Below are 57,671 nucleotides of genomic sequence, written 5' to 3'. Positions count from 1 at the left end.
AACAAATGGCTTTAGCTTAGGTGGCATGATTCTACAAAATGAATTGGCGTTTCGTGACGAAGAAGAGATCAATCAAAGGGCTGAACAGATCTGGAAAGTGATGTCCCTTTGCATGCAACGTGGGTTTGATACAGAAGGTATTCTGGAAGGCGGACTCAATGTTACTCGTCGAGCTCCGAACCTTCTGAAGAAACTGGAAGCAAATGCGGCAGTTGAAAATGATCCAATGGAGATCATGGACTGGATTAACTTATTTGCTTTCGCCGTGAGTGAAGAGAATGCAGCGGGTGGGCAAGTTGTGACCTCTCCAACTAACGGTGCAGCCGGCGTTATTCCTGCAGTGCTAATGTATTATCACCGCTTTATTAAAGAGATCGATATCAAACAGCTTAAAGACTTCCTCGCCGTCGCAGGCGCAATTGGCATCTTGTACAAGACCAATGCTTCTATTTCCGGAGCTGAAGTAGGCTGTCAGGGTGAAGTTGGTGTCTCTTCGTCTATGGCTGCCGCAGGCTTAACCGCTTTACGTGGTGGTAGTAATGAGCAAATTTGTATTGCAGCGGAGATAGCAATGGAACACTCTCTCGGCATGACGTGCGACCCTATTGGTGGGCTGGTTCAGGTACCTTGTATTGAACGAAATGCAATGGGTGCAATGAAAGCGATTAATGCTTCTCGCATGGCATTAAAGAGAACAAGCAAATGTCTCATCTCATTAGATAAAGTGATCGAAACCATGTACCAAACAGGCAAGGACATGAACAAGAAATATCGCGAAACCTCTTTGGGTGGTTTAGCAGTGATCCATATGGCCCCGCCATGTGAATAACCATAGGGTGATCATTTTATCCACTTAAGTAAATGTAGGATCAAAAAAGCCAGCGTTTACGCTGGCTTTAAAGATACGTTGGCTAAAACAGCAAATTATTCTGCTTGTTCAGTCGTTTCGTATTTGAATTCTGGAACAACGACTTCTACACGACGGTTCATTTCACGGCCAGGACGTGTATCGTTGCTAGCAACTGGGTTTGCTTCACCCATGCCTTTCACAGTCATACGTTCTGCAGTAATGCCCTGAGCTTGGAACTCGTTAGCAACCGCTTGAGCACGTTTTTCTGTAAGCTGTTGGTTGTACTCAGCAGTACCTGTTGTATCACTGTAACCCGTAATCTCTACTTGAGCTTGTGGGTAAGTGTTCATTACATTAATTGTCTCAGATAATACTGAAGTATCTTTCACTTCTGCACTTTCAAGACCAAATTGTACTGTTGTCGTTTGTGCTGGGTATACGTGCTCAACAATGTTTGTTGCCGGACGAGTTTCTACCACTTCTTCCTGAACCACTGGCTCAGAACCGAATTTGTAGTTAAAACCAATACCGTAGTAGTCTGCATCCATGTCATCAATGATGTCGTCAGACATATCTTGGTAACGTTGGTATTCAGCACGTAGGCTCCAGTTGTAGTTGATTTGGTATTCAGCACCTAGAGAGCCTGTAGGAACGAAGTCTTTTTCGTCACCAGCCATCATGTATGCAGCACCTACTTTCGCAAACAGGTTCCAAGAATCCGTCAGCGGAAGGTTGAATTTAGGCGCTAGAGTCAATGCCCAAAGCTCGCCATCAACGGTGTTTTTGCCTGCTTTGTTGAAGTTTGCTTTGAAATCACCTAAGTAATCAACACCGTACTCTGCATCAATGTAGTCATTGAAGCTGTAGCCAAGATGCATTGACGCTGCAAAGCTATCATCATCACATGAGGTATCCAGGTAACACGCGTCGTTAAGAGCGTTGTAACCTAGCTTACCGCCGATGTAAGTGTCTGCAAGCGCAACGTTAGAGATAACACCACCAGCAAGTACAGTAGCCACTGCAAAAGCAATTTTTTTCATTCTTTTTTCCTATTTGTTGTATACCGAGCCACACATCAAACGCGAAGGAGTGCGTTATCAATATGAGGCAGCAACTTTCTCTTTATTATTTGAGACAACCTAGCTAAATAACACCGGAATAAAGTAAATGTGGTGTTCATCACCAATGCCAAAAAACATGTCATCATTCATATTCACGCATGTGTTCTAACCACTTGCATGAGAAAAAATAATGCATCTGCATTGATATAGCCATAATCAACTCAGTGCGCAGAATATCATATCTTTTCTTTAAATGTGTGACAAAATTCACATTAATTTGTAAATTTCTTATTATTAAGATTCTATTTATAAGGCATTGATCGAATGGAAATATTTACCAATTGACAAGTAGTTCCAAACAAAAAAGCAGCTCATCTAGGATGAACTGCTTATGTGTTCGATTGATTTTAGGGAACTAAACCAATTAAATATTGTCCACAACCGCTAACGTTGCTGCCAACACATCTTGGCCAAATAGCACACTACGTTCAGGTGACCAACCATACAGCGGATCAGGGTGGTTATTGTTGTCTTTAAATGGCATCTCTATGGTGTAAGACAAACATTTAAATTGCTCTGCAACCCAATTTGATCCAACAGTTAAGTTTGCTTTACCAGGTTCGTCTTTATCGTAACCCACTTCATCTTGAAACTCTGGCGTGATGGTGAGCAGCGCTTGCTTAAACGAATGCTCCAGAGCCGCCAAACTTTCATCATAAGATGGAATGCCTTCAGAACCCGCGACAAAGTTGTATGGCAGTGCTTCGTCTCCATGAATATCCAGGAACATATCGACACCAGTTTCCAGCATTCGCTGGCGGACTAAAAAGACTTCTGGGCTTTTTTCCATTGATGGAGTTTGCCACTCACGGTTTAGGTTTACACCAACCGCATTCGTACGCAGATGGCCACGAATACCGCCATCAGGGTTCATGTTTGGTACAACGTAAAGTACCGCTTTCTGAAGAAGAGCTCGCGCGACTGTATCGTTGTCATCCAGCAAACGCTGAATCATGCCTTCCATGAACCACTCTGCCATCGTTTCGCCTGGATGCTGACGTGCGATCATCCAAATTTTCTTTTTGCCCTCGTCTGGCTCGCCAAAAGTCAGCAGGCTCATATCATTGCCATCCACAGTGTGACCTAGTGTCTCCAGCTGACAATGATGCGCGCTTTGTGCCATGTGTAATAAATCAAGATGACGGTCGTAAGTGTAAGGCGCGAAATAAGCAAAGTAGATTGAGCCACGTTCTGGAATAACCGTAAATGTGAGCGTATCGCCATCAAAGTCCGCTGGTACACGGAACCACTCTTCACGATCATAAGATGCCACGACATCGTAGCCTTGCCATCCTTCTGGGTAAGCAGATTTCGCCAAATCCAGCAGCTTAATAGTGTGTGACTGTTCAGCCTCAGTCTCTAAACGGAAGTGGAACCATTGGTAGAATTCCGACATGTTATCGTTGGGGATTTTAAGTTGGATGTCGTTTTTATCATCCGCTTTCACTACGTGAATGCTACCGCTATCGAAGTTGCTGAATATTTTCATTCTATTACTCACCTTTTGAATCTGAGCTTGAAAGACAGAGGCTAACACAAGGCTAAAGTGTCCCCTATTATTTTCACTTCAAAGTTAACTATTTGTGGCTAAAGTCATTAGTTTAGTCGAGCTAATCGGCTTTGCCTGCTAGTCCTGTGAGTTTTGCCAGCCATTTATCCTATATAAGCGCGTACAGGCTTCGGTAATAAGTAAAGAGAGCACTAGTGATTGAGTTCAACCACCGACTCAATACTGATGGCATCATGGCGCCAGTACTCAATATCGCAGCTAATCAGCTCGCCATGTTGATTGTAGTTTGTACGCTCAACCACCATGGCCGGTGTGCCTGATGTCGCTCGTAATGCTTGCGCGATTTCACCAAGAAGAGAGCTAGTTGCGATTCGGTAGCGCGTCTTTTGATACATCACACCAAAGTGATCACGACAAATGTCGGTAAGCGAGTCGGTAAGGTCAAAGCTCAACAAGTTGGGGAGTATCTCCGGGCGAATATAATTGATCACATACACCACAGGTCTGTCTTCCAAATAGCGAACACGCTCTACTCGATAGACATCCGAGAACGGTTGCAGCTGTAATAAACGCGCAGACTGCTTGTTCGCCAGTGTCCCTTTTGCTGAAATCAACTCTGTTTTCGGTATGCGATTTTGCGCTTTCGCCATGTTTGGAAAATTAAGCGTTTGGGTTGGATCGTAGCGCAGCGGCTCCGGTGAAATAAACCAACCTCTGCGGTCTTCACGGTAAATTCGCCCTTCCGCTTCTAGTAACGACAATGCTTCGCGTAACGTAACTCGTGTTGTGTCGAACGACTCCGCCAACTTACGTTCTGCTGGCAGTTTTTGACGAGGCGAAAGCATGCCCGCTTCAATCTGCTCAACTATCGAATCTTTAATTTTTACGTACTGCACGAGGTGTCCTTATTATTTACGCCAGCCTGTGTGCGACTTTCTAACCGCTTGCCCGCGTCATCTATATTCAGAATCGATACAGGCGCAAAAATAGTATCAGTTGAAGATATAAATACTACCGCAGAAGCGGTGGTCAATGCATTAATAAACAAGTAGGTCGCTATATCCCCCACTTCTACCTATTCTCGAACGAACTTAAAGTAAAACACCCCACACTTTATCGCGCAGCGTGTTTTGTTTTTTCATTATTAATCATTTGATAACGTTAACATAATTAGATTTCAGAAGGTGCGATATCCATACCACCTAACGATTGATACAGCGTTACCTGAGTAATGAATTGATTGTATCGATTCTCAAGCAAAGACGCTTCTGCGTTTCTGGTATTTTCCTGAGCATCTAAATAGTCCATGATCGAAGTAGAGCCGTACTGGTATCGCGCAGCATAAATCTTCTCAGCGGCACTGGCCGCATCATATTGCTCTTGCAAACGATCAGATTGATACATCAACTTTTCGCGTGCTGACAGTGCGTTCTCCACATCCTGGAATGCGGTGTACAACACTTGGCGGTAATTGACGATAGCCGTTTTGTACTCGACATCCGCAATCGCTTTGTTGTTCTCCATTTCGTTCCATTGCAGAAATGGCAATGTGATGTCTGCGCCTAACGTGCCAACAGGGTTGGAAAGCAAATCTTTTAATGCCTCTGAAGAACCACCTAGCGCTCCCGTTAACGTCAGCTCAGGTAAGTAATCAAGATCAGCGGCATCTTTGTTTGCCAGTGCAGATTTCACGTCATAAATCGCGGCTTTGACATCAGGCCGACGAATCAACAGATCTGCAGGAACACCTACATTGAGCGACGGAACGCTTCCATCCGGTAACATGCGAATGGTGTCACTCATACTCTGAGGAGGCTGATTGAACAAGATGGCAAAGGCGTTATTTGCCTCTAACAAGCTCTGTTCGAACTCACTCTGCTGCGCTTGCAAACTTGCCAGTGAACTTTTCGCCTCGAGCACATCAAGCTGATCAACCGCACCCAGCTCATACTGCCTTTGAATCAGAGTCAGGGTTTGCTGTGCATCATCAATGTTATTTTGGCCAAGTTGCAATCGCTGCTTAAGATAACCAATTTGCCAGTAAAGTGAAGCGGTGGTCGCCACCAAACTTTGAGCCGTGGCTTCGCGATCTTCTTTGCTCGCCATTGCCGCCCATTTTGCTGCATCGATATCCGCAGAGACCTTACCCCACAAATCCAACTCATAACCGACGGATAAGTTTGTGCTGTAACTGTCACCCGATTCGCCACTGTCTAGCCACTTTTCGACCTGAGCAGAAGTTGATGAGCTGAATGTCGGAAACAGGTCATCTTTCGCTAACCCTAACTGCAAACGTGCTTTTTTCAGTGTTAGCGTCGCGACTTCCAGATCGTTATTTTCCTCAAGTACTTTATTGATGTACTGGTTCAGGCTTGGGTCATTAAACGCCAGCCACCACGGGTCGATACTGACATCACCAGCGACATGCACTTGCTGCCAGTTTGTCGGCACCTGAACTTCAGGTGCCTGATAATCAGAACGCATCATCGAGCCACACCCAGCAAGCAAGGCTGCGCCTAATGCGACGACAAGAAAGCGAGTTTTAAATTTTGTTGTATTTTTCATGCTAGTCTCTCGCTAATGCTTCAATTGGATCGAGTTTTGCGGCGTTACGCGCAGGTAAGAAACCAAATGCGATACCAATCAGAGTCGAACAGATAAATGCTGAAATGATAGAATTCATCGAATAGATCATTTGGAAACTGCTGCCTGATGAGCTAAACGCGAAGCCAATCAAAAACGCTAAACCAATCCCCGTTATACCGCCGCATAAACAGACCAGTACGGCTTCAATCAAGAATTGCCTGAGAATATCTGCCTGCCTCGCCCCGACCGCCATTCGCACACCAATCTCTTTCGTCCGCTCGGTGACCGAGACCAGCATGATATTCATCACTCCGATACCGCCAACGACAAGAGAGATGACCGCAATAGCAGAGATGAGCAACGTCATCGTGGCCGTCGTCTTCTCGATATTTTGGCGAATTGTGTCTGTGTTGATGGTAAAGAAATCTTCCGTGCCATGGCGCATTTTCAGTAAGCTGATGATGCTTTGCTCGGCAGCGCTACTGGAGGCATTTTCATCGATCCTGACCGTAATACCATTGAGATAACGTTGCCCCATCATTCGACCAGACATGGTGGTGTAAGGAACCCAGATTTTCAGCGCTTCACTGTTACCAAATGCGTCGTCTTTCTTTTGCGTGACGCCAACAATTCGTACCGGTAATGACCCTAAGAAAATTACTTCACCAATCGGGCTGCGATCAGCGAACATCTCTTTTCTGGTGTTGTTATCAATCACGGCTTCTTGCGCCAGAGAGCGAACACTGTCTTCATCCCAGAACTGACCCTGAGCAATCTCATAGCCACGAACACGGAAATAGTCTTCGCCTACTCCTTCAATGGTTGCCGACGCGTCTTGGTTAGCGTAACGAACGGTCAAACTGTTCGATATTGAAGGCGTTACACTATCCACAAATGGCAGGCTCTTTAGTGATTCAGCATCAGCCGCCGTCAGCGTTCTCACTCTTCCTGAGCGTCTGTCACCAAAGCCGCTTCCGGGCCTGATATCAATGGTGTTGGTTCCCATAGAAGCAATGTTAGACAAAATCTGTTGCTGAGAACCATTACCCAGAGCAACCACCGATACGACAGATGCAATGCCGATGATGATCCCCAGCATAGTCAAAAACGTGCGCATTCGATGGCTCGACATAGCAAGCAGCGCCATTTTTAATGCATCGACGAAACTGTCCCACTTCCACCATTTACTGGCATCCTGCTGCGGCTGTTTATTGACCTGTGCCTGTGCATTTTTGCTTTCACTGACGTTTTGCTTATCAGAGATGATTTCACCATCTTTGATTTCAATAACTCGGTCGGCAAAATTTGCCACATTCATGTCATGAGTGACGAGAATGATAGTGTGTCCAAGCTGGTGCAGCTCTTTGAGCAGAGCCATCATCTCTTCACCACTGTGGCTGTCCAACGCTCCCGTCGGTTCATCTGCCAGAATGACCTCTCCACCATTCATTAGTGCACGCGCAACACTCACGCGCTGCTGTTGACCACCACTTAATTGGCTCGGTTTGTGCGTCAGGCGCTCTCCAAGACCCAGTCTTGTCAGCAATGATTTGGCACGTTCTTCACGTTGACGATGAGGAACACCCGCATACACCGCAGGAACTTCAACGTTACCCACGGCCGTTAAATCGCTAAGCAAATGATATCTTTGAAAGATAAATCCAAAATATTCCCGCCTTAGCGCAGCCAGCTCATCAGACTCAAGCGTTGAGACATCTTGGCCATTAATGAAATAGCGACCACTCGTCGGTTGATCCAAACAGCCCAATACATTCATCAGCGTGGACTTTCCCGAGCCAGAGGCACCAACGATAGCCACCATCTCACCGCGCTTAATCTCTAAATTAATATGATTAAGTACGGTGAGTGATTCATCCCCGGATACAAAGCTTCGGGTTAAGTCCTCTACTTTCAATAGAACTTGACTCATATTAGAACCTCATTGGAGGTCGAGAGCGTCTGCCACTTAACGAACCATCTGCCATTGCTGTACCTAATACCACTTGTTCGCCTTCCTGTAGGCCAGAAAGAATTTCAACATTCACTTTATTATTGATACCGACTTTAACCGGCTTTTGCACCACTTGACCGTTTTCCAGAACCGGAACCGTATAAGCGTTTTTGCCACCCGATTTTTGCAGTACTTGTGCCGGGATAACGAGTGTATCTTGAGATTCTTCCAGAACAATTGAGACTTGAGCCGTCATACCAATGCGCAGAACACCTTGCGGGTTATTAACATCAAAAACGGCGTTGTAGTAAATGGCATCACTATCAGAGATCGTCAAATCACTGTCATCACCATCCATAATCGTTGGGCCGGGCTCGATGGCACGTAATGTACCTTCATATTGCTGATTAGGTTGACCAAGGATCGTGAACACCGCCGTTTGACCTGGACGAACGAAGATAACATCTGCTTCTGAGATTTCGGCCTTTACCGTCATGGTATCAAGTTTAGCCAGCTCAATAATGGTCGGTGTTGTCTGGTTAGCGTTGACCGTTTGTCCCTCTTCGACAGAGGTGTAGACCACGGTACCATCCATCGGTGCATTAATGGTCGTATAGCCTAAATCGACTTTGGCACTATCAACGCTGATCTTGGCTTTTTCGATTTCGGCATCGAGTTGTGCGAGTTCTGCTTTGTAGATTGCCAATGAGGCTTCAGCATTTTCAAAATCAGCTCGTGAGCTCGCTTTCGCCGCGAGCATGCCTTTTTGACGCTCATATTCGTAGGTTGCCTGTTTGATTTCGGCCTGTTTTGCTTTGTATTGCGCATTTAGACTGTTCAGAGATGCTTGAGCCTCTTTGAGGCTATTTTGTTGTGTCAGGCTGTCAATTTGGGCAATAAGATCGCCTTGTTTTATCTCGTCACCAAGACTTACCGCCAGACTTTGTATCTGGCCAGAGACCTGAGCACCGACATTAACTAGCTTCGATGCCTGCAGCATTCCGTTCGCTAAAACGGCTTTTTCAATATTCCCTTTACGTACCGTTTCTGTGGCATAAGAAGAGAGCTCTTCCGGAGGTTGTAAAAAGTACACTCCAGCCGCACCAGCGAGAACAACGCTACACAATGCGAGCCATTTTTTCTTGAGTTTCATAAAAGATGTGAAGTAAGTAATCGTTATTATTTTATACTGCGATTTACCGGACACGTATAGGCAGGTAGTCGTAAAGATAAGTAAAGTATCGTCAAGATTCTTCACCCCGAAATTTAGATTACCTAGCTAAATTAAATCGTTAGGTGTCCATTCCTGAACTACACTAAGCGATGGATTTACAATAAGAAAATCGGCTTAATCTGCCTAAGTTAAAATCGGGCCAGTCTTGTTTTTAAGACAACACCAGTTTTTGACAGGAAAAAAGCACAGTGCCCAGCGAATTGAATTAAAAAACGTCTAAGTTTATTGCGAGGAAAAGACATGAAATTACTGAAAACCATCTCACTCTGCCTTTTAGCGGCCTGTGCGTCATTTCAATCGGTCGCGAGTGATAGTGATTGGGACAAAATTGCGGAAAAAACCGTAAGCTTTAAATCAGAGACAGACACTGTAAACCCTCTATCTCCGTTTGCTAATGCTCGTTTTAGTCACATAAAGATCAAATGTACGCAAGGTACCGTGAATCTAAAGAGCATTAAAGTAATCATGAAGGACGGCAAAGAAAAAACATTCGACAGTTTGGGTGTTCTCACCAGTGGCATGTCTTCACGTAATCTGAGCCTTCCAACAAAAGATGACGCTAAGCTAGATAAGATCGAATTGAATTACGAGTCTGTTGGTAATACTGCACTGCAAGTCACTGGCGTGACTAAAAAAGCGCATGTGGAAATATTAGGTAAGAAAGTCGACGAATAAACGATATATCACGTCTTATACAGCGGCAACACGCCGCTGTATAAATTCAAAAGCAAACAATAGTCGTGTGGAATTAAATGAATTTCTTGAGTTTCGCTAAACCATAAGCGGCAATCGTCACACTGTCTTTGATTGCTCCCTCTATCATCATCTGCTCGAACTCTTCGACAGAGAATGCTCGGGAAATAAGATCTTCTTCTTCGCTATCCAGCTGGTTTCCTACTTGAGTAAGGTTACTTGCAAAGTAAATATGACAGGTCTGATTTAAGAAACCGTAAGCAGTAAACTGCGCACCAACATACTCCATAGACCCAGCCAACATCCCGGTTTCCTCTCGCAATTCACCTTTGGCGAGCTCCAAAGGATCAACATCAGGATTCGACTCCCATGATCCCTGAGGAATTTCCCAACAACGCTGTCCCACGGTGTAACGGTACTGTTGAACTAGGTGAATCATCCCACTATCTACGGCCAAAATGGCTGCAAAGTCTGGCTTCTCGACCACACCATAGATGCCTTCCGCACCACTTGGACGTAAAATTTTATCTTCACGAACCGTCATCCATTTATTTTGGTAGACAACTTTAGTGTCTAACTGTTTGATATCTGACATGGTTATTCCTTGTTTTTTAAGCCTATTTAATGCCTAGCTACGCGACTAAAATGTTCTTTAGTTCGCTCAATGACTCTACGGTGTAGCTGGGTGCGATTCGCTCATCCACACTGGCGCCAGTGGTGTTCAACCAACAGGTCTCAATACCAAAGTTATTACCGCCCAAAATATCTGAGTGCAGATTATCTCCCACCATCAATACACGCGTTTTACATGGGTGCCCCATTTGCTGCATCGCGTACTCGAAAATGCCTAAGTCCGGTTTCGCAACACCAACTTGTTCGGAGATCACGATTTGATCAAAGTAGTTGGTCATCCCGGTACGTTCAAGGCGGATAGCTTGTAGTTCAGTGAAGCCGTTGGTGATGATGCCCATTTTCGCTTTACCTTGCAGTGCTTCCATCAGTTCTTTAGCGCCTGGCAGCAGGCTACAAATATCAGCCATCGCTTCTAAAAATGCGCTGTTTAACTCTGCGGTAGTCGTATCGAGCTTTTCTGCCCATTCGGTAAATCGTTTGTGTTTAAGCTCATCTGCTGACACTTTTCCATCTTGATAGTCAACCCATAGTGGCTTGTTTACCGTTTGGTAGTGAGCAAAATCTTGCTCCGTAAAATCTACGCCTTTACGAGAAAACATCAGTTGCAAACCTTTGAAAGCGTCAAAGTGAAACAAGGTCTCGTCAGCGTCAAATAGAATCCAATCGTACTTCATTTTTTCATCCCAAAATTCAAGGTCGTCGATAATCTTATGGGTACATAGTCTAGATTGTTTTCTTCTGGAAGATAATCACTATAATTGGAAATTAATTGTATCCTTTGAATCAACAATGTAAGGAGATTGATGTGAATGCGATAGCCTCCCTGCCGGTATTTGTGGCGGTGGTAGAGTGCGGCAGCTTTTCGCTTGCAGCCAAACAACTTAACCTGACGAAATCTGCCGTCAGTAAGCGCATCAATCAACTGGAAGACGATCTCGGTATTCGTTTACTTAACCGCACCACAAGAAAATTAAGCCTTACCGAAGCAGGTAGACGCTACTTTGAATATGCGTCTCAAGCAGTCAACCTTGCTCAACAAGGTGTCGATGCGGTTTCTGAGCTGCAAGGCTCTCCTCAAGGGCGGCTTAAAATCACTGTGCCGATGTCATTTGGCGTGCTGCATATCGCGCCTCTAATCAGTGAGTTTCTCTCTCGTTACCCTAAAATCGAAGTGGACTTGAACCTCGAAGATAAGATGGTCGACTTGATCAAAGATGGTTTTGATTTGGGTATCCGCATTGGAGAATTAGCCTCCTCTAACTTAGTTGCCAAGCGTCTCGCTCCTTGTAAAAGTGTGCTTTGCGCATCACCCGATTACCTTGCTGAGTTCGGTACACCGCAAAAGCCAAGTGATCTGGTTGCCCATAACTGTCTGCTGTATTCGTATTTTCGAGGTGGCGTAGAGTGGATGTTCATTAACAACGGCAGTGAGTACCGCGTTTTGCCAAAAGGTAACTTTGTTGTGAATAACAGCGAAGCCATTCGGCAACTTCTGCTGAGAGGTTCTGGCGTTGCGCAGCTACCCACTTTTATCGCATCAAGAGACATCACTGCTGGTAACCTCAAAGTAGTCATGGAAGATTACGCGCTACCAGAGCACGCCATTTACGCCGTTTTTCCAGAACGTAAACACATGCCGTTAAAAGTGAGGGTATTTATCGACTATATCAGCGAAAAGCTGGGGACTGATTTACCCTACTGGGATCGATACAGTAGTCCAGATAAATAACCCTACAAGAACGCACTTATTGCAAGGAGCTTCTCTCTTATCGTGTGACATGACTAATTTCGGAGAGGGGCTAATCCATACCCATTGTGTGTGGCTAGCACCAATAGACAAATTGGTAGTGCTAGCCAAACTCTCCAACGTGAACACAAGGCTCTAAGCGTTAAAGTACCTTAAAAAAAGAGCTATTAAGCGAAGGCTTCACCTGCCTCTTTCGGATCTGAGCCGTACTCATTCCTGCCCCTGTTACCTTCAGTCGCAGCAAAAATAATCAGTACGATCAAACCAAGCAAAGGAATCAAGCCAATCAATACCCACCAGCCTGTTCGTCCTATGTCGTGTAATCGACGTACGGTAACAGCAATACTAGGAATCAACACAGCGAGCCCGTAAACAGCGCCAATCAAAGCCGTACCTAATAGGCCATCAATAATTTCTAAAACAATCGTAATCAGAAGGTTGAATAAAAAGAACATCCAATACTCTTTTCTTCTTGCTCTTCCGTTAAACACTGCATATTTCTTTAATACTGCTAAGTACCAATCCATCTCTTTTCTCCCGACTTGGTAAGTTTGCTAACACTAACTATATAGTGCATAACTCATACTTACCTCACCAAATGCAACTTTTTGCACTTAGTCGCGATTTTCAACCATCTACTTGTCGGGTTACGAAGTATCGATTTGAACTTAGGTATCTTGGTTCAAACGACGAATCAATTTCGCTGGTGTACCACCATAAAGGCAATCAGGCGGAACATCACTGTTTACAACCGAATTTGCGGCAATGACGGAGCGAGCACCAATCGTCACCCCCTGATTAATGACAGAATTACCGCCAATCCATACATCGTCTTCGACAACGATCGGTTTACAGAAGGTTTCCCAGCGTCGGCGACTGTGGTAATCCAATGAATGTGAAGCAGTGTAAAACTGGGCACTTGGGCCAATTAGGACGTTATTTCCAATGGTAATTTTAGCACCATCAAGCATAACAACGTTCATGTTGATAAAGGTCTCTTCACCAATTTCAATGGTTTTACCGAATTCGCAGTGAAACGGAGCTTGAACAATACATAACCCCGCTTTGCCAAACAGTTGCTTTTGTAGCGCATCACGCTGACTTTCATCGGTATTGTTGTTAAACGCGCGCAATGCATGAGTGGCGTGCGTCCTAATGGCATCGATTGATTCATCCATACCATTAAACACTTGGCCAGACATCATTTTTTCTAATTCTGTCATTGGAAAACCCTACTACTTAAAACACCACTCAACGTACGTGATTTCAGAAATAAAAAAAGAGAAAAGACGACACTTTTCTCCTTCCTGTTTTCTGATTTTTGGCGTTATGCGGGGTTAAACAATTTCCCAGCTATGGGTCATCTCAACGCCTTCCCCAAGCATCAAACAAACTGAGCAATATTTTTCGAGGGAATCTGCCGCAACTTGCGCAACAATTTCTGGATTCAGATCTTTACCAGACACTTCAAAATGGATATTCACTTTGGTGAAAATACGTGGTGCCGTTTCGCGACGCTCTGTGGTTAACTTCGCGTTGACCGACTCAACCTTTTGCTCTGCAGATTTTAAACCATCTACAACGTCGACAGAGCTACAACCGCCCGCCGCCATTAGTACCATTTCCATTGGGCTTGGAGCCGTCGCACCACCATTCCCGTCCATCACGACAGAATGGCCAGACTGAGACTGACCTAGGAATTTAAAATCTTCGACCCATTTAACTTCTGCTTGCATGGTTTACCTCATATTGCATCGCTCGTTAATACCCTCGTATCAACGAGCAGGTATGTTTCGTGCCGATACTCTATCTTTGTTAGAAAAAAGGACAACGTAATTTTCAAAATTCGTGCAATTTTTTCGCTCTGTTACCTTTCTATTTACGTAACAGTTGAGAAATTAATTATAGAGGATGCTATGAAGACGTTATCTAAGTTAATAATCGGATTCTCTTTCGGGCTGCCAGTCTTGTTCCTACTAATCAGTACGGTAAGCAGCGCGGACACGATGAGCAAAACGAACACATCAGAAAAAGTAGAGGTTGCGACACTTGCGGGCGGCTGTTTTTGGTGTACAGAGTCAGATTTAGAGCAACTAACCGGTGTGTTGGACGTGGTTTCTGGCTATTCGGGTGGTCACGTTAAAAACCCAACCTACAAACAAGTGTCTTCGGGTAAGAGCGGGCACATTGAAGTGGTCGAGGTGAAATACGATCCAAGCGTGGTAAGCTACGAGCAAGTTCTGGACTACTTTTTCAGACACATCGATCCGACCGACGATAAAGGTTCGTTTGTTGATCGCGGTCCTCAATATCGCCCAGCGATTTTTTATCACAATGAGCAGCAAAAGCAGGTTGCAGAAAACTTCATGATGGAAATCGACAAAGCGATGATCTATCCGAAACCGCTGAAAACAGAGTTAATCAAATTTGATAAGTTTTATCCTGCCGAGACATACCATCAGGACTATTACAAAAAGAGCAGTTTGAAATACAAGTACTATCGTTACGCTTCGGGACGAGATCAGTACCTGGATGACGTGTTCGGCGATGATCGTAAAGAACGTCCGAAAACCCTTCGCCAACTTATCGAAGAGAAAAAGCTATTGTCGAAGGTCAAAGCTTACAACAAACCTTCCCAAGCTAAAATCAAGTCTACCCTGACGGAATTGCAATATTACGTCACACAAGAAGAAGGGACAGAAAAACCGTTTGATAATGAGTATTGGGATAACAAAAAAGCGGGTATTTACGTCGATATTGTCACGGGTGAACCGCTATTTTCTTCAACCGACAAATACAAATCCGGCACCGGTTGGCCAAGCTTTACTAAACCAATCAATCCCGGATACATCGTGGAAAAAACCGATTATAAGTTGCTGTACCCACGAACAGAGGTTCGCAGCAAATTTGGAGATTCACACCTTGGCCACGTGTTTGAAGACGGGCCAAAACCAACCGGCCTGCGTTACTGCATGAACTCTGCTGCGATGAAATTTGTTCCTGTAAATAAAATGGCGCAGCAAGGTTACGGCGATTACTTGTATCTTTTCAAATAGTGGCAAAAGTATGAAGGGGTTTAAAGCGCATTTACCGACGAAAACCTGCCCTGTCTGTAAACGGCCGTTTTCCTGGCGCAAAAAATGGCAACGAAATTGGGCAGAAGTGGTTTATTGCTCTGAGCGCTGTCGCCGTAGTAAGTCATCACTAACCTCATAGACCTAAAAGACATTACCAAGGCAAACACTCTCCGTCATACGCCCAAAACGCCCCGCTCTCTTGTGGGGCTGCTTTTTCTATTAACTGAATCAAATCAGACGCGACTCGCTGTGGCGTGAAAAGCTTATTTGAAGGCACATTCGCCTGAAAAGGTGCAGATAGAGGTGTGTCCGTCGTACCGGGGTGAAGCGCTAGAACCACGCCATGCTTTACCGTGCGACGCCACTCAATCGACATGGTTTTAAGAAACATATTGAGCGCAGCCTTGGAAGCTCGGTAGCTGTACCAGCCACCAAGTTGATTGTCACTGATGCTGCCAACTTTTGCCGATATTGAAGCAAACTTTGGATTGTGACTGCGTTTTAAGGCAGGTGTGAAGTATTTCGCCAACAGCAGGGTTGGTAAGGTATTAACCGCGACCGATTCAAGAAAAAAGTCGGCGTCCAGAGCGCTCAGATTCTTTTCAGGCCCTTTGTCCTTGGTATGCAACATGCCGATGCAGTTAATCACCCAATCGACCTCGCAGACAGACTCACTCAAGCTTCTTATTTGAGATTCATCGCTGACATCAACTCGATGCCAAGTCACTCCACGTTGATGAACGTCTGGCTTTTGTCGACGATAGGTAGCGTGAACCTCCGCAGTCGGAAATCGTCTTCCTACTTCTTGCACTATCGCCCACCCGATTCCACCATTTCCACCAGCAACCAGAATTTTCATTACAAGTTCTCCAAGTCAGATATGTATTGATCTGCCGTATCCAGAATGGCTTGACGTTGCGACTCTTCCATATTGTCCCACGAACGGAAAATCATCCCGATTCGCGGATTGCTGGCTAAGCGCTTCTCGTGTTTGTGCATAAAGCGCCAGTACAAGCTGTTAAATGGGCACGAGCCTTCACCACTTCGAGACTTGTTGTCGTAGTGGCAGTTTTTGCAATAGTCACTCATTTTATTAATGTAGGAGCCACTGGCGGCATAGGGCTTAGTGCCAACAATGCCACCATCGGCGAACAAAGCCATCCCTCGGGTGTTGGGCATTTCCACCCATTCAATCGCATCGACGTATATACCAAGGTACCATTCATCCACTTGGTCTGGATCTATCTCTGTCAGCAAACAAAAATTACCCGTGATCATCAAACGCTGGATGTGGTGTGCGTAGGCGTAATCAAGTGACTGTCCAATCGCATTACGCATACAAGCCATTTTCGTTTCACCACTCCAAAAGTAGCCGGGCAGTTGGCGTGACGCCCCAAGCTCATTTTTCTGCGGATACTGTGGCATATTCGCCCAATAAATGGCGCGTATGTACTCTCGCCAGCCTAAAACTTGACGAATAAAGCCTTCGACCTGAGAAATATCGATATTGGGGTTCGCCTCAAAGACACGAAGCGCAGCATCAATCACTTCCTTCGGATGCAGTAATTTACTGTTCATCGAAAAAGACAATCGACTGTGGTAAAGGCTCCACTTCGCATCATGCTCGCCCGTCATGGCGTCCTGAAACCGTCCAAACAAAGGGAGGCAGACCTGACAGAAATGCGCCAGCAGAGATAAGCTCTGAGTACGGTTAACTGGCCAAAGCAGAGCTGCATCGAGTTTGCCTATCGTCTGGATATCGTGTCGGTTTAAGCGCGCAATACTCTCATCCACATTTAAGCTGAACATCAGCGGATTAGGCAGTTGTTCGATGTCTTTTACTTTGAGTTTATTGCGATTGTTGGCGTCGTAATTCCACTTTCCACCCAGAGGTTTGCCGTCTTGCATCAAAATATTGAAACGCTTACGCATTCGGCGATAAAAGTGTTCCATCGTGACGTGCTTCCCTTTCGGAAACTGCGGCTCTATTTCCTCAAATGGCAGTAAAAAGTGCTCAGTATCGACACAACGCGTAACCACGCCTTCTAGTTTTACATTTGCTAACTGTTCCAACAGCCGGTATTCATCCGGTCTTTGATACTCAAACTTAATCGCACCGACTTCGCTAATGTAGTGCGTTAGCAACTGTTCGAGATTCTCAAAAGGCTGAGTGTCATCCAAAGTTAAAAACAATACATGATGACCTTCACTCTGCTTCTCTGTCGCAAACTGCGCCATGGCAGAAAAAAACGCACATACTTTTTGTATATGATGCGTAACATAAGTATTTTCCTGCTTCAGTTCAGCTATCAGAAAAAGTACGTTGTCATCCACTTGTTGAAACCATGAATGCTCACTATTGAGTTGATCACCCAGTATCAGTCTCACTGTTTTATATCGCATGTATCATTCCTTTCGCGAATAATTATTGCTTAAGGTCATTGATTTGGGTCTTATGCTGTCAAAATCATCAATAATTATCCTGATCACTCATTTTTGTATAAAGCATTCAAATATTTAAAGCGATACTGTTCATTTTCCGTTACTCTAAGATTAATTCCATTTTGTTACTTTCATCCCAGAAATGACTGACGAGTTTAAGAAATCGACCGCTAACTTAAAAAAAGCGGTACCGCTAATGATCAAAAACTACGTAGCAGCCACGCCAGCTAACTACGCGCTTTGGTATACGTACGTGGATAACGCTATTCCAGATCTCAATCTAGAGATGGATACGGTGTTAGAAAGCTACGATGTTTGTCCGCCAGCTGCCACGAAGAATCTCTATAAGCGTTACGTTGCGGATAAAGCGGAAACCAGTCTTGACGATCTAAGAAACAATCTAGAAGTGTTGTTGAACGAAATATCAAGTTCAATGGATGATACGATTTCAGATACCTCCACATTTTCAGACATGGTAGATAAGAGCGTCAATAAGCTAGAAAAAGTTCAAGATAACAGTGTGAGTATTGAGGAAGTCATGAACGCCGTCCATCAGTTCGTAGAGGATGCGCATGAGATTCGTCATTCAACTAAGTTTTTAAACAGTCAGCTCACCAACGCCAGTGAAGAGATTTCTCGCCTCAAAACCCAACTGGCAGAAGTACAAAAAGACGCGCTATTTGATGGGCTATCCAACCTCTACAACCGTCGCGCTTTTGATTCAGATCTCGCCACGCTAGTCGATGCAAATCAAGCAATGAGTCTAATCATGCTTGATATTGACCATTTCAAAGAATTTAACGACTGCTACGGTCACCTTTTTGGTGACAGTGTACTTAAATCCATTGCTCGACGACTACAACAGAGTTGTCGTGATGGAAGCTGTGCTTATCGTTTTGGCGGCGAAGAGTTTGCGTTAATTGTACCGAACAAATCGCTGCGTATTACACGTCAATATGCTGATACGCTGCGCCGTATGATCGAGAAGTTGCGAGTGAAGGATAAACGCACAGGCAGTCAGGTTCACAGCATAACGGCATCTTTCGGCGTGGCAGAATTTGAGCCGGGAGATACAGCAGACGCTCTGGTAGCCAAAGCGGATAAGCAACTTTACGATGCAAAACAATTAGGCCGAAATAGAGTAATGCCTATCTAGTCGTTCAACGCTCTGACCGAGCTCTGTTAGCGTTTTTATTGGATCGAAAAATAACAAACCCTGCAATTGTGCAGGGTTTTGTCTATTTGACTGATCGTTTGGGTTAAAGGTTAATCTACTTTGTAGCAGTAACTCAGAACGTAATCATCACCATTTTTAGCCGTATACTCTTTGTCTTCACTACAAGCCATTGGTTTGCCTTTCTTATCGCCTTTCACCAGGCTAATCCAGTGACGCATCGCCGTTGGAGCATTGCCCGTCAGCTCAGGGTTGAATGTTGTGCGAGTTTCTAGCTGAATATCATCGATGTCCATCAGCTCTACACAACCGGTGCCTTTGTGACAACCGAACATTACTTCAACATGATTGCCTGACTCATCTTTAAGCAAAATCGATTTAGGATCTTCTTTCTCACCGGTGTAAGCCACGAAGTGCTTTGGACTTTTCAGGCCGCTGTGAGAACCATCTTTGAAATAGGCCAACACATGACGGTAGTCAATTACGTAACTTGATACATCCTGGTGTGACCCATTCTCCAATGGGAACATACGGTCAAGTAGTTGCTTTGCTTTTACTTGTTTTTCACTCTGTTGCTCAGCACTTACCGCTTCGACGGCAAATACAGCTTCAGCGATAAATGGGCGTTGTTGTTGTTGCATTTCTTTATTATCGAAGTTCAGCATATTCATCGTCATATCCTCGTACTAAAAACTCGTCCTAGAGTACTTACTTAATTGGGTTGTTTAAGTTTCAGACAATTCTGTGAAGTTGATGGTTAATTTCCTTGTCTGCTTAGTATGTAGACTAGCGAATAATTTACTACAATTTCACAACAAAAATTTTACAGTGTGAATTTTACAAAATGTCTGTGTCAAAAAGCTTAATTCGTCAGTCTCACTTTCTCGGAACCAAGATACGTAATCTGAGAAAAAACAACCACTTAACCATGGAAGATTTGTCAGCTCGCTGTGTAAGGATCAATCCAGAGTACGCGCCTTCGGTTTCTTACCTTTCGATGATTGAACGTGGAAAACGCGTCCCAAGTATCGATATGCTGGAAGTGATCGCGGAAGTTTTTCAAAAAGATCCAGCTTGGTTTCTAGATGATGAGCCGGAATTGGAAGCCATTACGCCCAACAAAGGTAACCGTGGTGGTATTAATGGTATGGCGCTAGAACCAAGCTTCCTGTTTTCCAACGATATTCTTCAGATTGCAATTCCTGAAATGCTCTCCCAGACAGGAATTACAGGTCGCCAATTTGCTCACTTACTGATTCGGGCTCACCAGGAGAACCATCAGAATCACTTCCCTGACCTTGAGCGAGCTGCCGAAGAAGTCGGACTAAAACGGTTGAATCTCTCGGTGGAAGACCTAATCGACATTGCAAAAAGCATGGGATTGGATATCAGGTGGATTGACCGAGCGCCAAAAGATGTTATCGACGAACTTGGCGTCAGTGCTAAGCAGCTAATCACTTCGTTCATGGAGGCGCCTGGGACAATCTATCTGAACAAGAGAATGCGCGATTACCCAACCAGACTGAAATATGACCTGGCGGTATACATCGGTCATCGAGTCCTACACAGCAGTGATGCAATGAATAACGTACTGACCATAGGACATCAGAATAACTGGGAGCAAATGGACAGCCCCATCTCCAACTCGGAGTTGAATTCACAAGATATTTTGCAGGCATGGCGTGATTTTGAATCTAGCTTTTTTGCTGGCGCACTCTTGTGTCCTAAAGTACCGTTTCGTCAATTGCTAGACCGCTCAGGCTACGAAATCGACGTACACAAAAAAGCTGGGGTTTCCCCTTCTGTGGCCATGCGCCGAATGACGGTTGTTTCACCTTACCCGCATTGGCATTATTTTGATGCCTACGGCCCAGGAAAGCTCAAAGCGGTATATCGAGGGAATGGTATTCCTTTACCGTGGGGCAACATGCGCAAAGTAAACGATCCTTGCCAACATTGGGCAGTGTTCCGCCGTTTAGCGCAGCCACTGGATACCAGCTCGGCTCAAATCTCGATTCTTAATGTCGGTGATGAGCCACGCATTTACTGCTGTGAGTCAGTCAATGTCTTTGATCCGGCAGGAAACAACCGCGTGTTATGCGCTGGTATCGATTTGAACCCAGCGATCACTGCGCAAGGTGGCGATGCCGTTTCTATCGCAGAAGAGTTGAAGTCCCTGTGTGTGGCATCAGGTGGCAGTAGTGTTATTCCTACTCATATTAAGAAGGACTTAACGACCATTGCTAAAATTTTAAATATTAACTGGATAGAGCGTGGGATACAGACGCAAGCAAGGCTGATTTGCTCAAGGGGTGCAGTTTGTCCAAGACAACCAAGCTGTTACAGCAAATGTGACGAGGCAGATCAGACAGAAGGTGATGTAAAAATTCTTGATCTCTAGAAAGAAAAAACGCCAATCACAATAATCGTGATTGGCGGTATATACTTGTGAACAAATTGCATTCACTAACAACGTCAGTTGGCTAGGTGACCCTCGGCTTAATAAGGGTCAATAGTATATAAGCATGATGCGTGCCAACTTTAAAAACCCATTTTCTAGCCGTTCTAGATGCATATTGTTGGTTTATTGAGCAATAAATTTGCACATTGCAATTGCAAAATGCAATAACATGTAAATATGCCACCAACCGCATTGCTACTAATTACTTTCTCAAAAAGAACACTTTTCGAACAAGTTGCATTTAAAACTATTAATCGAGCTGCTCAGATACGTTACTAAAGTTTACCCCAACTTCGCTGGAACCCCTTGAGCCTTACTATGCTTATGCAGATACATTCTTTGGTCCGCAATTTTCATCATCTGCTCTGGTGAGGTGATTCCGGGTTCAAACATCGCGTAGCCCATACTGACGTGTAATTGAATTCGATCTTCTCCATAAATGACCGGCTTAGAACAAAGCGCCAATTCAACCTTCTGCAATAACACCTGCAAACTCTCTTCCGATTTAGGGTTATAAACCACAACTAAAAATTCATCGCCGCCCATGCGAGCAACCATATCAGAACGACGTAGACTGCTTTTGACACGTTCCGCCGTCTCTCGTAAAACTTTGTCACCCGCATCATGACCATACGTATCATTGATATGTTTAAAGTGATCAAGGTCGATATTCACTAGAGCAAAGTTGTAACGCTTTTTATAGCGCAGAGCGAGCTGGAACTGTTGTTTATAGGACTGCATGAAATAGCGACGATTAGGCAAATTTGTCAACTCATCATGTAATGCACGAGTATCAGCAATGATATACAAACGATAAATAACGATAAGTGTGATACTCAATGCCAACAGAGCCGAGTAGCCAAGCAATCTAACCAAATGAAATTCGTACCAAGGAAGCTGATGTTCCAATTTATCACTGGAGAATGCGGACAAACTCCAGCTACCATAAGGAAAGTAAACCGTCTCTGTCGCGTACCTAATCTTTGATAAATTTGGTACGCCAAAGAAGATGTCACCAGATTCACCGCTGCTGTCATAGCCTCTAATCGTCAAAGGGTAACGATGCGAAAATTCGATTAGGCCAGTTTCTTTCAGCAGTTTATCGAAATCTATGACTGCACTGATAACCCCCCAATAGTCCTGATTTAAAGGCGGATCACGAAATACGGGTACCCGCACAATCAGACCACGCCCTCCCTGAACTAACGTAACGGGGCCCGCTATGAATATCTCTTGAATCTCTCTGGCTTTTTGTACTTGTGCCCACTGCTCCGGCACCGTTCGATAATCCAGCCCAAGCACACTCTCATTACCATCGCGTGGAAAGATATGATTGACCACGTCATCTTTTGCGATGCCGATGGCGTCAATATTCTTACTTTTATTCAGAATACGATGTGCGGCTATACCTAGCTCGCGCTCACCACTTTCAGGGAGCAATGTTACTAACGTCCCTAAGGTGCTGGCTTGGTATATGTCGGCCATTAGATCGGCTTCCAGATTCGAACGGAGGGTAGAAAGTTGTTCTTTGGCTTCGGTGAGTAGTTGCTCTCGGTTAACCTCTCGCTGGTTTTGATGTAATAGCTCAACAACCCCGACAAACAGAGCAAAAAAAACGAGGAAGAATAAGACAAAATAATACTGTTTATTGGGAAATTGGCGCATTGGCTCCCCACTATCTCGCATACTGCTGCGAGACGCTTTCATTTATTGTTAAAATTCTTGTTTAATAAAATAATACCCAATAGCTATCATGAAGGTAACAACAATTGAAAAAATTTATGGATAGAGCAGCAAAAAATGCAACAAGATGACTTGTTTGGGAATTCATTCTGGCAGGAAGTAAAGCAGGGCAAACTCTATTATCATCCAAACTTTCTTGAAACAGCGGAAGCAGACAACTTCTTTGCTAGCCTAAGGAAAACACTGCCATGGCACCAGGAGCGAATTAATATTTTTGGCAAATCGGTACTACAACCTCGACTGCAAGCTTGGCATGGTGATGCAGCTTACACCTACTCTGGGCTAACAATGACTCCCTCCCCCTGGACACCCGAGCTGCTTACACTTAAAAAGCGTTGTGAAACCGTCGCTGAGGTCTCTTTTAATTCGGTCCTTGCCAATTTATACCGCAACGGTCAGGACTCAATGGGCTGGCATCAGGATAACGAACCAGAGCTAGGCCGAAATCCAGTGATCGCTTCTCTAAATTTGGGTGAAAGTCGACGATTTTTGCTCAAGAATTTACATTGTAAAACCCAGATTGAATACGAGCTTTCTCATGGCGCGTTATTGGTCATGGCAGGCGAGCTTCAACACCACTGGAGCCACAGCGTGCCAAAAACGGCAAAACCCAAAGGTGAGCGTATTAACCTGACTTTTCGACATATTTTGTAGTATTAACCAATCTTTTACACTGAGCTCATCTGTGGGTGGTAGCTTTATGTATAGGTTTTCATGGAATGAATTTATGCGTATCAAGCCGATTAGTTTAGCGTTGTTACTTTCTTGCGCTCTCATTTTTCAAACTCAAGCGTCTGAGGTTGAGTCTCCAGCTTTAAGTTATTCCCAATCCGCACAATTAATCCGGGATACTTATGAACGTAAACTATTCACGCTACCTCCCTTTAAAGAAGGGCATTTTGGGCTACGTATGTACCGGCAGACACAAGATCAAAAGTATCTTGCCGCGATTTGGACCGATATGGCGCAAGTCGCAAGCCGGTTAAACCGATTATCCGACGAGGTAGTCAAGCCGGAAGAGATCATTTTATACGCTTCGCAGCGACTAACACGATACCAGAAGAAAGATGATGAGCGTGGCCAGCTACGGTATACAGTGACAAAGCATCACCCGGAGTATTTATACTTGGGTATCGACTTGCTGGGAGCAATGGCCAGAGCAGACGAATACGGTTTGAAGCACCAAAACGATGAAACGCTTAGAGAAGTATTGCGCCGTTATGACTTCACTCGTTATGCCACTGACCCAGAGATGATAGAAGCGTGGGCAGCACAGTTAGCCAATCAAGTTTATTGGCTAAGGCAACTTGGTGAGCAAGATGTGGTTGGGGCGTTTACTCAGGCATTTAAAAACACCTACCCCGACGACAAGGATAGAGCGCTATCAACCCAGCAGTACGGCAACAAAATTTACGGCATGACACACATTATTTTTGCCGATTCGCAGTACTATCAAAAGCAGGTGAGCGTACAAGAGCATCAATGGATTTTCGACTATTTTCGCAATAATATCGATACCATTTTGCTGCGATGTAAAGAAGACATTATTGCTGAAGTCGGTATCTCGTTCCTTCTCGCCGGGCTAACGCATGATCCCGTGGTCGAAAAAACACGTAACGCAATTCGGACCGCTATCGATCAAGAGCAAGGCATGATCCCATCGGTTGAAGACAGTTTTGATCTTAAATTTGGAGAACACCGAAACGTGTTAGCCATCATGTTATTAGACTGGAAAGGCGTGAACCAAGGGCCGAGCTATGAATCTTTGCCAAAATCATTCCAATCCATACCTTATGGTTTGATTCCTAAAGACCAGGAGTAGCAAAACCCGCCACAACGGCGGGTTTTTCGTACTAAATGAAGCAAGAATTTTACAGAGAAATAAAGATACCCGCTAAGCACGCACTCATTAGGTTGGCTAATGTCCCAGCCGCGACGGCTCTCAGCCCCATGTTCGCGACATCTTTACGACGCTCAGGCGCCATCACACCAATAGAACCTAGCTGAATCGCTATCGAACCAATGTTAGCAAAGCCACACAACGCGAAGGTAATAATGACTTGAGAGTGCTCGGACAACGTCGCTTTGTGCTGCACAAAATCAATGAACGCAACAAACTCATTCATGACGACTTTTTGACCGACATACGAGCCAGCCGCAAGAATTTCATGCGTTGGGACACCAATCAACCAAGCTAGCGGCGAGAACATGTAACCCAAAATAGCTTGTAACGTCACACCAGCGAACCCAAGCATCCCTCCTAAGTTTTCAAGGCCAGTATTTACCATGGCAATCACACTCACAAAGGCGATCAGCATAGTACCCACTGCAACCGCGACTTTCATACCACCCATTGCGCCACTTGCTAGCGCATCGATGACGTTGCTTTCGTCCGCTTTATCCAACTCAATGTCGTTGTAATCGCTCGGCTGTTCGCTCTCAGGTACGATGATTTTGGCCATCATCAGACTGCCAGGTGCTGCCATGAAGCTCGCCGCAATCAGATACTTAAGTTCGACTCCTAAACCTGCATAACCACCTAAAACACTGCCGGCGACAGATGCCATGCCGCCAGCCATCACCGCAAAAAGCTCAGAGCGTGTCATTCTGGATAAGAATGGACGAATCAAAAGCGGTGATTCACCTTGAGACAAAAAAATGTTACCCGTGGCAACCAAAGACTCAGCTTTACTGGTACCGAGGAACTTCTGGATTGCACCCCCAATAAGTTGAATCACCTTTTGCATAATGCCCAGATAGTAAAGGGCTGAAATAAGCGCACTAAAAAAGATAATAATAGGCAGGACACGGATGGCGAAGATAAAGCCTGTAGAAGCCAGGTCACCGAAGAGGAATTTAATTCCCTCATCAGCAAAGCTCAGCAGCCCTGCAACACCATGACTGAGACTCGTGAGTGCCGCCTGACCCATTGGGAAATAAAGCACTAACGCTGCAAAACCCATTTGCAACAAGAGTGCACGGCGCACCGTTTTCCAGTTAATAGAGGAACGACTCTCTGAAAGAAGGACAGCACAACCCAGCAGTGCAGCGATACCAAATAAACTAAATAGAATACTCATGGCCCAACCTACACAACGTGAACAAAAAGAGAAGCACCAAAGGACTTGGTGAAAGACGGAATCAACGTATTGAGTGATAAAACACATAGCAAATGTGAATATGGACAGAGCGAATAGTTCGACATCTTATTTTTACCTTATACAAGCAATAAAAGGGAGCTGGTCCGGTCCGTGGGGTCATTCACTGCTGGCGAGCTGATAGCTGTGCCTGCTCCATGTGACGGCTTGTATGGGTAAGGGCCTTGAACAACAAACCCTAAATCCCGTTTAAACGGGACGACAGTATAGTCAACAAAAAGAGATATTCATCACATTTATAAAAGCAAACGTTCAAGCGTTCATATTTCATGCAAACCAGGCATTTTGCGCTAATATCCATACCTACATAAAGGCTATCATTGAAAACTCTTCAGCTTTGCAAGTGAAAAACGGCCAATAAATGCGCAATCAAACGGGAAAGGCTAAAAATGCGTAACTTTACACTCGCCAAGAGGTAGAATTTGGTTATACAATTTGATTCGCTTCTTTCCGAAGCCTCTGTTACTACAGAGCATCATGATGCCGAGATGGTGAAATTGGTAGACACGCTAGCATGAGGTGCTAGTGCCTTTGGTGTGAGGGTTCGAGTCCCTCTCTCGGCACCATCATCCTTCTTCTTTTGATTTCGTTTGAGTGTAATGCAAAGTTCTAAGCAGGCAAGACCATCCGCAGATGCAAACCAACTTCTGAGCGAACTTGCTGTGCATGCTTTACTGCATCTACATTTTAAAATTCATGCTTCGCCCCACCCTATCTCTTTAAAAGAACGTAATGACCTGCTGCAAAAATGGCTCAAACCAAAACTGAAAAGCAATCGCTACAAGCTGATTAAAAAGCCATTAAAGTCACTGACACAGCAAGCAAAAGGGGAAAACGGTAACCTAGAAGCGTTGTTGGAACGATGTGTGGGAGCAGACAAGCCAGGTAACCCTCAGCCGCATTTAGACAGCTACCTGCTACTTATTAATGAAATCGAAAAGAAATTAGGCACCACGGTATTACTCTCTCGTCCAGAGGACGTCGACCTATCGCATGATCAACATGGATGCCTGTTATGTGTCTTATCCGAGAACCTAAACCAGCATTTCGACGATAATAATGCCCTAATCGAGCCTATTTCGATGCTTTTCCGTGGCCCAATGAGCCAACGTTCACTATTCCTAGGCAGCATTTACGCTAACAACACGTTTAATTACGAAGTGCTGTATCAAGATGAGCAGTTCGTGCGCATTACGCTCGAACTCGCATAACTCGTTAACAGGTTACTGCCTCCTTATCAGTAACGCTCTGTGCCTATATCAACTTTCGCCTTTATTTTTGTATCGATTTTATCGCAAATGTATTCTCCGATAGGTATCGCAGACGTTGCTGCTGGCGATGGCGCATTACACACGTGCAGACTACGTGCCGTTTCTGCAAATAGAAAATCATGCACTAATGTGCCATCCGACAACACAGCCTGAGCACGAATACCGGCAGGGTGAGGCTTCAGATCTTCAACTTGGATTGTGGGACAGTATTTGTTAACGAGCTGCAAATAGCCGGATTTCCACCAAGAGTTCTTAAACTCTTCTAACCCCGTTTTCAGATGCTTTTTTGTCACTTTCCAAAAGCCTGGGAAGCGCAGCATCCTCCATGTATCTCGAAAGCTAAAGTTAAATTTAGCGTATCCTTCCCGCTTCCAGCCTTGTACCGCATTCGGCCCCACAGTGACTGAACCATCAATCATGCGAGTCAGATGAACGCCTAAAAAGGGTAAGTCCGGATCAGGGATTGGGTAGATGAGGTGATTGACGACATTGTTGTACTTACTGTCTAAACGATAATATTCGCCACGATATGGGATGATTTGAAAATCGGTCTTTATCTTCATCATCTTAGTCATACGATCAGCCATTAACCCGCTGCAAGTCATCAGCATCTTGCAGTTAAGCTGCATCGACTGACCATCAGAGACACAAGTAATCTGCACCTCTTGATCTTTTTCTTCAATGGCGACCACTTGAGTACGTAAACTGACTTGCCCACCAAGCTTTTGGAACTCTTTAGCCATGTGTTCAGTCACTCGTCGATAATCAACAATACTTGTAGTTTTGACGTAAATCGCACCCAATCCGGTGATGTTTGGTTCAGCTAGCTTGAGCTGTGCTTGATCAAGTAACTCAGCTTCTATGCCATTGATGTGACAACGTTCGTAGAGGGCATTCATACGCTCTACTTCCTGCTTACTCGTTGCTACCAGAAGTTTGCCACAGTTCTCAACAGGAATGCCGTGCTCCGCACAAAATGAAACGGTAGACTCGACGCCCCGCTTACAAAATTCGGCTTTTAGGCTGCCCGGAGCATAGTACACACCAGCGTGAATCACGCCACTGTTGTGTCCAGTCTGATGCATAGCGTAACCAGACTCTTTCTCCACCAGCAAAATGGAACGATCAGGATGACGCTGTTGCAACTGCCATGCGGTAGACACGCCAACGATACCACCGCCAACGACAATGTAGTCATAAACCGATTTCATACGACCTCAAATAAAAACCCAGAGTTAAGACTGTTGGTACTTAAATTACGGCCACTGTATACAATATTGGTGGGGAATACCGCGCAGCGTGCCACAGGAAACAACATTGGACTACCCCACACAAGAGAATTGTCGCTGTGCTTGGGCTGCTATTTAAACTAAATAAAAACCACTCAGAGACTCTGGAGTTGGTCAAAGAATAGCGGTTTAACATAAGACAACTATTTACAATTACGTTAATATATTAAGCGCTTAATTATTAAACTCGGTCAAAGGAGTTGCCCGAGTTATAGCTCAATACGGAGCGCCTATGGAAAGTCATTATTTAGATGTGAGAACACTTAACTTTATTGTTATTTTGTTTTCTTGTATCTGCTCTATCAGTCTCCTGTGCTACCAATACACACAGAATAGAATCAAAGGATTAAACACTTTTTCTATCTCTTTGTTGTTTATTGGTCTTGGACCATTTTTACTTGGACTGCGAGGTTCTGCTCCTGACTGGCTCACCATTATCGTGGCCAATACCATTATCTTTATCGGCTTCTCGCTTACGCTTTATAGTGTGAGTATATTCCGTTCATTTCCACTTAAACTCGCCCATACCATGGCGGTTCTTATCCCCATATTTAGCTGTTCACTTTACTATTTCACGTTTTACGTACCGTCGGTCAAAAGTCGTGTTATCTATCTTAGTATTTATCTGTGTGTGGTGACATTTTGCAGTGGTATTGCGATGTTGAAAGGAAAAAAGAGCGATCTGGAACTTCCAGTAAAAGCCATGGCTTATTCTTTCTTTTGTTATAGTGCATTTATGGGAGCAAGAGCGCTGTGGAGTATATTTTCGCCAGAAATAGCGAGCTTCATGAATGCAGGACCTATCCATCAACTGACATTCTTATTTAGTATCTGCCTGATTGTTGGTTTAAGTTTTAATATCCTGTGGTTAATAAATGCCCGCCTGGTTTCATCTATCAACGATCTTTCTCTGCGCGATGCCTTGACGGGTCTCTATAATCGCAGGGCGTTGGAAGAAGTCGTTCCGGGTCTCATTTACGACGCGAGAAAACACAACTTGCCCGTCAGCATCGTGATGGCCGATATTGATCGATTTAAAACAATTAACGACCAGTTTGGACATACGGCTGGTGATCAGGTTATGGAAAAGATAGCCAACATACTTAGACAGCACCTACCTGAATCCGCCAGTGTAGTGAGAGTGGGTGGAGATGAGTTCATGATGATTCTTTTAGACAAACGAGAACAGGCTAAACATTTTTCAGAACAGATCAGAACTGCCATAGAAAACGACGCATCCCTTCAATCATTTGACAACATTATCACGATGAGTATTGGGGTCAGCGAACTAGAAACTGGTAATTCGATGGAAACCGCGCTGACGCAAGCAGATGTCGCGTTATACCACTCAAAACGTTCTGGACGTAATCAAGTCACGCTCTATGGGCAATATAGTGACGTATCAAAGGATGCTCCTACACAACAGCACACCGCTTACCCTGCCTAGAGTTCATGAAACCCTAACTGAGGTTTATGACAAGTAGGCTTGTGAGCACACGTTGCAAAAAACATCCACCCGCCGTTATTACTTTATAATGGTTGTAAACACAAAAAGCCCCGCATTTTGCAGGGCTATATTTTAACGCATGGAAGGCTGGAATTATACTGCGATTTCACCACCGTCTTCACGGCGAATAACGACCGTTGAAGCACGAGGACGAACCGTTGTACCTTCAGGTGTTTCTTCTGCCGCATCATCGCTGTATGGCCAGTTACCTGGGTGCTGGATATTTACAAACAACGATTTGTAATCCGGGCTAATGGTAAAGCCTGTGACTTCACAGCCGTTTGGACCAACAAAGAAACGTTTCAGTTCGGCTTGGTTATCCGCACCAATCGTCGCTGGATCGCCATTTTCGTCTGTTAGTTTCGATGGTACAACCGCCAGCATTTGATCGTTGGTGTATGTGGTCACTTCATCCGCACCATTATCAGTTTGGATCCAAAGGATGCCACGACCGTCGAATGCCAAACCGTCTGGGCTCGCGAACTGGTTTAACTCAGTTAAGCTTGAGCGGTTAGTGCCAGCATCGCCGTTTGCTGGTGAGCCGAACACAAAGATATCCCATTCAAACTCAGTCGCAGAATCGCCTTCATCCCAACGAATCACGTGACCAAACTTGTTGTTTAAGCGTGGGTTTGCCGCATTAGTATCTTCTGTACGACGAGTATTGTTGGTTAGTGTCAGGTAAACCGTGCCAGTGAATGGGTCTACAGTACACCACTCAGGGCGGTCCATTGGGGTTGCGCCAACTAAGTCAGCAGCACCAGCTGTATTCAGAATGATTTCTGCTAATGAGTCAAAGTGGTCAGCAAGCGTGCCGCCAGTCGTTGTGATGCTATCTAGCGTTAGTGGTAGCCATGTACCTGTGCTGTCTTCATTGAAGCGCGCTACATAAAGCGTTCCTTCATCCATGTACTTATCACCCGTTGCCAGGCGATTCGCAGGGTTCGCATCAGCAGGGTCCCAAGCCGCTGCTGATTCAAACTTGTACAGGTATTCAAAGCGAGAGTCGTGACCAGAGTAGAATACTACTGGCTTACCTTCTTCCAACTTACCGAATGCACAGCCTTCGTGACGGAAACGACCTAGCGCAGTACGTTTTTTCGCACGTGAGTTTTGTGTGTATGGGTCAATTTCAACAATGTAGCCGTGGCCGTTCGCTTCGTTACGGTAATCGTCAGATGAACTAGCGCCTGTTGGTGCCAGATTAAAACGAGTGAACTCATCCAAACGCTCTTCCGCATTACCAGCCAGGGTATCCCAGCCGTAACGAGTTCCGCTTGTTGAAATACCAATACGCTCTTGATCGTCAGTAAGCTCACCAGCATTAACAAAGTAACCTGGCCAGTTTTCTTCACAGGTTAAGTAAGTGCCCCAAGGCGTGTAGCCATTACCACAGTTGTTCAATGTACCGCGAGCCTGGCTGCCGTCTGGAGAGAAGCGTGTTACCGTCAATTCAGTGTGAGCAACCGGGCCAGATAGATCCATCACAGTCGCACCCGTGTAACGACGGTTTAATGGATCAGCATCAACCAGTTTCCACATGTTGTCTTCAAGTTGGATACGAACAACCGATACGCCGTGCGCGTTGATCTCTTTACGTACTTCGTCAACGATTGTGCGAACTTCGTTTTCTACCGTTGGACCATTTGGATGCAGTGCGTCTGTATCAATGTATTCATGGTTGATACATAGCAGGCCATCGGTTGTGCTGTCATTCAGCGGGAAGAAATGCATCCCATCGTGATGCATGCCTAGGGCGTTAAGCTGGTCATTACCAGTGTTTGAACCATCATTTTGCCATGCGTTACCCTGAGCGTTTAGAGGCGTACCCCACGGTACCAATACCTGAGCTGTGTAGCCAGATGGTACAGACACAGCGTCCGTACGCGAGCCTGCGATAGATTCAAAGTTAAGAACGGCATTTGATACACCTGACGCAGCACTAGCTGAAGAGCCTGAACTTGAAGAGTTACACCCAGCTAATCCAAAAGCACCAAACGCAGTCATTGCACTGATGCCCAAGCCGCCTTTCAAAATACTACGACGCGATAGACTCGCTTCTAGTACTTCTTCAAATGGTTTGTTGTTGCTGTGGTTAAAACGCGTTGCGTCGAAGGTTTCCTTACTCATGGTCTCACTTTCCCAATGTTTGATGTAATTTTAAATTAGAGTTTTATAAGTAGTTGAACGAGGGGAAGTTTGGAGAAATATTGTGACAATAATAATTAAGATACATGAAGGTTATGTTGCTAAATCATTTCTTAACCGAATCAATTAAACGTTGGTGTACGCCATATCTATGCGGCGAGAACTTAGTACAACCTGAACAAAAATCAAGCAACCATGTCGACTTGTTAGAATTTTACTTGGGCTATAGGTTTATAGAAGGTATAAAGTGTGCGTACTAACATCATCAACGAGAGATAGTTATGAAATTAGAAAGAGTCGATAACAAAAGCCGTCGTATCCGTAAGAAACTGTTCTTAGGTGAATTCGCTATCCTGGGGTTCGAAATCAGCTGTGAAACAGACATCAATGACTTCGACCGCTACGAAGTATTCGTTGATGACTTTGTCGATTATATCGACGGTTTGGGACTGTGCTTTGGTGGCGGTGGTCTGGAGCTATTTGAAGGCTTCCTATGTTCAACTGAACGTTACGGCAACGCGACTGAAGAGCAAAAAGCACAAGTGTTAGCTTGGTTGGAAGCTCGCCCTGAAGTAAAAAGTGCACAAGCTGGCGAACTGGTTGACGCAAATTACTTGTAATTCCAGCTCAGGTAATTGAGCCAGGAAAAAGTACACAGGCTGATCTTCGGATCGGCTTTTTTTATGTCTTAAGATTGCGGCTAGAAGGGGGGTTTTAGAGCTGGCAATTACTGGGAATTGGGGTTCCACTGCCAGCCCATTGACGTCGAAAGTAGTTAACTATGATTTTTTAGCTGTCTCGTCTTTCGTATCTTTCCAGTACTGAATACGAACACGATGTAACTGAGCTTTTCTCATCTTTTTCATAGTAATCTCCCTCATAATATAAGTAACGCTCTGACTGAGCTTATTGTCTAAGGTTTGCAATTCCCTTAAATCTATATAGGAATCAACTAATTAACCGTGACCAGATTCACAACATAATGACAATAATGGTTTGTTTGCTGTCGATATTGTCTGAACAAACCAACTATTCTCTTCCCTACACGGTCAACCTACTCACCAGATATGACAGAAAAATGGCAATCAAGTTCCCCACTTTCACTGTCACCAAATCTTAATAAGACTTTTCGAGGTGGAATATATTCAATTACCATACTCTTAACGCAAAAGTCTAGACCTTAATTAGAAAAACTAGCGATAAAACAAACTCCTCTGCTTAATACGTTTCATCCTTCTCAAGAATATTACGTCGCAGAGCATGTTGAGCCCCCAAGTTATATAGACCGATTTGTGATCGCGGGCAAATCTGTCAGTTCATCAAAATACCCCCACATTGCGATATGCGCCCAAACGCTTGTGAGATATCTCTTACATGACATGTAAGTAAACAGACCATCCCACACTAAGACTAAAACCAGACAATAGACATAAACTATTGTATATAAACAAAAAACTATTTAATCATGCAATCGATTTCAAAAATAATTTCAAATATCTAATTGAGTCAGAACCACAAAAGATGAATACTGAGTGTGTCGACAGGATGTTGGCAGGAACAGGAAAAACCCTAAAGGATTAGGTATCTTCAGGAAGAAGATTTGATAGCTTAGGATGAGTTGTCAGCAAGGATGTAGTTAAGCTCTAGGATAGAGTTCGCCCGTCAGGATGATAGGCAAGCATGGACACCGCTAGGAAGGCGATGAACAGGGAACTCGGTTAAAGGACTTAGCCATAATCAAGGATAGATGCAGGGAGCACCTATTAGTAGCCGGATTGCTGCGAAAAAGAATAAGCCCCGTCTGGGAAACCAGGCGGGGTTTTATTATTTCTATCGCTTATCATTTACTCTCTCAGCAAGAAATCAGACATTGTCATTCGCTCGAATTCGATAAAAACTATTTGTCGTCACGACGACTTTTTTTCGTTTTCATCTGCCAGCGAAAAAAACTAATGTGCACACCCTCAACGACGTGGTTGTCCAACCACCATTCTAACTCGTTGAAGTATGTAGGTTATGCCATATCAATATCATCAGCCTGCTGCATTCTATACTCTATAATTAAATTTTTAACCTGGTACTGACTTACAAAGGAACAGCCATGCGTATTGCTATTCTCTCTCGTAATGAGAATCTATATTCAACCATGCGCCTAAAGCAAGCAGGTGAAGAGCGTGGGCATCAAATTGATGTTATCGACACTCTTCACTGCTACATGGACATTACGAGTAATAACCCTAAGATTCGTTATATGGGTGAAGAATTGCCACAATACGACGCGGTTATTCCACGTATTGGTGCTTCAATCACATTCTACGGCACAGCCGTTGTGCGCCAATTTGAAATGATGGGCACATTCTGCGTTAATGAATCGGTCGCGATCAGCCGTTCACGTGACAAGCTACGTTCTTTACAGCTTTTGTCTCGTAAAGGTATCGGCTTACCACGTACTGGTTTTGCTCACCACCCTGACAACATCCAGGATGTGATAAAAAACGTTGGCGGTGCTCCTCTGGTTATTAAGCTACTTGAAGGTACTCAAGGCATTGGGGTTGTTCTTGCTGAAACCAACAAAGCAGCAGAAAGCGTGATTGAAGCTTTTATGGGCTTAAAAGCAAACATCATGGTTCAAGAGTTCATTGAAGAAGCCAAAGGGGCAGATATTCGCTGTTTCGTTGTGGGCAACAAAGTGATTGCCGCAATGAAGCGTCAGGCAAAAGAAGGGGAGTTTCGCTCGAACCTTCACCGTGGCGGCTCTGCGCAACTGGTCAGATTGAGCAAAGAAGAACGTGCTACAGCGGTGAATGCAGCAAGAGTGATGGGATTAAACCTATGTGGTGTAGATATCCTACAATCAAAAAATGGCCCAGTTGTTATGGAAGTGAACTCCTCACCGGGTCTTGAAGGTATCGAGTTAGCAACAAATAAAGACGTTGCAGGGATGATTTTCGACTTTATCGAAAAAAACGCAAAACCAAATTCAAACCGTACTCGCGGTAAAGGTTGATAACTATCCAAACTGCGTAAGAGGAGTACCTTAGCCTCTCTATGCTAACCGTCGCTAGGATGACACTATGAATCAGAAAATTGTCATTGGGAATGCCGAAGCAATCTGCTTACCAGAATTAGGAATTCCCCACCTTGAAGCTCGTATCGACACTGGTGCGCAAACCTCTTCGCTCCACGTCGATAATATCGAGTGTTTTGAGAAAAACGGCCGTTCATACGTAGAGTTCGACCTCCATCCGGATGTTTATCACTTAGAACAGGTTGTTCGTTGTACAGCACCACTGAAAGCGAACCGTAAAGTGAAATCCTCAAATGGGACTTTCGAGCACCGCTGCGTGATCACCACAATGCTGCGCATGAAAGACCAGCAGTGGCCAATCGACATTACGTTAACCAACCGTGAAAATATGACTTACATGATGCTGTTAGGCCGTCAGGCAATGTCAGATAAAGTGTTGGTTGATCCGAGCCAGTCTCACATGCTGGCTCCATAACGGTAATCGCATTAGATGAGTGATGCTAAACCGGTGTCACTCTTCGCTTTGCTTATTTCTCCGTAGCAGCACACTAACTAGGCCTTTTATCTTTATTTTTGTCGCTCTCCAATGCGTATGCGGCTTAGTTGGTGCTGTATCCATAATATGCAGATAGGCTTTTTCATCCAATACGACTTCTCCTCCATGTGCAAGCAACAAACAGCTCGGCTGCAGTTCAAAAACCCGTTTCACAGAACACCGATATTGATTGGGATGAAAAATAGGAAACGGAGCAATCAAATGCTTTTTCACTTTTACCATCAAATCTGCTACATACAACACACTCTGCTGCGAATGATAGACCGATAAGTCTCGGTCGGTATGCCCCTGAGTTTCCAGTACCTGCCAATCTTCAAATCCCGGAATACTATCACCATCAAGCAGCTCAATATCAGGCATTAATTTGCGCGAGTACCAAAGGTTACGCTTTGGTTTACGCATACGATTTGCCATCCACCTTGCCAAAAACAAGTCGGTTAAATGCATCAACCAACCATCAACACCGCTATACCATTGGGATTCACGTTTAGCCGCTAAGACTTTACATCCTGTCAGAGATCTAAGTTTATGCGCGGCTCCCGCGTGATCAGGATGCATGTGCGTCACGACCACCAGCTTAAGGTCTGTAAATGGTCGCTTAAGCTGATGCTCAATAAAATCTTTGATATGAGGAATATCAGCTCGGCTTGCGCCATCAAGCAACATAAGTTTGTCGGTGTACTCGGCGAGATACATGGTCTGGATATACCCCTGAATTCTATGCAGCTGCAAAACATATCCTTATTTTTGAGGTGTTTTTAATCAAGAAACCCTTTCTGGTCAGACCAACTATAACAGCAGATTAGAACGAATGTTAAATAAATGTTTACGTCACTACTCGACAACAAAACCTAATCGATAAGATAGATTTTAATCATTAGACTCTAGACAACTTTTGTCCGTTAATGCGCGCACACGGAGTTCGTGTCAGGGTATGAGGTTAACGCCTCATGATTTGCTTTTTGGTACTTTTCCTTCTGATGAATTAAAGGCTTAAGTACATTTTTGTGAGAATTGAGTTGGAAAAAGCAACGAAATTAGACCGCATTCGCGCGGACTACAACGTTCACTACTGGAGCCAGGGTTTCTACGGTATTGATGACCAAGGCGAGGTATATGTCTCTCCTCGTAGTGACCGTGCACATCAAATCCCTTTCAGTGCCATTGTAAAAGAGCTAGAAGCGAAGCAGCTGAACTTGCCTGTTCTCGTTCGCTTCCCACAGATCGTGCATCAACGTGTGCATGGTCTTTGTGATGCTTTCAACCAAGCGATTGAAGATTATCAGTATCCGAATAAATACTTGTTGGTATACCCGATTAAGGTAAACCAGCAACGTGAAGTAGTTGATGAAATACTCGCCAGCCAAGCAGAGCTCGAGACGAAACAACTCGGCCTCGAAGCTGGCAGTAAACCGGAACTATTAGCCGTACTGGCTCTGGCTCAACAAGCGAGCTCCGTGATTGTTTGTAATGGCTATAAAGATCGTGAATACGTGCGCCTTGCGTTGATTGGTGAAAAGCTCGGCCATAAAGTTTTTATCGTCTTAGAGAAGCTGTCAGAGCTTGATCTGGTACTGCAAGAAGCAGAGAGTTTGGGAGTAAAACCTCGCTTGGGTCTGCGTATTCGCCTTGCTTCTCAGGGGGCGGGTAAATGGCAGTCAAGTGGGGGCGAAAAGTCTAAGTTTGGTCTTTCTGCGTCACAAGTGTTGAGTGTAATTAACCGTCTGAAGAACAGCGGTAACCTCGATGCTTTGCAACTGGTGCACTTCCATCTCGGGTCACAAATGGCGAACATTCGTGATGTACGCAACGGCGTGAATGAGTCTGCTCGTTTTTACTGCGAGCTGCGCGCAATGGGGGCCGGTATTGATTACTTCGATGTGGGTGGCGGCTTAGCTGTAGATTATGACGGAACACGTAGCCAATCATCCAACTCGATGAACTATGGTCTTGCTGAATACGCGCGAAATATCGTCAACACGGTTGGTGATGTCTGCCAGCAATATGAGCAGCCGATGCCAGTGATTATTTCTGAGTCCGGTCGATCTTTGACGGCGCATCATGCCGTGTTGGTATCCAATGTAATTGGCACAGAAGCTTACCAACCTGAAGACGTGTTTGCTCCAGCAGAGGATGCCCCTTTGTTGCTGCAAAACATGTGGCGCAATTGGGAAAACTTGCAAAACGGCACTGATGCGCGAGCACTGATTGAGATTTACAACGACACGCAAAGTGATTTGGCAGAAGCACATTCCAATTTTGCAACAGGCGTGATTAACCTTGAGCAGCGTGCGTGGGCAGAACAACTGTCGCTGCGTATTTACTTCGAACTGAGCCGTAAGATGAGCACGAAGAACCGCTTCCACCGTCCGATTCTGGATGAGTTGAGCGAGCGTCTTGCAGACAAGTTCTTTGTCAACTTCTCGCTCTTTCAATCTCTGCCAGATGCATGGGGGATTGATCAGGTGTTCCCTGTTCTGCCTCTTTCTGGTTTGGGTGATGCCGAAGAACGTCGAGCAGTGATGTTAGACATCACTTGTGACTCAGATGGTGCGATTGATCTCTACGTTGATGGTCAAGGTATTGAAAGTACCCTACCCGTTCCTGCGTGGAGCAAGGACAAACCATACCTGCTTGGCTTCTTCTTAGTTGGCGCATACCAGGAGATTCTGGGTGACATGCACAACTTATTTGGCGACACCCATAGTGTGGTTGTTAACGTAGAAGAAAACGGTGAGTTTGAAATCAGCTACATTAACGAAGGTGATAGCGTAGAGGACATGATGCGTTATGTTCATATTGACGTTGACGCGATTCGTGACAATTACAAACAACTGGTTTCCGAGCGTGTTGAAGCCGGTGAACAAACACAAATCCTTGCTGAGCTGGAACAAGGTTTAGTGGGATACACCTATTTAGAGGATTTCTGATATGAATGATTTGTTTACTAAAACCGATTATTCGCTTTATTCCAACTCAATGTCGTTTCTGCGTCTGCCGTATATTAAAAACCCGGTGAGCGTAGAAGCAGACGTTGTAGTACTCGGCGTTCCTCTCGACATGGCAACATCTGGGCGCTCAGGCGCGCGCATGGGTCCGGATGCCATCCGACGTGCTTCAGTAAATCTGGCGTGGGAAGGTAAAAAGTTCCCATGGGATTTCAACCTATTTGATAAGTTGACCGTGATTGATTCCGGTGATCTGGTCTTTGATTGTGGCGATGCGGAAGACTTCACTTACCGTCTGGAAGCGGCAACAAGCGAGATATTAAAAAGCGGAAAAACCATGCTGGCCTTGGGTGGCGATCACTTCATCACCCTGCCTATTCTACGTGGCTACGCGAAACATTATGGCGAAATGGCGTTAGTTCATTTCGATGCGCATACGGATACTTACGCCAATGGCAGTTCATACGACCACGGTACAATGTTCTACCATGCACCGAAAGAAGGGCTAATTTCTGCGAAGAACTCAGTACAAATTGGTATTCGTACTGAGTACAAACAGCAAGATCACGGCTTTAACGTTATTAATGCGATGCAAGCTAATGACATGTCGGTGAACGAGATTTTAGACGAAATTCGTCGTACCGTCGCCGATAAGCCAGTGTACGTTACGTTTGATATTGACTGTCTCGATCCAGCATTTGCTCCGGGGACGGGGACGCCAGTTTGCGGCGGCTTGAACACTGATAAAGTGCTTAAAATCATTCGTGGTTTGGCTGGCATGAATATCGTAGGCATGGACGTGGTAGAAGTGTCACCACCTTATGACCAAAGTGATGTCACCGCATTAGCAGGCGCGACCATCGCCCTAGAACTGCTGTACGCTTACGCATCAGGTCGAGAACAAGCATAAATTTTTCAAAGGGAGCATTCGCTCCCTTTTTTGTCTTTTCGCACAGCAAACTTTCGGATTATTTTTTCTAATCCAAATCATAGATTTTAATCTTGCTTGACGACAAAAGTTTAGATTGCCAAGCACAGATTCAAGCACTAATATCTCGCACGAATCATCCCCTAATATAACAAATTACATTAGCACTCTTTATGGAGAGCTAAGGCTTCTTACACCTTAAGTTTATTGGAGATACACGTAAATGCCGGCTTCGTTTCCATTAGTGAAACTTACGTTTTTAATCGCAATATTGACTGCCGTAGGTCAGATGACCCAAACGATGTACGTGCCTTCAATTGGTCATATGGCGAGTGAATTTTTGGTTTCTGCGTCTTCACTTCAAGCCGTTATGGCCTGTTACTTGATCCCATATGGCTTGTCACAGTTTGTGTATGGTCCGTTGTCCGATCGTCTTGGACGTAAACCAATTATTATTGCTGGCTTGCTCATTTACATCGTGGGGACGTTAGTCGCTCTATTTACCCACCAGTTTGAATGGTTCTTAGTCGGTAGCTTTATTCAGGGCTTGGGCATTGGCTGTGGTGGCGCGATGGCACGTATCTTAACTCGTGACTGTTTTGAAGGTGCAGAATTACACCGTGCGAATAGCTTGATCAGCATGTGTATCCTCTTCTCACCTTTGATGGCACCATTACTGGGTGGCTATTTAACAGAAGCGTTCAGCTGGCGTTCTAGCTACCTATTTCTCGCACTGTTTGGTATTGCTGTGGTCATTACCATGATGACCAGCATGATGGAGACTCTTCCTGTCGAAAAGCGCAAAAATGAGCCAGTGACTAAGAGCTATCAATACGTTTTATCCGATAAACGCTTCCAAGGTTTTTTGATCTGCCTGGTAGCAACATTCGCGGGTGTGGGCGTCATTGAAGCAGCTGCAGGTGTGCTACTAGGCGGCGTTTTGGGATTACCAGCGACAACCGTCAGCTTGCTGTTTATTATTCCGATCCCGGGATATCTGATTGGTTCAGGCTTATCGAGCTACATCGCTCAGCGCCGTTCAATGCGTCGAGCCCTGAATGTTGGTCTGGTTGCCATTTTTATCGGTTCAGCCGTCGTGTTGATCCCAGGCCTGTTTGGCTTAACGACCGCGTTAACCTTGATTGGTGGCGCTACTATTTACTTTTTGGGTGCCGGTATACTCTTTCCGGCAGCCACAACTGGAGCGATTTCTCCGTTCCCATACCATGCAGGCACTGCGGGTGCGACGTTGGGCGGTATGCAAAACTTGGGCGCGGGTATCGCAACCTTACTTGCATCACTGTTCCCCGCTCAAAATCAAATGCCTCTGGGTATTTTGATGATGGCGATGTCAGTTATTGCAATGGTCGGGCTACGCTGGGTTAATCGCACGCCGGATCATTCCAACCCAGTACCTCAGATTATCTAGTCTATTTAAACAAAGTTTTCTTAGGGACATGCTTTTCAGTATGTCCCTTTTTTATTTATTCATATCATCCGCAAAACGCATCCAACGCCCATCTCAGATCCAACAAGAGAGTTTGCTTTGTATAACAACTGGTTACACAATGACGTTTCATTTCGATCACAGGAAGATCAATTACATCGGTACCAAATATGAAAGAACACTCAAGTCATACGAAATAAGCTCACATTCAAACCGATGACTAGGGTATAAAATACAAGGATAAAAAGATGCGTTTTACTCTTACGACGTTGGCCGTATCAGTCGCAATTTTGGCCGGATGCAGTAATCAAGGAACTTCACCTATGAACCATTATTCTCAGTCACAGCTTGTTGCTCAGCAAACTCAAGCGCCAGTCGCGAAAAAAGTCCCTCATGCAATGACGATCCATGACGATACCCGGATCGACAATTACTACTGGATGCGTGACGACGAGCGTCAAGATCCAGAGGTATTGCAGCATCTGGAACAAGAGAATAAATATACCGAAACCGTTCTAAAGCACACCGAAGCGCTTCAACAAACACTGTTTGAAGAAATAAAGGGCAGAATCGCCAAAGACGATAACTCCGTTCCGGTTCGTAAAGGAAGTTACTTTTATTCCAGTGAGGTCTCTGGGGACAACGAATACGAAGTTCATCTACGCGCTAAAGACTTTGCGGGCACCGATAAATCGGTGATTTTAGATGTCAACGAACTCGCGAAGGAGCATGAGTTCTTTAATATTAGCGGATTACACGTCAGCCCTGATGAAACGCTTTTGGCCTATGGAGAAGACACGTTAAGTCGCCGTATCTACACCATCAAAATTAAAAATCTACTGACTGGTGAATACCTTGAGGACGAAATCGAAGGAGCCTCGAGTGCCATCGCGTGGCAAAACGATAACCACGCGTTATATTACATCAAGAAAGACCCACAAACGTTGTTAGGTTACCAGGTCTATCGACATGTATTAGGAACGCCACAAAACACTGACGAGCTCATCTACGAAGAAACGGACAGTGAGTACTATACCTACATCAGCAAGAGCAAAGATGGAGAAGAGGTCTACATTTGGCACTCCAGTACCGAAACGAGCGGTGTATCTGTTCTCGATGCCAACAACCCAAATGCGCAAGCTAAGCCATTTTTTCCTCGCGAAACCGGTATCGAATACAGCATCGCAAAACTTGGCGACTGGTACTACATCTACACTAACTATCAGGCAATTAACTTCCGTTTGATGAAAGTGCACAAAGACAACATGCACGACCGCTCGCATTGGCAAGATGTAATTCCAGCAGACGATGATACGCAGCTGGTCGATTTTGAGTTATTTGATGATCACCTCGTATATGAACAGCGCGCAAATGGCTTGTCGACGGTTACCGTCCGAGAGCTATCCAGTGGTAAAGAGTTTCCCCTTCAATTTCACGACAGCGCATTTGCGGCGTATCTGACTGGGAACTACGAGTTAGATAACAATAAGGTACGCATTTACTACAGTAGTTTAACCACCCCGGGGACTTACTATGATTTCGATCTGAAAACGGGTGAATCTGAAGTCATGAAACAAACCCCAGTGCTGGGTGACTTTAATGCAGAAAATTACCAGTCTGAACGAATCATGATCAAAGCTCGTGATGGCAAGTCAGTACCTGTCTCACTGGTTTATCGCAAGGATAAGTTTAACAAAGATGGTACCAACCCTATTTACCAATACGGTTATGGCTCTTACGGAGCCACCATTGAACCAACCTTTAGCTCAACCCGTTTGAGCCTGTTGGATCGTGGTTTCGTTTTCGCCATTGCCCATATTCGCGGCTCTGAAATGCTTGGCCGCCCTTGGTATGAAGACGGTAAGAAGCTGACAAAGCAAAATACCTTTAACGATTTTGTCGATGTCACCAAAGGCTTAGTCGAGCAAAACTACGCAGCGAAAGACAAAGTGTTCGCGGTTGGCGGTTCGGCAGGAGGCCTATTAATGGGCGCTGTTATTAATCAAGCGCCTGAGTTGTACCGCGGTATTGGAGCGCATGTACCTTTTGTTGATGTCGTGACAACGATGTTGGATGAATCGATTCCATTAACTACCAATGAATACGATGAATGGGGCAACCCAAACAACAAAACCTATTACGACTATATGTTGAGTTACTCGCCTTACGACAATATTAAAGCGCAAGATTATCCAAACATGCTGGTTACCACAGGTTTGCATGACTCTCAGGTACAGTACTTTGAACCAATGAAGTGGATCGCTAAGTTGCGTGAAATGAAGACAGATAACAACGTCCTGGTGTTTAAAACCGATATGGAAGCGGGACACGGCGGAGCTTCAGGTCGCTTTAAGCGTCTCAAAGAAGATGCGCTGGAATATGCCTTCTTTCTCGATTTGCTAGACACAAACTAACAGAAAAACAATGCCCGCACTTGCGGGCATTGTTACGATCAGCGTCAACACAATAATCGGTCGAAATAAAAACGCCTACTCCCTTAAGCCTTTTTACAAAGCAAGAAGTAGGCGCTAACACAATAACTGTGTTTAGGCAGTAGATACTATCCTATTGATTAGAAGTAGTAACGAGCGCCAAGCGTCCAGTTATCATTTTCTTCTACATCAATATCGTTACCTAGGTCGATTTGGTAACCCGCAAATGTGTAGAACGAAGGAGTCACTGCGTACTCAGCTTGTAGCGCCATTTGGCTGAACTGAGTTTCGTCTTCATTATCGTCTTCCACTCCCTCATAGCTCACGGCGAATGTCCAGTCGTTAACACCGTATGCCACTAGAGCTTCCAACTGAGAAGTGTCCTCCATTCCATCGTAGAAGTATTCGTTCAAACCATATACAACAGCGGCATACAAGCCTGAACCATAAGAGCCATAGTAAACAGAGAAAATATGAGAGCTTGCATCTTCAGTTTGCGAACCAAAATCGACATCGCCGCCACTGTAAGCGTACCCAAGACCAAAGCCAGCTAGCTCTGTACTAAGAGAAACTTGACCGCGATCATCGTAAGCACCGTTTTCACCTTGCCAACCTAGACCTAGGTTAAAAGCAAAACCCTCACCAAATTGGAAGCCTTTGCGGTAGCTAAGCATTTTCTCACCACGCGCTGAACCAAGCTCGTAGTGATTTGAATATAAGAAGTCATTGGCAAACGCGATTGGTAAATCTGCCACACCGCCCACATCGTAGTATGGAGTCCATTGTGTACCAGCAACTAAACGACCTAGTTGTTCATGAGTTGCACCGATGTAACCAAGACGAGTTGAGAAAGACTCTTCACCACCATCTAGGTAGTTAAGTGCCCACTCACCTTTCGCGTCAACTGTTATACCATTGCCAATATCTTTTTTACCTGCCACATTAAGACGAGGAGACACTTGGTGAACTTTTACGTCTTCGTCATAGTACTCACCTACGCCCACTGATACATGACCGCCGATTGATAAAGATGTGCCATCGCTGTTGTAGACTTCTGCTGCGAAGGCTTGAGAACCACATGCTAGTGCCGCCACTGCTACGGCTAGAGCTTTCATTTTCATTGTTAACATCCATATAGTTGTTTATGCCGATTCGTCCAGAAACAGAATACTTCCGCATCATTTGCAACGAATACATAACAACGTAGTAATGAAATTCAAATAAAACAAACACCTCACTATGCAACTGGTTCATCACCTGAATACAATGTGATACATATCACACAAAAATAGTGAACTTTTCATTTTTATGCATAACGTTTATGCTTTTTCGCGTGCTACTTTTCGCAAGGCTACAAGATCTGTTACTTTTAGTTTTATCAATATAGAGTGATAAGCCTTAACATCTTGCAGCATGAAGTACGGTTAAGAGAAAAACGAAAGTGTTTTAATCGCCAATCAAAGTCAATACATTTGGTGTTTTATATTGATACTGGCTATGTCTCATGGGTAGATTCACTATTTTTATCGGTTGGTTCCTAACACCTCAAACTAACTAGGTTGTGTATATGATTGGCAATTAAGGCGTTATACCAATGGTAGTAAAATACAAAAAAGCCCGAGGGTGACCTCGAGCCTTTTAATCGTGAGAGCGCGATTTAAGAGTTTAAACTGGATTCTGCTGTACGAAGTTGAGTCAGGTAAGTGACCCAGCTTTTTGCCTGATCGGATGGTTTCATTTCATAAGACCGTTTCGCGTTCGCAAGAGCATCATCGATACGCTTCAACTTGTAATAAGCACGAGCTTTGATAAGTGCGACATCGGCCGTTCGGCCAGAAACGTTATCGAGTGCAGCTAACGCTTGTTGATAATGACCTTCCTGCACCAACAACTGAGAAAAGTTCCAGTAGTATTGAGAATCAAGTCTTGCCGCGACACGCCAGCTATCTATCGACTTATCCCACTCTTTGGCCATTTGCCAGTACGTCGCTTGCTGAGCTTTCAACTTGCTGTCTGAGTCAATCTCACGCAGTTCGTTTAGGACCATTGCTGCTCGTTCTGGAATGCCACGATTGGCATAAAGTTGAGCCAACAGTTTCAAATCATCCTGGCTAAGTTTTACTCCCTGTAGCTTAGCAAGCGCTAAAGAGTCTAAAGCCCGTTTATTATCATCAACGCGTAGATGTAAAGCGACTAATTGACGCCACCATTCCACGCGTACCGGATCGATAGCAATCAAACGCTTAATTGTACCGATCGCGGGTTTCCACTTCTTAAGTTCCAGTTCTGCAGAAAGCTTTATCGAAAGTGGCCCTGTCTTGTCCGGCTGGCCGAACTGCTCGTAACGACCCATCGCTGAAATGACTTTGCTCCACTCACTGAGCTGATAATGCGATTGTGCGATACGCAACCAAACATCATGGGCTTTCTGCTCTTTAGGCACCGCCTTACTCAATGCGTAATAGTGCGGTAACGCTTTGGAAAACTGTTGTTCGTTAAGCAGCATATCAGCCAGCATCTTACGGGTTTGCCAAGCCTGTTCATCTTGTAGCAGACCACTGTTAACCGCATACTGAAGTTGTTTAATCGCTGGCTTAACTTGCTGGTTTTGCCAATAGAAAATACCCAACATACGAGCGACAAAAGCCTGATCATAGCCACGAGAAAGATCTAATCCTTCTAACGTCGAAATCGCTTCTTTGAGGTTATCCTCCTGCGCCATGTTATGCGCCCTCTGGACACGGGTCGCGGTATATTGACTCAACTCGTTTGCGGTAGTCGTAAAAGCACCTAAGCTTAAGACGGCACCAATCAGTAATTTCTTCATCATTTGGTTAACTTGAACTCCAATCTTACCGTTTGGCCAAACTGCTCAATTGACACACCATTTTCAACTTTTGGCTGATATTTCCACTTCTTAAGTGCACGTATCGCCTCTCGCTCAAACATGCGGCTTGGCTCAGCTTCAACCACTTCAATGTCTTTCGGCCGACCTGTCTCATCAATAGTGAAGCGCATCACAACATAACCTTCGGCTTTTCGCTTGAGCGCTTTACTTGGATAGCGCGGCTCAACACGGTACAAAGGTAATGCCTGTTGATTGCCCATACTGCCCTTTAGATTTGGAGCACTAATCGCAATACCATCTAATGCCGTATTTAAGCCCAAAGCACTGGTCGGCGTGACTTGGCTCATCGGCTCTACTTGCGTGTTCGCTTGAGACAAATCCATCGGCTCTGGTGCTTTCGGCGGTTCAGGCTGCTCAGGGACCGAGCGTTGACGACGCTGCACATCGGCATCGTTCTCTACCATCACCATATCAAAGCGCACCGCTTCAGAAGCTTTAGGAGCACGTTGATTACCATTGTCTACCATCCAGGCCATAAAGCTAAACAAGCTCACAGAGATCAATATCGACATTGGTAATGCAAGTAACAGCCTTCCCATTAAGGTGTCTCCGCTGCCAATGCAATGTTCTTAACACCAGCGCCTTTCGCTGCATCCATCACTTTTACCACAGTGCCATTATACGCATGTTCATCCGCCTGAATGACCAGCGATGCATCCGGTTGATCAAGCAGCAAATGCTCGATAGACGCTTCTACACGCTCGATATCGACCAAACGCTTGTCAATATACACATCGTTTGCTGCCGTTACCGCGATGAAAATACCGGCGTCCTTCTGGCTCACCACGTTTGAAGCTTGCGGGCGATTAACTTCCACCCCAGACTCACGAACAAATGAGCTGGTAACAATAAAGAAAATCAACATGATGAACACGATATCAAGCATGGAGGTTAAATCGACTTGAGCTTCATCTTGTTGATTAGGTCTGCGTCCGAGTCTCACTTCTGACTCCTTAAAGATTGTTCTAATTGGATGGCTCTGCGCTCACACACTTTGCTTAATCGTGCATGAATAAACATCCCCGCCAACGCCGCTACCATTCCTGCCATGGTAGGTAAGGTCGCCAGTGAGATGCCTGAAGCCATCAATTTCGGATTGCTGCTGCCTTGTGAAGCCATGACATCAAATACCGTAATCATGCCTGTCACTGTACCTAGTAAGCCAAGCATTGGGCAAATTGCCACGAGCAGCTTGATTGTCGACAGGTTCTGGCGCAATTCAATCTGTGCCTTTGCAATCCATCCTTCGCGGATTTGATGCGCGTACCAAGAGTGATGTTCTGACCTTGCCAACCACTGGTCACGAAGCGATGCCTTTACCTTAGGAAAAACCGTTGTCAGGTAAATCACCCGCTCCATGACCAATAGCCAGCAAACCGCAACGACGGCAGCCAGCCACCATAAGATCTGACCACCCTGCTGCATAAAGCTCATCAGGGTTGTGGCCCAATCTTCGCTGATCAAACCCAATGTGTTGAGTAAGATCTGCTCCATTACGCTGCATTCTCCGCGACTGTGTTCACTTTATTGATGCCGTGCGGCATATCGCGCTCAGCCTGTTCTGCGACTAAGCCAATGCCTTGCTTTTCAAGAATATTGCGAATGTTTTCCGCTTGAGAGCTCAATACATTGTGAGCCAGAAGCAGCGGCATTGCGGCAACCAAACCAAGTACAGTCGTTACAAGCGCCATTGAAATACCGCCAGCCATGACTTTTGGATCGCCGTTACCGAATTGCGTGATCACCTGGAAGGTTTCAATCATACCGGTTACCGTTCCGAGTAGACCTAGCATCGGAGCCAGCGCCGCCAGAAGTTTCAGCATCGACAAGCCTTTTTCCAGATGTGTCTGCTCATCTACAACTGCTTCAAGAAGACGCAATTCCAATGCTTCCACACTGCGGTGTTTGTCTTTCTGGTACACCGCAAGCACACGACCCAATGGGTTATCTTGTGGCTGTGTTGGGTTCTTCAGTTGCTGTGCGATCTTCTGACGAGCAATCATCAGTGATACGCCACGAACAAGTGCGATAATCAGACCAATAGCAAGTAAGCCAAGGATGATCTTACCCACAACACCACCGGCACTAAGGCGATCTTGCAGTGTTGGCGAGTTCGCAAGTTGCTCTAACAGGATACCGCGTGACGGATCAATAACGATGCTGTCTAGGTCACCTGAAGCGAGTGTGCTTGCCGTTGGGCCATTTTCAGGCTGGTTAAGATAGTTAACCGCATCACCGCGTTCACCGTTCCACTTCACATAGCCATTGTCATCCAGTAACGCCATTGCACCAAGGCGAGTTCCTGTGATGGTCTGCTCACGGCCTTCACCGTCCAGCAGAGTGAACGATACGTTCGCCAGTTCGCCACTCGCCTTCACTTGCTCTTCCATACTGCGCCACATTGCCTGAAGCTGTGTCAGTGTCGGAAGAGAGGTCGCAGCAACGATAGCCTCGATGTCTTTCTGGTAGGTGTTGCGGTCAACACCCGTTACGGAGTTTTTAAGTTCAGATTCCAGCTCTTTTGCATTCTGACGTACAACGCCGAATAGCTCACCAAGGCTGCCTGTCTCTAAACGCAGTTTCTCTTCAAGTTGTGCCAACTCAGCTTCATTTTCACTGAACGTCGCACTCAGAGCGTCCGCTTCGGCTTGTAAAGATGCACGCTCTGCCGCCAATTGATTTTTAATTGACTGTAGCTCTTGTTCTGTTTGTTTAAATCCGGCTTCACGCGTTACGTTATGTGATTGCTGTTGACGATTTTCCTGCTGTGCTTTTTGCAACAAAGTATCGCTGGCAAACGTGGTGTAAGGCATCAATGTAGCGCTTGACATTAATGCAACCGATAACCATTTTTTGATCATTTATTTGCCCTCCGCAGCGGTAAGCGACACAGGCAGAGTTAACATGCTTGGTGCAATTTGCTTATTTGCCATTGCAAACGCTTTGTCCAATTCAGTTTTCTGTTCAGAACCCAGCGGCTGCCAGGCTTTTTGCTGCTCTGACCAGCTCCAAAACGTTTCTCCGGATAAACTACGTGCAATCAAAGAGACTCGGCCTAAATAAAGCACGTCGGCTTCGACTGTTTCGTTCGTAGATAAATCAATCTTGCCTTGGTAAACGCCAAGTCGCGTGCCGTAATCCATCTCAATTTGGTACGCTTCCAGAATTCGGCGAAACTTCTCTGCATCCGCAACATCAGCACGAGTCATCATCGAATCAAGCTTCGCAATACGCTCTTCGCGCTGTACTTTACGAATCGGTTTATCGTTCGCCACGATCTCTTTTAACCCGTCCAGCATGTGATACATCAATGGCACCACACCTTGACGAGTGTGCGCAATTTGCTCGATTTGACCCTGCAAATTGTCTACTTCTTGATTTTGGCTATTCACAAGACTGGTCAGGTGATCGCGATAAATCTTTAAGTTGCTGACTTCTTCTTGCAACTGTTCGATTTCTGCCTCTAGCGTCAACGCCTTTTCAGCACTGGTATCAATGCGTTTTTGACTGACCGCAGATGCTTGATTGGTTTTACTTTGCACTGCTTGTGCATCGCTGAGATTTTCCGCGTGAACGGGAATCAAAACTGATGAAATCAACAGAGCGATACTTGATTTGATTAGATTCATACGAGTTAAAATGCTCTTTCCTAAAAACGACCAAGGGGAAGCATACCCTTCCCCTTTGTAAATCAGATGGTTACCTGCATGTAAGCAGGGTTGACGCTATCGATGCCATTCAAACGCGGACGTCCAACGTAGATACAAGCTTTGCTCAGGCTTATACAGATATAACACATCAAATTATGTATACCTCATTTGCTACAATGTGCTCATCGAGCGTCTAATGCATCCCACGACTATAAATTCGGCTTGATTGGTATCTGAGCAAGCTTTTTGTTTGCGCTTAGTTATACATCGTTACTCAAGTAACTTTAAGGTCGCATAACAATATGAATGTGATCCCTTTCCGTCATTTTTCAAATGAATATTAGTGATAACCATTACCATTTGCATTATTGTTACATTCTTTCTATTCCCAAGATTTTGTAAAGTACTCTCTTACGCAGTAGATTAAAAACGTGACATATATCACACAAAGCTCTTAAAAACTTACCAGTGAGCATTACCCAATAATGAGACTGCTCAGAAACTGGGATCGTAGCGATTTAGTTTTTGGTTTAAGGTAAACAAAAGCCCACTTTGCAGCAGGCTCTCAGAGGTTAAGTCGTTACTAATCTTTTACTGCTAGAACTGCAAGCCCGTCGATGTCGCAACATTTTTCACTATTGAGCGTAAATTCTCACTGATCGCCCGCAATGTTTTCAACTCATCACCACTAAATGGATGGGTAAGTACAGAGTCAGCACCCTTTTTACCTACTACAGTAGGTAAGCTAAGTACAACATTATTCAGGCCATATTGTCCTTTTATCATTGTCCCTACAGGTAACACTGAGCGCTCGTTGATAATAACGGCCTGAACGATCCGAAACACACTGGCGGCGATACCATGCACCGTATTATTCTTACGGCGAAATATCTCATATCCCGCTTGTTTCACGGCCTCTAGCAACTCATCCGCGTCAATTCGCTTGAGATTGTGCATATCACAGTAATAATCCGCAGGCTGACCTGCGATAGAAATCAAACTCTTCGGCGTAAAGCAATGGCTACCGTGTTCACCTAATACGTAGCCAAAGATATTCTTCGGGTCGAGATCGACACGGTTGGCCACAATACTCATCAAACGTGCGGTATCAATAACACAGCCACTACTGATCACCCGGTTTGCTTCAAAGCCAGTATTGGCCACGATAAAGTGAGTAACAATATCACAGGGGTTACTCACAACGATAAGAATGGCATTGGGTGCAACACGCTCTATGTTGTGTGCGACTTCAACCCCGATATTGGCGTTGATTTCTGCGATATCCAGGCGGGTCTGCCCTTGTTTGATTTGAGCGCCTGCTGTGATGATAACAATATCCGCTTCCAACAAATCCAGATAGTCGTTTGAAGGGACAATATGAGTGTTTTTAGTAAAAGTTAATGCCGCAGTATGGCGGAAATCGAACACCTCCCCTTCGGCTCGTTCCAGGTTTTGATCTAATAGGACCAATTCGCTGAAACTACCCATCGTAAGTAAGTAATTACAAACTCCAACGCCAACAGCACCAGCGCCAATGACACCGATCTTCATTTTTCTCTCCCTGATATTTCTCTCCAAATCACTGCAGGTGCAGGATTCAAACCCGTGCAATCATCAAATCTTTAACTATCACGCTTATACTCTGTTTGTTGTAGCTTATGAGTATTGTTCTGAGCTCACAAGATCAGTCGTTACTTTAAAAATGAGCTGCGATAGAGTAAAAGTCCAACCTATTTATATGATTAGAGTGCACGACGAGACTTTTACTTTTCATTAGCATGCTGAGATGGTTAAAGCTCCAGCCTGGTCAAAAATCACGTACAATCTTGCTCAACCTAACCAAAAAGAACAATCAAATGGATACACTGTTAATTGGTCACCGAGGCGTGGCAGGCTCCTACCCAGAAAACACAAAGATAAGCGTTCTCGCAGCGATAAACCTTGATTTGAAGTGGGTGGAAGTGGATGTACAACCAACAAAAGATAACATCTTGGTTGTTTGCCATGATCACACCGTCAATCGCTGCAGTAATGGGCAGGGTCGAGTTGATGAACTCACTTTGGATGAACTGCGAAGCTTAGATTTTGGTGGTTGGTTTAGTGACGAGTTTACAGGTGAGGCCATCATGACGTTGGAAGAGCTGCTTAAGCTGGCAGCAGAGCACAACCTCAATTTAAATATCGAAGTAAAAGTTGATCGCCATCCTGCAGAACCCGTCGCTGAGTTATTAGCTAAAGTGCTCTCTGAAAGCCCTGTTTGTGCAGAGAGTATTCTACTTTCTAGTTTTAGCCATGATGTGATTAGGGCGCTCTTTAAATACTGCAAAGGCTATCGGCTGGGTGTGCTGAGTGAATTCTTGACGAAAAAAGACCAACTACTGCTAGAAGAAGTCAATGCCTATAGCTGTAACTTAAACATCAACTGGGTACGATCTCGTCAGATAAAAAAGCTGCAACAGAATGGCTATAAAGTGATGTGCTATACCGTTAACAATCCACATAAACTGAAGCACTTACCGCCGTTGGATGGCATCTTTAGTGACTACCCAAGTCGATTTCTAGCTTAGAAGACTGTTTTCGTAGATGCGGGGGTTTAACCTTACCACTCGATGGTAATAGGCGTTCCCCTTTTTACCAATTGGAGAAATTCATCCATCTCTTGATTGGTAATCGCGATACAGCCATTGGTCCAATCAAAGCTTTGAATAAAGTTTGGGTCTTGGGTTTCCCCATTTTTTAAACCATGGATTTTGATGTTGCCACCAGGGTAGACACCACGACGCTGAGCCTCAAGCGTATCTATCGCATCGGGGTAACTGATGTGGACAGAGCGGTAGAAAGAAGAGTCATTGATAACGTAATCCAGCATATAATCACCCTCTGGAGTACGGTTGTCCCCTTCCTCTTGTTTATGACCTTTGGGATTGGCACCCAGAGCGATTCGATACTCCTTAATTACAGCTCCTTGTTCCATCAAGTACATTCGACGCTTCGACTTATCCACTTTAACAAGATCAACAGCACCTTGTGCTTCAAACACAAACGCGCAACATACAAGTAGAGAACACCATTTTACTGACATCGCCAGAACGCCTAACAACAAACCAAGAAGGATAACTAGGAGGAGATATGCTAGTCAGTTGGTAATGACAAAGCAATCTGAATATAACGTTGGGACGTAAAAAATCCTTGTTAATGATATTTTGCTATGACTTAAGACGTAATGCCGATTTAACTACTCATTGTACCCAAGTTGCATTACGTTATTAGAGAACACAAAGATTTCGAGAGATTATTATGATTAACGTTGCTTTTTTTAGCGCCAAATCTTACGACGAAGCCTCATTTAACAATGTCAAAGATCACCAGGATTTAGAGTTTCATTATCACGATTTTCGGCTGACCACCAAGACAGCCAAAATGGCGCACGACTGCGAAGTGGTATGCGCTTTCGTTAATGACGACTTGTCAGAGCCTGTCCTAAAGCAACTGTCTCAGGGCGGCACGAAGCTTATTGCGATGCGCTGTGCTGGTTTTGATAAAGTAGACCAGCAAGCCGCTAAACAATTAGGTATACAAGTGGTACGTGTGCCGGCCTACTCTCCTGAGGCGGTGGCAGAGCACACTGTCGGTTTGATGATGTGTTTGAACCGTCGACTGCACAAAGCCTATCAACGCACCCGGGACGCAAACTTCTCTCTTGAGGGTTTAGTTGGCTTCAACTTTTTTGGCAAAACGGTCGGCGTAATTGGCACAGGAAAAATTGGCATCGCTGCGATGAGAATTTTCAAGGGATTGGGTATGGAGGTTCTTTGCCATGATCCTTACGAAAACCCTCTAGCCATAGAGATGGGCGCACGTTACTGCTCTCTAGAAGATATTTATGCCAATGCCGATATTATTACGTTGCATTGCCCAATGAGTAAAGAGAACTACCATCTACTCAATGCAGAGTCATTTTCGAAAATGAAAGATGGTGTGATGATCATCAATACCAGTCGTGGCGAGCTATTAGATTCAGTTGCAGCAATTGAAGCCCTAAAACAAGGCAGAATTGGTTCATTGGGACTGGATGTATACGACAATGAAAAAGAGCTGTTCTTCCAGGATAAATCGAATGACATCATTGTCGACGATGTTTTTCGTCGCCTCTCTGCTTGCCACAACGTTCTGTTCACTGGACATCAGGCATTCCTGACCCACGAAGCGTTAAATAACATTGCCGCCGTCACGCTCAGCAATATTGAAGCGTTTTTCTCCGGACAAACTTCCGGCAATGAATTAATCAACTGATGGAGCGGATCGAGTAGTACGGGATTTGATTTCAGCTATGCTATACTCCTCGACCATTTAAAATTAGAGTCTTACTACCATGAGCATAAAAACTGATATTCAAAAGCTGCACAACCGCGTAGAGAACTGCCAGCGTAAACTCGATGCAGCACGTTCTCGTGGTGATCACGAAATGATTTCTAAGTTTACTGACGAAGTCGAGCAATTAAGCAAAAAACTTAATCAGCTTAAGCACAAACAGAATTACGAACTGAATAAAGAGCGTAAGAGCTTGCTGGATATGCCATTTTCTCGTGAAATTACCAAAGAAGAGCAGGCAGACATTGGCAAACTCAAGAAGCGCGTGCGCGGACTTGTTATCGTTCACCCGATGACCAAGCTTGGTAAAGAGCTACGTCTGGATGCGATGACAGGTTTTGCACCAAAAGAGTTTTAATCTGCGCTATTACACGGTTTCATTTCAAGCCCAAGTTAATACTTGGGCTTTTTTAGCTTTGTTATTCTGCTGTTTCTGATACAACAATCGAACAGGTTTATAAAGACTGCAACCCAACACTCTTCACTTAAGATACCCCTCCCCGCTTTTCAAGGCATGTTTTTATGTGAGCTGCTGGAGCTTGTGTTCTACTAAAGGATCACCAGGAACCAATTGCTGAGCAACTTCTAAAAGTTGTACCGTATCTTGCGGATTGTCATGCTCATGTTTCAGCGCGATGTCGACCAGTGGTTGAATATCAATTTGAGCCTGATGTTCTTTCACGTGTGCTTTCTTTTCGTCAATCAGCACATTATGAGCAGTACTCAGTAGGTTCAAACGATGTTGTGAGCTTGCGTTCGCCTTGTTGAGGCACTGGTAATAATCCTCTTTCAAGCGCAGAGTTTTCGTTTGATGGCGAAACTGGGCAATGTCTATCTGTTGATAGCGGATAAAGTCAGCGGCTACTTGTTTGTAAAAACCAAATTTATTCATATAAGTAGCGTGAGTTCCATGTCCCATGCCGTAAACCCGTAGATGAGTCAGCTCTGGATAGCGCTTAGCATGAAGGCGATCAATATCGTTAGTTGGGTCATAAATGATATAGCCCTGTGCATCGCCTAGATCCAAATCGTGATAGTCACCCTCCCAGTCAAACTGTTGAGCTAATTCTGTACTCGATCTGTCATCCCAAGGCACTAACGCTTGGTTTTTGGTACTGACAGGATGAAACAGTAATACCTGGTCCAGCTGAAGCAATTTGGCAAATGCACCAATAGCGAAGCCACCCCGACTTAGCCCATAGCCTAAACGGCACTCGAAGGGTTCCAATAACGTCGATAACTGCTCAAGAAAGAAAATCAAATTGCGGCTACGAAACCAATTACTTTTCCCGAGGTGCTGAAAAGAGATAACGTTTACTTTCTGTTTCTGGGCCAGTCGGTAGCCCCAAGGCGCAAAATCTGGATGTAAGTCCTGTACTTGTAAATTAGTACCAGCAGGGGAAAAGGTGAACAATAGCGGTTTGTTGCGATCAACAAACTCATACTTAACAAACACGTCGTCAAGTAAGTCCTCCCCGGACATCGGTAGCCTGGTTTTCTGCTCTTCATCAGAAAGAGTCAGCCATTCGTCCAACCAGTACAGTAACTTCATTAATCCTCCATCTAAATTGCGCCTAGCAATTGTATTAAAAATCTAGTTTTTAGTGCGTGATCATTTCCCCTCATAACAGGGGGCTCTGATATCAATCCTCTTTTAAAAACAAAGTCTTGGTTTGCTCATTAAATTGGGCAATATCTATCTGTTGATGGCGAATAAATTCCGTCGCCACCGCGTTAAAAAATTCTAATTTATCCAGCTGTGTGGATTGGGTTCCGTGCCCCATACCAACCACTTTTAGATGCGTCAGCTCCGGGTAACGTTGGGCATGAAGATGATCGATACCATTGGTAGGGTCATAAATAATGTAGCCTTTGGCATCACCCAAATCTCGATCATGATAGCCACTCTCCCAGTCAAACTGTTGAGCTAGCTCGGTGCTCGGTCTGTCGTCCCATGGCACCAGAGTTTTGTTCTTTGTACTGACGGGATAAAACAGCAGGATATGCTGCAGTCCAAGCAACTTGGCAAATGCGCCAATAGCAAAGCCACCTCGGCTTTCGCCATATCCCAAGCGACACTGAAACGGCTCTAGCAGATCGGCCAACTGCTCAAGGAAGAAAATCAAATTGCGACTTCGGAACCAATTACTTTTTCCCAGATGCTGGAAAGCAATAATATTCACTTTTTGTTGTTGAGCTAGGTGGTATCCCCAAGGAGCAAAATTCGGGGTTAAGTCTTGTACCTGAACGTCAGTACCAGAGGGGGAGAAGGTAAACAGTAATGGTTGGTTAGGATCGACTAATTGATACTTAACAAACACATCATCAAGTAGATCGGCTCCTGAAATCGGCAGTGCACTTTTTTGTTCTACACGAGTGAGTGTTTGCCACTCATCTAACCAGTAAAGTAACTTCATCTATCTTCCTTCTCAATAGTGCGGCATTCATGACGAATGCTATCAATATGGAAATAATATGTACGACGGTAAACCAACTGGAATGAAAAATGTAGACGCAGCGCAACCAATGCTCATTTTATGTACAAAATAATTTTCAAGTAAAAAAAAGCCGCTGTAATAACAGCGGCTTAATTTTCAATAGTGGCGGAGAGATAGGGATTTGAACCCTAGATACGCTATTAACGTATGCCGGTTTTCAAGACCGGTGCTTTCAACCACTCAGCCATCTCTCCACAAATTTTTACTAAAAACTTAGTCTTACACTAATGATGCTAACTTTTAGTTTTGTCTTCAGACCGTTCTTTTAGAAAAGATAAATCTGAAAACGATATTTAAAGCCTGGCGATGT

51 protein-coding genes and 2 tRNA genes (1 of these 53 running past the window's edge) are annotated in these 57,671 nt (G+C 44.8%); 22 read left to right on the top strand and 31 right to left on the bottom strand.

From position 1 onward, the window contains the following. Nucleotides 1-829, top strand: partial view of an L-serine ammonia-lyase gene (locus RXX31_RS13065; RefSeq protein WP_317589887.1) — the 3' portion only. The gene continues 542 nt to the left of window position 1, outside the view; the window shows 829 of its 1,371 coding nt (coding positions 543-1,371); the start codon falls outside the window, past its left edge; it ends in the stop codon at nt 827-829. Nucleotides 830-924: 95 nt separating this feature from the next. On the opposite strand, the gene RXX31_RS13060 is transcribed toward RXX31_RS13065, so the two are convergent. From RXX31_RS13060 to macA, 6 genes are all read right to left on the bottom strand, one after another. After that, entirely contained in the window at nt 925-1,890 is a 966-nt protein-coding gene (locus RXX31_RS13060; protein ID WP_317589886.1) for an OmpA family protein, read from the bottom strand. Nucleotides 1,891-2,335: 445 nt separating this feature from the next. Continuing rightward, a complete protein-coding gene (locus RXX31_RS13055) occupies nt 2,336-3,460 on the bottom strand; it encodes a M14-type cytosolic carboxypeptidase (protein ID WP_317589885.1) in 1,125 nt (374 codons plus the stop codon). A 212-nt stretch (nt 3,461-3,672) separates the two neighbouring features. Further along, nucleotides 3,673-4,377 (bottom strand): phosphonate utilization transcriptional regulator PhnR, encoded by a 705-nt coding sequence (gene phnR, locus RXX31_RS13050; RefSeq protein ID WP_317589884.1) that lies wholly within the window; start codon nt 4,375-4,377, stop codon nt 3,673-3,675. Between the two features lie 274 nt (nt 4,378-4,651). Next, nucleotides 4,652-6,046 (bottom strand): efflux transporter outer membrane subunit, encoded by a 1,395-nt coding sequence (locus RXX31_RS13045; RefSeq protein WP_317589883.1) that lies wholly within the window; start codon nt 6,044-6,046, stop codon nt 4,652-4,654. Nucleotide 6,047: 1 nt separating this feature from the next. Next, entirely contained in the window at nt 6,048-7,997 is a 1,950-nt protein-coding gene (locus tag RXX31_RS13040) for a MacB family efflux pump subunit (protein WP_317589882.1), read from the bottom strand. A 1-nt stretch (nt 7,998) separates the two neighbouring features. Then, nucleotides 7,999-9,171, bottom strand: a complete 1,173-nt coding sequence (macA, locus tag RXX31_RS13035; protein ID WP_317589881.1) for a macrolide transporter subunit MacA — start codon at nt 9,169-9,171, stop codon at nt 7,999-8,001. A gap of 321 nt (nt 9,172-9,492) precedes the next feature. On the opposite strand from macA, the gene RXX31_RS13030 reads away from it, so the two are divergent. Continuing rightward, nucleotides 9,493-9,927: a hypothetical protein gene (locus RXX31_RS13030; protein ID WP_317589880.1), complete on the top strand. Its 435-nt coding sequence runs from the start codon at nt 9,493-9,495 to the stop codon at nt 9,925-9,927. 73 nt (nt 9,928-10,000) lie between these two features. Here the strand turns inward: RXX31_RS13030 and RXX31_RS13025 are convergent, their stop codons facing one another. Further along, complete coding sequence (locus tag RXX31_RS13025; protein ID WP_317589878.1) at nt 10,001-10,540, bottom strand: NUDIX hydrolase; 540 nt, start codon at nt 10,538-10,540, stop codon at nt 10,001-10,003. Between the two features lie 37 nt (nt 10,541-10,577). Next, a complete protein-coding gene (gene yjjG, locus RXX31_RS13020) occupies nt 10,578-11,252 on the bottom strand; it encodes a pyrimidine 5'-nucleotidase (protein ID WP_317589877.1) in 675 nt (224 codons plus the stop codon). Nucleotides 11,253-11,383: 131 nt separating this feature from the next. On the opposite strand from yjjG, the gene RXX31_RS13015 reads away from it, so the two are divergent. Next, nucleotides 11,384-12,307 (top strand): LysR family transcriptional regulator, encoded by a 924-nt coding sequence (locus RXX31_RS13015; protein WP_317589875.1) that lies wholly within the window; start codon nt 11,384-11,386, stop codon nt 12,305-12,307. 185 nt (nt 12,308-12,492) lie between these two features. Here the strand turns inward: RXX31_RS13015 and RXX31_RS13010 are convergent, their stop codons facing one another. The 3 genes from RXX31_RS13010 to RXX31_RS13000 all read right to left on the bottom strand — a co-directional run bounded on the left by RXX31_RS13010 (nt 12,493) and on the right by RXX31_RS13000 (nt 14,061). Then, nucleotides 12,493-12,852 (bottom strand): DUF805 domain-containing protein, encoded by a 360-nt coding sequence (locus tag RXX31_RS13010; protein ID WP_014233559.1) that lies wholly within the window; start codon nt 12,850-12,852, stop codon nt 12,493-12,495. Nucleotides 12,853-12,993: 141 nt separating this feature from the next. After that, entirely contained in the window at nt 12,994-13,548 is a 555-nt protein-coding gene (locus RXX31_RS13005; RefSeq protein WP_317589873.1) for a sugar O-acetyltransferase, read from the bottom strand. 114 nt (nt 13,549-13,662) lie between these two features. Beyond that, complete coding sequence (locus RXX31_RS13000; protein ID WP_065297924.1) at nt 13,663-14,061, bottom strand: OsmC family protein; 399 nt, start codon at nt 14,059-14,061, stop codon at nt 13,663-13,665. 180 nt (nt 14,062-14,241) lie between these two features. On the opposite strand from RXX31_RS13000, the gene msrB reads away from it, so the two are divergent. Both msrB and RXX31_RS12990 read left to right on the top strand, forming a co-directional pair. Continuing rightward, a complete protein-coding gene (gene msrB, locus RXX31_RS12995) occupies nt 14,242-15,381 on the top strand; it encodes a peptide-methionine (R)-S-oxide reductase MsrB (protein ID WP_317589872.1) in 1,140 nt (379 codons plus the stop codon). 10 nt (nt 15,382-15,391) lie between these two features. After that, a complete protein-coding gene (locus RXX31_RS12990; RefSeq protein WP_317589871.1) occupies nt 15,392-15,541 on the top strand; it encodes a DUF2256 domain-containing protein in 150 nt (49 codons plus the stop codon). Between the two features lie 12 nt (nt 15,542-15,553). On the opposite strand, the gene RXX31_RS12985 is transcribed toward RXX31_RS12990, so the two are convergent. Continuing rightward, nucleotides 15,554-16,261 (bottom strand): SDR family oxidoreductase, encoded by a 708-nt coding sequence (locus RXX31_RS12985; RefSeq protein ID WP_317589869.1) that lies wholly within the window; start codon nt 16,259-16,261, stop codon nt 15,554-15,556. Then, on the bottom strand, nt 16,261-17,805 hold the full coding sequence (locus RXX31_RS12980) for a cryptochrome/photolyase family protein (RefSeq protein ID WP_317589868.1): 1,545 nt from the start codon (nt 17,803-17,805) through the stop codon (nt 16,261-16,263). Before RXX31_RS12980 ends, RXX31_RS12985 begins: the two co-directional genes overlap by 1 nt. A gap of 181 nt (nt 17,806-17,986) precedes the next feature. Here RXX31_RS12980 and RXX31_RS12975 point away from each other — a divergent pair, with 181 nt between their 5' ends. Continuing rightward, nucleotides 17,987-19,000, top strand: coding sequence for a GGDEF domain-containing protein (locus RXX31_RS12975; RefSeq protein WP_317589867.1), 1,014 nt, complete (start codon nt 17,987-17,989; stop codon nt 18,998-19,000). 110 nt (nt 19,001-19,110) lie between these two features. Here RXX31_RS12975 and RXX31_RS12970 read toward each other — a convergent pair whose 3' ends face one another. Then, nucleotides 19,111-19,689, bottom strand: coding sequence for a hypothetical protein (locus RXX31_RS12970; RefSeq protein WP_317589866.1), 579 nt, complete (start codon nt 19,687-19,689; stop codon nt 19,111-19,113). A gap of 173 nt (nt 19,690-19,862) precedes the next feature. On the opposite strand from RXX31_RS12970, the gene RXX31_RS12965 reads away from it, so the two are divergent. Beyond that, the gene (locus RXX31_RS12965) at nt 19,863-21,419 is read left to right on the top strand and encodes a DUF3612 domain-containing protein (RefSeq protein WP_317589864.1); all 1,557 of its coding nucleotides are present in this window, start codon (nt 19,863-19,865) and stop codon (nt 21,417-21,419) included. A gap of 342 nt (nt 21,420-21,761) precedes the next feature. On the opposite strand, the gene RXX31_RS12960 is transcribed toward RXX31_RS12965, so the two are convergent. After that, on the bottom strand, nt 21,762-23,144 hold the full coding sequence (locus RXX31_RS12960) for a diguanylate cyclase (RefSeq protein WP_317589863.1): 1,383 nt from the start codon (nt 23,142-23,144) through the stop codon (nt 21,762-21,764). Between the two features lie 135 nt (nt 23,145-23,279). On the opposite strand from RXX31_RS12960, the gene RXX31_RS12955 reads away from it, so the two are divergent. Both RXX31_RS12955 and RXX31_RS12950 read left to right on the top strand, forming a co-directional pair. Continuing rightward, on the top strand, nt 23,280-23,876 hold the full coding sequence (locus RXX31_RS12955) for an alpha-ketoglutarate-dependent dioxygenase AlkB (RefSeq protein WP_317589861.1): 597 nt from the start codon (nt 23,280-23,282) through the stop codon (nt 23,874-23,876). Nucleotides 23,877-23,949: 73 nt separating this feature from the next. Further along, nucleotides 23,950-25,044 carry a DUF3541 domain-containing protein gene (locus RXX31_RS12950; protein WP_317589859.1) on the top strand — a complete coding sequence of 365 codons (1,095 nt, stop codon included), beginning with the start codon at nt 23,950-23,952 and terminating at the stop codon, nt 25,042-25,044. Between the two features lie 49 nt (nt 25,045-25,093). Here RXX31_RS12950 and RXX31_RS12945 read toward each other — a convergent pair whose 3' ends face one another. Next, the gene (locus RXX31_RS12945; protein WP_317589857.1) at nt 25,094-26,302 is read right to left on the bottom strand and encodes a NupC/NupG family nucleoside CNT transporter; all 1,209 of its coding nucleotides are present in this window, start codon (nt 26,300-26,302) and stop codon (nt 25,094-25,096) included. Between the two features lie 560 nt (nt 26,303-26,862). Between RXX31_RS12945 and RXX31_RS12940 the strand changes: the two genes are divergently transcribed. Together RXX31_RS12940 and RXX31_RS12935 are read left to right on the top strand one after the other, a co-directional pair. Beyond that, nucleotides 26,863-26,946, top strand: a tRNA-Leu gene (locus RXX31_RS12940). A 33-nt stretch (nt 26,947-26,979) separates the two neighbouring features. Beyond that, nucleotides 26,980-27,591: a DUF2913 family protein gene (locus RXX31_RS12935; protein WP_317589856.1), complete on the top strand. Its 612-nt coding sequence runs from the start codon at nt 26,980-26,982 to the stop codon at nt 27,589-27,591. Nucleotides 27,592-27,617: 26 nt separating this feature from the next. Here the strand turns inward: RXX31_RS12935 and lhgO are convergent, their stop codons facing one another. Continuing rightward, on the bottom strand, nt 27,618-28,862 hold the full coding sequence (lhgO, locus tag RXX31_RS12930; RefSeq protein ID WP_317589855.1) for an L-2-hydroxyglutarate oxidase: 1,245 nt from the start codon (nt 28,860-28,862) through the stop codon (nt 27,618-27,620). A 310-nt stretch (nt 28,863-29,172) separates the two neighbouring features. Between lhgO and RXX31_RS12925 the strand changes: the two genes are divergently transcribed. Further along, entirely contained in the window at nt 29,173-30,387 is a 1,215-nt protein-coding gene (locus RXX31_RS12925) for a GGDEF domain-containing protein (RefSeq protein ID WP_317589854.1), read from the top strand. Between the two features lie 153 nt (nt 30,388-30,540). Here the strand turns inward: RXX31_RS12925 and RXX31_RS12920 are convergent, their stop codons facing one another. Further along, the gene (locus RXX31_RS12920) at nt 30,541-32,577 is read right to left on the bottom strand and encodes a PhoX family phosphatase (RefSeq protein WP_317589853.1); all 2,037 of its coding nucleotides are present in this window, start codon (nt 32,575-32,577) and stop codon (nt 30,541-30,543) included. Between the two features lie 299 nt (nt 32,578-32,876). Between RXX31_RS12920 and RXX31_RS12915 the strand changes: the two genes are divergently transcribed. From RXX31_RS12915 to RXX31_RS12905, 3 genes are all read left to right on the top strand, one after another. After that, the gene (locus tag RXX31_RS12915) at nt 32,877-33,215 is read left to right on the top strand and encodes a 50S ribosome-binding protein YggL (protein WP_317589852.1); all 339 of its coding nucleotides are present in this window, start codon (nt 32,877-32,879) and stop codon (nt 33,213-33,215) included. Nucleotides 33,216-34,696: 1,481 nt separating this feature from the next. Further along, nucleotides 34,697-35,602, top strand: coding sequence for a 30S ribosomal protein S6--L-glutamate ligase (gene rimK / locus RXX31_RS12910; RefSeq protein WP_176292317.1), 906 nt, complete (start codon nt 34,697-34,699; stop codon nt 35,600-35,602). 67 nt (nt 35,603-35,669) lie between these two features. Further along, on the top strand, nt 35,670-36,098 hold the full coding sequence (locus tag RXX31_RS12905; protein WP_317589849.1) for an ATP-dependent zinc protease: 429 nt from the start codon (nt 35,670-35,672) through the stop codon (nt 36,096-36,098). Between the two features lie 36 nt (nt 36,099-36,134). Here the strand turns inward: RXX31_RS12905 and RXX31_RS12900 are convergent, their stop codons facing one another. Beyond that, nucleotides 36,135-36,875 carry an MBL fold metallo-hydrolase gene (locus tag RXX31_RS12900; protein ID WP_317590112.1) on the bottom strand — a complete coding sequence of 247 codons (741 nt, stop codon included), beginning with the start codon at nt 36,873-36,875 and terminating at the stop codon, nt 36,135-36,137. Between the two features lie 323 nt (nt 36,876-37,198). Between RXX31_RS12900 and speA the strand changes: the two genes are divergently transcribed. From speA to RXX31_RS12880, 4 genes are all read left to right on the top strand, one after another. Next, complete coding sequence (speA, locus tag RXX31_RS12895; RefSeq protein WP_317589848.1) at nt 37,199-39,109, top strand: arginine decarboxylase; 1,911 nt, start codon at nt 37,199-37,201, stop codon at nt 39,107-39,109. 1 nt (nt 39,110) lies between these two features. Continuing rightward, nucleotides 39,111-40,037 carry an agmatinase gene (speB, locus tag RXX31_RS12890; RefSeq protein WP_317589847.1) on the top strand — a complete coding sequence of 309 codons (927 nt, stop codon included), beginning with the start codon at nt 39,111-39,113 and terminating at the stop codon, nt 40,035-40,037. Nucleotides 40,038-40,278: 241 nt separating this feature from the next. After that, entirely contained in the window at nt 40,279-41,484 is a 1,206-nt protein-coding gene (gene emrD / locus RXX31_RS12885; protein ID WP_317589846.1) for a multidrug efflux MFS transporter EmrD, read from the top strand. Nucleotides 41,485-41,750: 266 nt separating this feature from the next. Further along, nucleotides 41,751-43,916 carry a S9 family peptidase gene (locus RXX31_RS12880; RefSeq protein ID WP_317589844.1) on the top strand — a complete coding sequence of 722 codons (2,166 nt, stop codon included), beginning with the start codon at nt 41,751-41,753 and terminating at the stop codon, nt 43,914-43,916. Nucleotides 43,917-44,074: 158 nt separating this feature from the next. On the opposite strand, the gene RXX31_RS12875 is transcribed toward RXX31_RS12880, so the two are convergent. The 8 genes from RXX31_RS12875 to RXX31_RS12840 all read right to left on the bottom strand — a co-directional run bounded on the left by RXX31_RS12875 (nt 44,075) and on the right by RXX31_RS12840 (nt 52,043). Further along, entirely contained in the window at nt 44,075-45,055 is a 981-nt protein-coding gene (locus RXX31_RS12875; protein ID WP_317589843.1) for a porin, read from the bottom strand. Between the two features lie 536 nt (nt 45,056-45,591). Beyond that, entirely contained in the window at nt 45,592-46,764 is a 1,173-nt protein-coding gene (locus RXX31_RS12870) for a tetratricopeptide repeat protein (protein ID WP_317589842.1), read from the bottom strand. Beyond that, nucleotides 46,761-47,381 (bottom strand): energy transducer TonB, encoded by a 621-nt coding sequence (locus RXX31_RS12865; RefSeq protein WP_317589841.1) that lies wholly within the window; start codon nt 47,379-47,381, stop codon nt 46,761-46,763. The genes RXX31_RS12870 and RXX31_RS12865 overlap by 4 nt, the downstream gene beginning before the upstream one ends. Next, nucleotides 47,381-47,785 carry an ExbD/TolR family protein gene (locus RXX31_RS12860; RefSeq protein WP_014233526.1) on the bottom strand — a complete coding sequence of 135 codons (405 nt, stop codon included), beginning with the start codon at nt 47,783-47,785 and terminating at the stop codon, nt 47,381-47,383. Before RXX31_RS12860 ends, RXX31_RS12865 begins: the two co-directional genes overlap by 1 nt. Beyond that, nucleotides 47,782-48,336 (bottom strand): MotA/TolQ/ExbB proton channel family protein, encoded by a 555-nt coding sequence (locus tag RXX31_RS12855; RefSeq protein ID WP_317589840.1) that lies wholly within the window; start codon nt 48,334-48,336, stop codon nt 47,782-47,784. The genes RXX31_RS12860 and RXX31_RS12855 overlap by 4 nt, the downstream gene beginning before the upstream one ends. Beyond that, on the bottom strand, nt 48,336-49,703 hold the full coding sequence (locus RXX31_RS12850) for a MotA/TolQ/ExbB proton channel family protein (RefSeq protein WP_317589839.1): 1,368 nt from the start codon (nt 49,701-49,703) through the stop codon (nt 48,336-48,338). The genes RXX31_RS12855 and RXX31_RS12850 overlap by 1 nt, the downstream gene beginning before the upstream one ends. Continuing rightward, on the bottom strand, nt 49,704-50,471 hold the full coding sequence (locus tag RXX31_RS12845) for a DUF3450 domain-containing protein (RefSeq protein WP_317589838.1): 768 nt from the start codon (nt 50,469-50,471) through the stop codon (nt 49,704-49,706). It lies immediately after the preceding gene. 618 nt (nt 50,472-51,089) lie between these two features. Further along, nucleotides 51,090-52,043: a lactate/malate family dehydrogenase gene (locus RXX31_RS12840; RefSeq protein ID WP_317589836.1), complete on the bottom strand. Its 954-nt coding sequence runs from the start codon at nt 52,041-52,043 to the stop codon at nt 51,090-51,092. Between the two features lie 305 nt (nt 52,044-52,348). On the opposite strand from RXX31_RS12840, the gene RXX31_RS12835 reads away from it, so the two are divergent. Further along, nucleotides 52,349-53,059 carry a glycerophosphodiester phosphodiesterase family protein gene (locus tag RXX31_RS12835; protein ID WP_317589835.1) on the top strand — a complete coding sequence of 237 codons (711 nt, stop codon included), beginning with the start codon at nt 52,349-52,351 and terminating at the stop codon, nt 53,057-53,059. A gap of 32 nt (nt 53,060-53,091) precedes the next feature. On the opposite strand, the gene RXX31_RS12830 is transcribed toward RXX31_RS12835, so the two are convergent. After that, entirely contained in the window at nt 53,092-53,574 is a 483-nt protein-coding gene (locus tag RXX31_RS12830) for a murein L,D-transpeptidase family protein (RefSeq protein WP_317589833.1), read from the bottom strand. A 215-nt stretch (nt 53,575-53,789) separates the two neighbouring features. Between RXX31_RS12830 and RXX31_RS12825 the strand changes: the two genes are divergently transcribed. Together RXX31_RS12825 and RXX31_RS12820 are read left to right on the top strand one after the other, a co-directional pair. After that, nucleotides 53,790-54,785, top strand: coding sequence for a 2-hydroxyacid dehydrogenase (locus tag RXX31_RS12825; RefSeq protein WP_317589831.1), 996 nt, complete (start codon nt 53,790-53,792; stop codon nt 54,783-54,785). A gap of 79 nt (nt 54,786-54,864) precedes the next feature. Next, complete coding sequence (locus RXX31_RS12820) at nt 54,865-55,221, top strand: YibL family ribosome-associated protein (RefSeq protein ID WP_317589829.1); 357 nt, start codon at nt 54,865-54,867, stop codon at nt 55,219-55,221. Between the two features lie 162 nt (nt 55,222-55,383). Here RXX31_RS12820 and RXX31_RS12815 read toward each other — a convergent pair whose 3' ends face one another. From RXX31_RS12815 to RXX31_RS12805, 3 genes are all read right to left on the bottom strand, one after another. Then, nucleotides 55,384-56,415: a cytosolic protein gene (locus tag RXX31_RS12815; RefSeq protein ID WP_317589828.1), complete on the bottom strand. Its 1,032-nt coding sequence runs from the start codon at nt 56,413-56,415 to the stop codon at nt 55,384-55,386. A gap of 91 nt (nt 56,416-56,506) precedes the next feature. Beyond that, complete coding sequence (locus tag RXX31_RS12810) at nt 56,507-57,280, bottom strand: cytosolic protein (protein WP_317589827.1); 774 nt, start codon at nt 57,278-57,280, stop codon at nt 56,507-56,509. A gap of 184 nt (nt 57,281-57,464) precedes the next feature. Next, nucleotides 57,465-57,555 (bottom strand) — tRNA-Ser (locus RXX31_RS12805). Nucleotides 57,556-57,671 lie beyond the last annotated feature (116 nt).

This window comes from Vibrio sp. EA2, assembly GCF_033042495.1.
GTDB lineage: Bacteria > Pseudomonadota > Gammaproteobacteria > Enterobacterales > Vibrionaceae > Vibrio.
The sequence above is the reverse complement of the archived record's forward strand: the minus strand, read 5'-3'. Positions and strand labels throughout refer to the sequence as shown.

Coding starts and splice junctions, on each gene's coding strand:
- RXX31_RS12880 (WP_317589844.1), top strand. CDS start 41,751: ATGCGTTTTACTCTTACGACGTTGGCCGTATCAGTCGCAATTTTGGCC.
- RXX31_RS12985 (WP_317589869.1), bottom strand. CDS start 16,261: ATGAAAATTCTGGTTGCTGGTGGAAATGGTGGAATCGGGTGGGCGATA.
- macA (WP_317589881.1), bottom strand. CDS start 9,171: ATGAAACTCAAGAAAAAATGGCTCGCATTGTGTAGCGTTGTTCTCGCT.
- RXX31_RS12980 (WP_317589868.1), bottom strand. CDS start 17,805: ATGCGATATAAAACAGTGAGACTGATACTGGGTGATCAACTCAATAGT.
- speB (WP_317589847.1), top strand. CDS start 39,111: ATGAATGATTTGTTTACTAAAACCGATTATTCGCTTTATTCCAACTCA.
- RXX31_RS12915 (WP_317589852.1), top strand. CDS start 32,877: ATGAAATTAGAAAGAGTCGATAACAAAAGCCGTCGTATCCGTAAGAAA.
- RXX31_RS12825 (WP_317589831.1), top strand. CDS start 53,790: ATGATTAACGTTGCTTTTTTTAGCGCCAAATCTTACGACGAAGCCTCA.
- RXX31_RS12935 (WP_317589856.1), top strand. CDS start 26,980: ATGCAAAGTTCTAAGCAGGCAAGACCATCCGCAGATGCAAACCAACTT.
- RXX31_RS13040 (WP_317589882.1), bottom strand. CDS start 7,997: ATGAGTCAAGTTCTATTGAAAGTAGAGGACTTAACCCGAAGCTTTGTA.
- RXX31_RS12835 (WP_317589835.1), top strand. CDS start 52,349: ATGGATACACTGTTAATTGGTCACCGAGGCGTGGCAGGCTCCTACCCA.
- RXX31_RS12865 (WP_317589841.1), bottom strand. CDS start 47,381: ATGGGAAGGCTGTTACTTGCATTACCAATGTCGATATTGATCTCTGTG.
- RXX31_RS12970 (WP_317589866.1), bottom strand. CDS start 19,689: ATGAATATGCTGAACTTCGATAATAAAGAAATGCAACAACAACAACGC.
- RXX31_RS12960 (WP_317589863.1), bottom strand. CDS start 23,144: ATGCGCCAATTTCCCAATAAACAGTATTATTTTGTCTTATTCTTCCTC.
- rimK (WP_176292317.1), top strand. CDS start 34,697: ATGCGTATTGCTATTCTCTCTCGTAATGAGAATCTATATTCAACCATG.
- RXX31_RS12905 (WP_317589849.1), top strand. CDS start 35,670: ATGAATCAGAAAATTGTCATTGGGAATGCCGAAGCAATCTGCTTACCA.
- RXX31_RS12815 (WP_317589828.1), bottom strand. CDS start 56,415: ATGAAGTTACTGTACTGGTTGGACGAATGGCTGACTCTTTCTGATGAA.
- RXX31_RS12945 (WP_317589857.1), bottom strand. CDS start 26,302: ATGAGTATTCTATTTAGTTTATTTGGTATCGCTGCACTGCTGGGTTGT.
- RXX31_RS13055 (WP_317589885.1), bottom strand. CDS start 3,460: ATGAAAATATTCAGCAACTTCGATAGCGGTAGCATTCACGTAGTGAAA.
- RXX31_RS12840 (WP_317589836.1), bottom strand. CDS start 52,043: ATGAAGATCGGTGTCATTGGCGCTGGTGCTGTTGGCGTTGGAGTTTGT.
- RXX31_RS12845 (WP_317589838.1), bottom strand. CDS start 50,471: ATGAATCTAATCAAATCAAGTATCGCTCTGTTGATTTCATCAGTTTTG.
- RXX31_RS13010 (WP_014233559.1), bottom strand. CDS start 12,852: ATGGATTGGTACTTAGCAGTATTAAAGAAATATGCAGTGTTTAACGGA.
- RXX31_RS12990 (WP_317589871.1), top strand. CDS start 15,392: ATGAAGGGGTTTAAAGCGCATTTACCGACGAAAACCTGCCCTGTCTGT.
- RXX31_RS13025 (WP_317589878.1), bottom strand. CDS start 10,540: ATGTCAGATATCAAACAGTTAGACACTAAAGTTGTCTACCAAAATAAA.
- RXX31_RS13060 (WP_317589886.1), bottom strand. CDS start 1,890: ATGAAAAAAATTGCTTTTGCAGTGGCTACTGTACTTGCTGGTGGTGTT.
- RXX31_RS13045 (WP_317589883.1), bottom strand. CDS start 6,046: ATGAAAAATACAACAAAATTTAAAACTCGCTTTCTTGTCGTCGCATTA.
- RXX31_RS12855 (WP_317589840.1), bottom strand. CDS start 48,336: ATGGAGCAGATCTTACTCAACACATTGGGTTTGATCAGCGAAGATTGG.
- RXX31_RS12870 (WP_317589842.1), bottom strand. CDS start 46,764: ATGATGAAGAAATTACTGATTGGTGCCGTCTTAAGCTTAGGTGCTTTT.
- RXX31_RS12875 (WP_317589843.1), bottom strand. CDS start 45,055: ATGAAAATGAAAGCTCTAGCCGTAGCAGTGGCGGCACTAGCATGTGGT.
- RXX31_RS12920 (WP_317589853.1), bottom strand. CDS start 32,577: ATGAGTAAGGAAACCTTCGACGCAACGCGTTTTAACCACAGCAACAAC.
- RXX31_RS12820 (WP_317589829.1), top strand. CDS start 54,865: ATGAGCATAAAAACTGATATTCAAAAGCTGCACAACCGCGTAGAGAAC.
- RXX31_RS12850 (WP_317589839.1), bottom strand. CDS start 49,703: ATGATCAAAAAATGGTTATCGGTTGCATTAATGTCAAGCGCTACATTG.
- RXX31_RS12975 (WP_317589867.1), top strand. CDS start 17,987: ATGACTGACGAGTTTAAGAAATCGACCGCTAACTTAAAAAAAGCGGTA.
- RXX31_RS13000 (WP_065297924.1), bottom strand. CDS start 14,061: ATGCAAGCAGAAGTTAAATGGGTCGAAGATTTTAAATTCCTAGGTCAG.
- RXX31_RS13030 (WP_317589880.1), top strand. CDS start 9,493: ATGAAATTACTGAAAACCATCTCACTCTGCCTTTTAGCGGCCTGTGCG.
- lhgO (WP_317589855.1), bottom strand. CDS start 28,862: ATGAAATCGGTTTATGACTACATTGTCGTTGGCGGTGGTATCGTTGGC.
- RXX31_RS13005 (WP_317589873.1), bottom strand. CDS start 13,548: ATGACAGAATTAGAAAAAATGATGTCTGGCCAAGTGTTTAATGGTATG.
- yjjG (WP_317589877.1), bottom strand. CDS start 11,252: ATGAAGTACGATTGGATTCTATTTGACGCTGACGAGACCTTGTTTCAC.
- RXX31_RS12900 (WP_317590112.1), bottom strand. CDS start 36,875: ATGTATCTCGCCGAGTACACCGACAAACTTATGTTGCTTGATGGCGCA.
- RXX31_RS12830 (WP_317589833.1), bottom strand. CDS start 53,574: ATGTCAGTAAAATGGTGTTCTCTACTTGTATGTTGCGCGTTTGTGTTT.
- RXX31_RS12810 (WP_317589827.1), bottom strand. CDS start 57,280: ATGAAGTTACTTTACTGGTTAGATGAGTGGCAAACACTCACTCGTGTA.
- RXX31_RS12955 (WP_317589861.1), top strand. CDS start 23,280: ATGCAACAAGATGACTTGTTTGGGAATTCATTCTGGCAGGAAGTAAAG.
- RXX31_RS12925 (WP_317589854.1), top strand. CDS start 29,173: ATGGAAAGTCATTATTTAGATGTGAGAACACTTAACTTTATTGTTATT.
- RXX31_RS12965 (WP_317589864.1), top strand. CDS start 19,863: ATGTCTGTGTCAAAAAGCTTAATTCGTCAGTCTCACTTTCTCGGAACC.
- emrD (WP_317589846.1), top strand. CDS start 40,279: ATGCCGGCTTCGTTTCCATTAGTGAAACTTACGTTTTTAATCGCAATA.
- msrB (WP_317589872.1), top strand. CDS start 14,242: ATGAAGACGTTATCTAAGTTAATAATCGGATTCTCTTTCGGGCTGCCA.
- RXX31_RS12950 (WP_317589859.1), top strand. CDS start 23,950: ATGCGTATCAAGCCGATTAGTTTAGCGTTGTTACTTTCTTGCGCTCTC.